Origin of the sequence: Bacillus sp. FSL H8-0516 (genome assembly GCF_038635285.1) — a bacterium.
GTDB lineage: Bacteria > Bacillota > Bacilli > Bacillales > Bacillaceae > Bacillus > Bacillus safensis.
Map to the genome: position 1 here is coordinate 1,837,810 of NZ_CP152051.1, position 57,671 is coordinate 1,895,480.

General features: G+C 44.7%; 50 protein-coding genes (2 of these 50 only partly in view). 17 read left to right on the forward strand and 33 right to left on the reverse strand.

Going from position 1 to position 57,671, the window contains the following annotated elements; all coding sequences use genetic code 11:
* A protein-coding gene (locus MHB67_RS09145; RefSeq protein WP_133744067.1) for an MDR family MFS transporter crosses the window boundary here: on the forward strand, positions 1-1,374 show its 3' portion. The gene continues 147 nt to the left of window position 1, outside the view; only the last 1,374 of its 1,521 coding nucleotides appear in the window; its start codon lies off the left edge, out of view; the stop codon is at positions 1,372-1,374.
* Positions 1,375-1,412: 38 nt separating this feature from the next.
* Here MHB67_RS09145 and MHB67_RS09150 read toward each other — a convergent pair whose 3' ends face one another.
* The 5 genes from MHB67_RS09150 to MHB67_RS09170 all read right to left on the reverse strand — a co-directional run bounded on the left by MHB67_RS09150 (position 1,413) and on the right by MHB67_RS09170 (position 6,009).
* Entirely contained in the window at positions 1,413-2,282 is an 870-nt protein-coding gene (locus tag MHB67_RS09150; RefSeq protein ID WP_044335845.1) for a class II fructose-bisphosphate aldolase, read from the reverse strand.
* A 2-nt stretch (positions 2,283-2,284) separates the two neighbouring features.
* Complete coding sequence (locus MHB67_RS09155; protein ID WP_024427781.1) at positions 2,285-2,743, reverse strand: fructose PTS transporter subunit IIA; 459 nt, start codon at positions 2,741-2,743, stop codon at positions 2,285-2,287.
* A gap of 15 nt (positions 2,744-2,758) precedes the next feature.
* Complete coding sequence (locus tag MHB67_RS09160; RefSeq protein ID WP_133744068.1) at positions 2,759-4,174, reverse strand: PTS fructose transporter subunit IIBC; 1,416 nt, start codon at positions 4,172-4,174, stop codon at positions 2,759-2,761.
* Between the two features lie 13 nt (positions 4,175-4,187).
* Positions 4,188-5,102, reverse strand: a complete 915-nt coding sequence (pfkB, locus tag MHB67_RS09165) for a 1-phosphofructokinase (protein ID WP_133744069.1) — start codon at positions 5,100-5,102, stop codon at positions 4,188-4,190.
* 130 nt (positions 5,103-5,232) lie between these two features.
* On the reverse strand, positions 5,233-6,009 hold the full coding sequence (locus tag MHB67_RS09170; RefSeq protein ID WP_024425669.1) for a MurR/RpiR family transcriptional regulator: 777 nt from the start codon (positions 6,007-6,009) through the stop codon (positions 5,233-5,235).
* Positions 6,010-6,168: 159 nt separating this feature from the next.
* Between MHB67_RS09170 and MHB67_RS09175 the strand changes: the two genes are divergently transcribed.
* Positions 6,169-7,575, forward strand: a complete 1,407-nt coding sequence (locus MHB67_RS09175; protein WP_342492908.1) for a phospholipase D family protein — start codon at positions 6,169-6,171, stop codon at positions 7,573-7,575.
* Positions 7,576-7,582: 7 nt separating this feature from the next.
* Here MHB67_RS09175 and MHB67_RS09180 read toward each other — a convergent pair whose 3' ends face one another.
* From MHB67_RS09180 to MHB67_RS09190, 3 genes are read right to left on the reverse strand one after another with little or no spacing between them, the layout of a single operon-like run.
* Complete coding sequence (locus MHB67_RS09180; RefSeq protein ID WP_342492909.1) at positions 7,583-8,068, reverse strand: DMT family transporter; 486 nt, start codon at positions 8,066-8,068, stop codon at positions 7,583-7,585.
* Between the two features lie 21 nt (positions 8,069-8,089).
* Positions 8,090-8,770, reverse strand: coding sequence for a cyclic nucleotide-binding domain-containing protein (locus MHB67_RS09185; protein ID WP_342492910.1), 681 nt, complete (start codon positions 8,768-8,770; stop codon positions 8,090-8,092).
* A 13-nt stretch (positions 8,771-8,783) separates the two neighbouring features.
* Positions 8,784-9,209, reverse strand: coding sequence for a DMT family transporter (locus MHB67_RS09190; protein WP_024425673.1), 426 nt, complete (start codon positions 9,207-9,209; stop codon positions 8,784-8,786).
* 211 nt (positions 9,210-9,420) lie between these two features.
* On the opposite strand from MHB67_RS09190, the gene MHB67_RS09195 reads away from it, so the two are divergent.
* Positions 9,421-10,848 (forward strand): aldehyde dehydrogenase family protein, encoded by a 1,428-nt coding sequence (locus MHB67_RS09195; protein ID WP_025093179.1) that lies wholly within the window; start codon positions 9,421-9,423, stop codon positions 10,846-10,848.
* A 71-nt stretch (positions 10,849-10,919) separates the two neighbouring features.
* Here the strand turns inward: MHB67_RS09195 and MHB67_RS09200 are convergent, their stop codons facing one another.
* Positions 10,920-11,318, reverse strand: coding sequence for a DUF3221 domain-containing protein (locus tag MHB67_RS09200; protein ID WP_285711127.1), 399 nt, complete (start codon positions 11,316-11,318; stop codon positions 10,920-10,922).
* Positions 11,319-11,578: 260 nt separating this feature from the next.
* Here MHB67_RS09200 and MHB67_RS09205 point away from each other — a divergent pair, with 260 nt between their 5' ends.
* Together MHB67_RS09205 and cysI are read left to right on the forward strand one after the other, a co-directional pair.
* Positions 11,579-13,399: an assimilatory sulfite reductase (NADPH) flavoprotein subunit gene (locus tag MHB67_RS09205; RefSeq protein ID WP_342492911.1), complete on the forward strand. Its 1,821-nt coding sequence runs from the start codon at positions 11,579-11,581 to the stop codon at positions 13,397-13,399.
* Positions 13,400-13,432: 33 nt separating this feature from the next.
* Positions 13,433-15,151, forward strand: a complete 1,719-nt coding sequence (gene cysI / locus MHB67_RS09210; RefSeq protein WP_073205848.1) for an assimilatory sulfite reductase (NADPH) hemoprotein subunit — start codon at positions 13,433-13,435, stop codon at positions 15,149-15,151.
* 29 nt (positions 15,152-15,180) lie between these two features.
* Here the strand turns inward: cysI and MHB67_RS09215 are convergent, their stop codons facing one another.
* The 10 genes from MHB67_RS09215 to MHB67_RS09260 all read right to left on the reverse strand — a co-directional run bounded on the left by MHB67_RS09215 (position 15,181) and on the right by MHB67_RS09260 (position 27,294).
* A complete protein-coding gene (locus MHB67_RS09215; protein WP_342492912.1) occupies positions 15,181-17,115 on the reverse strand; it encodes an AMP-binding protein in 1,935 nt (644 codons plus the stop codon).
* A gap of 13 nt (positions 17,116-17,128) precedes the next feature.
* Complete coding sequence (locus MHB67_RS09220; RefSeq protein ID WP_197172901.1) at positions 17,129-18,652, reverse strand: acyl-CoA carboxylase subunit beta; 1,524 nt, start codon at positions 18,650-18,652, stop codon at positions 17,129-17,131.
* 18 nt (positions 18,653-18,670) lie between these two features.
* Entirely contained in the window at positions 18,671-19,453 is a 783-nt protein-coding gene (locus tag MHB67_RS09225; RefSeq protein ID WP_122631302.1) for an enoyl-CoA hydratase, read from the reverse strand.
* Between the two features lie 12 nt (positions 19,454-19,465).
* Complete coding sequence (locus tag MHB67_RS09230) at positions 19,466-20,374, reverse strand: hydroxymethylglutaryl-CoA lyase (RefSeq protein ID WP_122631301.1); 909 nt, start codon at positions 20,372-20,374, stop codon at positions 19,466-19,468.
* Positions 20,375-20,385: 11 nt separating this feature from the next.
* Positions 20,386-20,601, reverse strand: a complete 216-nt coding sequence (locus MHB67_RS09235; protein WP_041085385.1) for an acetyl-CoA carboxylase biotin carboxyl carrier protein subunit — start codon at positions 20,599-20,601, stop codon at positions 20,386-20,388.
* The gene (locus tag MHB67_RS09240; protein WP_342492913.1) at positions 20,598-21,947 is read right to left on the reverse strand and encodes an acetyl-CoA carboxylase biotin carboxylase subunit; all 1,350 of its coding nucleotides are present in this window, start codon (positions 21,945-21,947) and stop codon (positions 20,598-20,600) included. The genes MHB67_RS09235 and MHB67_RS09240 overlap by 4 nt, the downstream gene beginning before the upstream one ends.
* Before the next feature lie 8 nt (positions 21,948-21,955).
* Positions 21,956-23,593: an AMP-binding protein gene (locus MHB67_RS09245; RefSeq protein WP_342492914.1), complete on the reverse strand. Its 1,638-nt coding sequence runs from the start codon at positions 23,591-23,593 to the stop codon at positions 21,956-21,958.
* A gap of 42 nt (positions 23,594-23,635) precedes the next feature.
* A complete protein-coding gene (locus MHB67_RS09250; protein WP_283860136.1) occupies positions 23,636-24,778 on the reverse strand; it encodes an acyl-CoA dehydrogenase family protein in 1,143 nt (380 codons plus the stop codon).
* Positions 24,779-24,921: 143 nt separating this feature from the next.
* Positions 24,922-26,463, reverse strand: coding sequence for a family 10 glycosylhydrolase (locus tag MHB67_RS09255; protein WP_283860137.1), 1,542 nt, complete (start codon positions 26,461-26,463; stop codon positions 24,922-24,924).
* 24 nt (positions 26,464-26,487) lie between these two features.
* The gene (locus MHB67_RS09260) at positions 26,488-27,294 is read right to left on the reverse strand and encodes a tyrosine-protein phosphatase (protein ID WP_283860138.1); all 807 of its coding nucleotides are present in this window, start codon (positions 27,292-27,294) and stop codon (positions 26,488-26,490) included.
* Between the two features lie 150 nt (positions 27,295-27,444).
* On the opposite strand from MHB67_RS09260, the gene MHB67_RS09265 reads away from it, so the two are divergent.
* Positions 27,445-28,209: a DeoR/GlpR family DNA-binding transcription regulator gene (locus MHB67_RS09265; protein WP_133744081.1), complete on the forward strand. Its 765-nt coding sequence runs from the start codon at positions 27,445-27,447 to the stop codon at positions 28,207-28,209.
* Positions 28,210-28,226: 17 nt separating this feature from the next.
* Here MHB67_RS09265 and MHB67_RS09270 read toward each other — a convergent pair whose 3' ends face one another.
* Positions 28,227-28,805 carry a branched-chain amino acid aminotransferase gene (locus tag MHB67_RS09270; protein ID WP_283859434.1) on the reverse strand — a complete coding sequence of 193 codons (579 nt, stop codon included), beginning with the start codon at positions 28,803-28,805 and terminating at the stop codon, positions 28,227-28,229.
* 122 nt (positions 28,806-28,927) lie between these two features.
* Here MHB67_RS09270 and MHB67_RS09275 point away from each other — a divergent pair, with 122 nt between their 5' ends.
* The 6 genes from MHB67_RS09275 (at position 28,928) to MHB67_RS09300 (ending at position 36,653) form a co-directional block, all read left to right on the forward strand.
* Complete coding sequence (locus MHB67_RS09275) at positions 28,928-30,061, forward strand: sugar diacid recognition domain-containing protein (RefSeq protein ID WP_333482096.1); 1,134 nt, start codon at positions 28,928-28,930, stop codon at positions 30,059-30,061.
* Positions 30,062-30,139: 78 nt separating this feature from the next.
* Positions 30,140-31,549 (forward strand): glycolate oxidase subunit GlcD, encoded by a 1,410-nt coding sequence (glcD, locus tag MHB67_RS09280; protein WP_122631299.1) that lies wholly within the window; start codon positions 30,140-30,142, stop codon positions 31,547-31,549.
* The gene (locus MHB67_RS09285; protein ID WP_342492481.1) at positions 31,546-32,886 is read left to right on the forward strand and encodes a (Fe-S)-binding protein; all 1,341 of its coding nucleotides are present in this window, start codon (positions 31,546-31,548) and stop codon (positions 32,884-32,886) included. The genes glcD and MHB67_RS09285 overlap by 4 nt, the downstream gene beginning before the upstream one ends.
* A gap of 72 nt (positions 32,887-32,958) precedes the next feature.
* Positions 32,959-34,443 carry a spore germination protein gene (locus MHB67_RS09290; RefSeq protein WP_029707078.1) on the forward strand — a complete coding sequence of 495 codons (1,485 nt, stop codon included), beginning with the start codon at positions 32,959-32,961 and terminating at the stop codon, positions 34,441-34,443.
* Between the two features lie 12 nt (positions 34,444-34,455).
* On the forward strand, positions 34,456-35,556 hold the full coding sequence (locus tag MHB67_RS09295) for a GerAB/ArcD/ProY family transporter (RefSeq protein ID WP_283859437.1): 1,101 nt from the start codon (positions 34,456-34,458) through the stop codon (positions 35,554-35,556).
* The gene (locus MHB67_RS09300; protein WP_342492482.1) at positions 35,553-36,653 is read left to right on the forward strand and encodes a Ger(x)C family spore germination protein; all 1,101 of its coding nucleotides are present in this window, start codon (positions 35,553-35,555) and stop codon (positions 36,651-36,653) included. Before MHB67_RS09295 ends, MHB67_RS09300 begins: the two co-directional genes overlap by 4 nt.
* Positions 36,654-36,663: 10 nt before the next feature.
* Here MHB67_RS09300 and MHB67_RS09305 read toward each other — a convergent pair whose 3' ends face one another.
* From MHB67_RS09305 to MHB67_RS09320, 4 genes are all read right to left on the reverse strand, one after another.
* The gene (locus MHB67_RS09305; protein WP_232624300.1) at positions 36,664-36,894 is read right to left on the reverse strand and encodes a hypothetical protein; all 231 of its coding nucleotides are present in this window, start codon (positions 36,892-36,894) and stop codon (positions 36,664-36,666) included.
* A gap of 177 nt (positions 36,895-37,071) precedes the next feature.
* Complete coding sequence (locus tag MHB67_RS09310; RefSeq protein ID WP_232624299.1) at positions 37,072-37,212, reverse strand: hypothetical protein; 141 nt, start codon at positions 37,210-37,212, stop codon at positions 37,072-37,074.
* 271 nt (positions 37,213-37,483) lie between these two features.
* Positions 37,484-37,636 carry a hypothetical protein gene (locus tag MHB67_RS09315; RefSeq protein WP_226340885.1) on the reverse strand — a complete coding sequence of 51 codons (153 nt, stop codon included), beginning with the start codon at positions 37,634-37,636 and terminating at the stop codon, positions 37,484-37,486.
* 128 nt (positions 37,637-37,764) lie between these two features.
* Positions 37,765-37,995: an excisionase family DNA-binding protein gene (locus MHB67_RS09320; RefSeq protein WP_024425698.1), complete on the reverse strand. Its 231-nt coding sequence runs from the start codon at positions 37,993-37,995 to the stop codon at positions 37,765-37,767.
* Positions 37,996-38,163: 168 nt separating this feature from the next.
* On the opposite strand from MHB67_RS09320, the gene MHB67_RS09325 reads away from it, so the two are divergent.
* Genes MHB67_RS09325 through MHB67_RS09335 form a run of 3 tightly spaced genes read left to right on the forward strand, consistent with a single transcriptional unit; the run spans position 38,164 to position 40,113 of the window.
* Positions 38,164-38,571: a GtrA family protein gene (locus tag MHB67_RS09325; RefSeq protein WP_283859442.1), complete on the forward strand. Its 408-nt coding sequence runs from the start codon at positions 38,164-38,166 to the stop codon at positions 38,569-38,571.
* Between the two features lie 4 nt (positions 38,572-38,575).
* Positions 38,576-39,457, forward strand: coding sequence for a UTP--glucose-1-phosphate uridylyltransferase GalU (gene galU / locus MHB67_RS09330; RefSeq protein WP_035391811.1), 882 nt, complete (start codon positions 38,576-38,578; stop codon positions 39,455-39,457).
* 53 nt (positions 39,458-39,510) lie between these two features.
* Entirely contained in the window at positions 39,511-40,113 is a 603-nt protein-coding gene (locus MHB67_RS09335; protein ID WP_281236166.1) for a DedA family protein, read from the forward strand.
* Positions 40,114-40,151: 38 nt separating this feature from the next.
* Here MHB67_RS09335 and MHB67_RS09340 read toward each other — a convergent pair whose 3' ends face one another.
* A complete protein-coding gene (locus MHB67_RS09340) occupies positions 40,152-40,973 on the reverse strand; it encodes a uroporphyrinogen-III synthase (protein ID WP_283859443.1) in 822 nt (273 codons plus the stop codon).
* 142 nt (positions 40,974-41,115) lie between these two features.
* Here MHB67_RS09340 and MHB67_RS09345 point away from each other — a divergent pair, with 142 nt between their 5' ends.
* The gene (locus MHB67_RS09345) at positions 41,116-41,736 is read left to right on the forward strand and encodes a GPR1/FUN34/YaaH family transporter (protein ID WP_047203394.1); all 621 of its coding nucleotides are present in this window, start codon (positions 41,116-41,118) and stop codon (positions 41,734-41,736) included.
* Between the two features lie 37 nt (positions 41,737-41,773).
* Here the strand turns inward: MHB67_RS09345 and MHB67_RS09350 are convergent, their stop codons facing one another.
* The gene (locus MHB67_RS09350; RefSeq protein WP_095408734.1) at positions 41,774-42,793 is read right to left on the reverse strand and encodes an LLM class flavin-dependent oxidoreductase; all 1,020 of its coding nucleotides are present in this window, start codon (positions 42,791-42,793) and stop codon (positions 41,774-41,776) included.
* Between the two features lie 173 nt (positions 42,794-42,966).
* Between MHB67_RS09350 and MHB67_RS09355 the strand changes: the two genes are divergently transcribed.
* The gene (locus MHB67_RS09355) at positions 42,967-51,288 is read left to right on the forward strand and encodes a hypothetical protein (protein ID WP_342492483.1); all 8,322 of its coding nucleotides are present in this window, start codon (positions 42,967-42,969) and stop codon (positions 51,286-51,288) included.
* A 20-nt stretch (positions 51,289-51,308) separates the two neighbouring features.
* Here MHB67_RS09355 and MHB67_RS09360 read toward each other — a convergent pair whose 3' ends face one another.
* The 7 genes from MHB67_RS09360 to nirB form a co-directional block, all read right to left on the reverse strand.
* Complete coding sequence (locus MHB67_RS09360) at positions 51,309-51,869, reverse strand: CatB-related O-acetyltransferase (RefSeq protein WP_213405119.1); 561 nt, start codon at positions 51,867-51,869, stop codon at positions 51,309-51,311.
* 64 nt (positions 51,870-51,933) lie between these two features.
* Positions 51,934-53,301, reverse strand: coding sequence for an MATE family efflux transporter (locus MHB67_RS09365; protein ID WP_283859446.1), 1,368 nt, complete (start codon positions 53,299-53,301; stop codon positions 51,934-51,936).
* A gap of 25 nt (positions 53,302-53,326) precedes the next feature.
* Positions 53,327-54,811, reverse strand: a complete 1,485-nt coding sequence (gene dacB / locus MHB67_RS09370; RefSeq protein WP_172881143.1) for a D-alanyl-D-alanine carboxypeptidase/D-alanyl-D-alanine-endopeptidase — start codon at positions 54,809-54,811, stop codon at positions 53,327-53,329.
* Between the two features lie 126 nt (positions 54,812-54,937).
* On the reverse strand, positions 54,938-55,912 hold the full coding sequence (locus MHB67_RS09375) for a pectinesterase family protein (RefSeq protein ID WP_283859447.1): 975 nt from the start codon (positions 55,910-55,912) through the stop codon (positions 54,938-54,940).
* A gap of 88 nt (positions 55,913-56,000) precedes the next feature.
* Positions 56,001-56,702, reverse strand: a complete 702-nt coding sequence (locus MHB67_RS09380; RefSeq protein ID WP_024422641.1) for a DUF421 domain-containing protein — start codon at positions 56,700-56,702, stop codon at positions 56,001-56,003.
* Between the two features lie 66 nt (positions 56,703-56,768).
* Positions 56,769-57,092, reverse strand: coding sequence for a nitrite reductase small subunit NirD (nirD, locus tag MHB67_RS09385; protein ID WP_024422642.1), 324 nt, complete (start codon positions 57,090-57,092; stop codon positions 56,769-56,771).
* Between the two features lie 23 nt (positions 57,093-57,115).
* On the reverse strand, positions 57,116-57,671 hold the end of the coding sequence (nirB, locus tag MHB67_RS09390) for a nitrite reductase large subunit NirB (RefSeq protein ID WP_283859448.1). Its footprint extends 1,856 nt past the window's final position; 556 of the gene's 2,412 nt are visible here — the last part of the coding sequence; its start codon lies off the right edge, out of view; its stop codon occupies positions 57,116-57,118.

Here is a 57,671-nt window from a genome sequence, read left to right on the forward strand (position 1 = left end):
GCTTGGGTGACAGCTTCTTATATGGTGGCAGTGATGGCGGGAATGCCTATTTACGGAAAGCTTTCTGATATGTATGGTCGAAAGCGTTTTTTTCTGTTTGGACTTATTTTCTTTTTAATTGGATCAGCGCTGTGCGGTATCGCACAAACGATGGATCAGCTCATTATTTACCGAGCCATTCAAGGGCTTGGGGGCGGTGCACTTCTTCCGATCGCATTTACGATTATCTTTGACATCTTCCCGCCTGAAAAGCGCGGAAAAATGTCTGGTATGTTTGGAGCAGTCTTTGGTTTATCAAGTGTACTCGGACCGCTTTTAGGTGCTATTATTACGGATTCGATCGGCTGGCATTGGGTTTTCTATATTAACGTGCCAATCGGTATTGTCAGTGTCTTCTTGATCGCCAGATACTATCAGGAATCGCTTGAACATCGTAAGCAGAAAATCGACTGGTCAGGTGCTATTACACTTGTCGTTGCGGTTGTCAGCTTAATGTTCGCGCTTGAGCTTGGCGGTAAATCTTATGCTTGGGATTCGGTGCAAATTCTCACACTTTTTGCTGTGTTTCTTGTGTTCGGTACGATCTTCTTTATTGTTGAGCGTAAGGCTGAGGAGCCGATTATCTCATTTTGGATGTTTAAAAATCGATTATTTGCAACATCTCAAATTTTGGCGTTTTTATATGGCGGGACATTTATTATTCTTGCTGTCTTTATTCCTATTTTCGTGCAGGCGGTGTACGGTGAATCTGCGACAAGTGCAGGGTTCATTTTAACACCGATGATGATTGGATCAGTCATTGGCAGTATGATTGGCGGAACGATGCAGACGAAAGTGCCTTTCAGACGTCTTATGACCATTTCTGTCATTTCATTTTTCGCTGGGATGCTGCTGCTTGCCAATATGTCACCAGATACAGCAAGACTGTGGCTCACACTCTTTATGATGATATCAGGCTTTGGCGTCGGGTTCAGCTTCTCCCTTCTGCCTTCAGCTTCAATGAATGATCTTGAGCCACGCTACCGAGGCAGTGCAAACTCGACCAATTCATTTATGAGATCACTTGGAATGACTCTGGGTGTCACGATTTTCGGAACGATTCAAACCAATGTGCTGACAAATCGTTTAGCAGATGCCTTTAGCGGAATGAAAGGAGCCCCTTCTCAAGTAGGCGATCCACAGGCTATTTTCCAAGAAGGTGCCCGCTCACAAATTCCGCCTGATATTTTAAATAAAGTCATCGATGCGATGTCACAAAGTATTACGTACGTATTTTTGCTTGCATTATTCCCGATTGCACTTGCGGCGATTACGGTCATATTTATGGGAAATGCACGAGTACGCACATCTAATGAAATGAAAGAAAACGAATAATGTGAAAAAGCAGAGCGATAGCGGCTCTGCTTTTTTTCTTATTGATATAACGGATGGGCTTTGCCTTCACTGCCAACGATTCGTATTTTCGATTGGACCATGTCTTTCGCTGCTTGTTTTGCTTTTTGTAAATACATACGCGGATCTAAGCTTTCAGGTTCGTTTGAGAAATGATCACGTATTGCTTCGGAATACGCATTTTTCAGTTCAGTTGAGACATTCACCTTTGCCATACCAAGTGCAACGCATCGCTTGACATCCTCATCTGGTACAGCGGAACCACCGTGCAGGACAAGTGGTACATCGACCAGCGCTGCAATTTGTTCAATGCGGTCAAAGTCAATATCCGGCACCCCTTTATAAATGCCATGGGCAGTACCAATCGCAGGCGCTAAAGTAGGCACTCCAGTTTCTTCTACAAATTGACGGCATTCTGATGGAACGGCTTTTTCAGCATCCTTTTCGTCAACGACGATATCATCTTCTACACCGCCTACCTTGCCTAGCTCTGCTTCGACATTTACACCGACTTTTAAGGCAAGATCCACGACTTCTTTTGTGCGGCGTACATTTTCTTCATATGAGTGCATAGATGCATCGATCATAACGGATGTATATCCAGCCCTGATACAGGTGAGAATCACATCAAAGTCTGTGCAGTGATCCAGGTGAAGACCGATTGGGATTTGATATTGATCAGCCGCCGCCTTCACTGTATCTGCAATCGCTTTTGCTCCAAGAGATTGAACCGTTCCAACCGTTGTTTGCAAAATCACAGGTGACTTTAATTCTGCGGCAGTTTCGAGCACCCAATAGATACTGTCAAAGGAGTGCACATTGAATGCCACAATTCCGTATTTTTCGTTTTTCGCAGCCTCAAGCATTGGTGTTGTTGAAAGTAAAGGCATGATCAAACATCCTCTCTAGTTAAAATATCCGTTTCTAATACAGCAAGCATGTCTTCATTTGTTCTTGTTTCCAGCAGTTTTTGACGTTTCGTTTCATCCATTAAGCCTCGTGAAAGGGCTGAAAGAGCTTTTAAATGAGTCGTCCCTGCTTCACTTTTAGGGATCAGTAAGGATAAGAAGAAAAAGCAAGGCTTCCCATCAAAAGCGTCCCATTCAATACCTGTTTCCGTGCGGACGATCACAAGTGCTGGTTTCGTGATGGCTTCTGTTTGAGTATGCGGAATGGCAAATCCATCTTGAAATCCGGTTGTACTCAGTGCTTCCCTTTCCGCTAACCCTTTTTTGACATCCTCTGGTGAGGTGCAAATACCTGCTTTGTAGGCAATGTCAGCAATGGCTGCGAACACGCCAGCCTGTGAAGAAGCTGTTTCGTGAAGATTCATATAGATATGTTCCATCATTTCTCATCCTCCCTTTTAAACTGCTGGGTTGTCTATTTTTTTACGGTAAAGTCCGTAGAGAATCGCACCTACGAGTGAGCCGATTAGTATGGAAAGCACCCATTGGAATGCACCTGTGACGACCGGAAGAACAAGGAATCCACCATGCGGAGCTGGAACCTGTACCCCAAACAAATATGTCAATATAGCAGAGATGGCAGAGCCAAACATGATAATTGGCAGGACAACGACCGGGTTTTTGGCCGCAAATGGGATGGCTCCTTCTGTAATATGTGTCGCTCCTAGAATATAGTTGATTGCCCCTGCATTTCGTTCTTGTGGCGTGAAATGTTTTCGGAAAATCGTTGTAGCAATCGCAATGATAAGCGGCGGTGTGATACATGCTGCTGACACACCTGCCATGAAGTAAAGGTTACCTTCTGCAAGTAAAGCCGTTCCTGTGACATAGGCTGCTTTGTTAAAAGGTCCGCCCATATCAAATCCACACATTGCTCCAACAATTAAGCCTAAAAGCAGCGGATTTGTGGATTGTACAGATGAAAGAAAGTCCATTAAGGAATTATTTAGCCCTGTGATTGGAACTAACAACGGGGTCATGACAGCCCCAATTAAGAAAATACCGATGACAGGATAGATGAAGATTGATTTTAATCCATCAAGTGATGCTGGTAATTTTTGAAGCAGGAATTGAAGAAGTACGATGATATACCCTGCTGCAAAACCAGCGATAATACCACCTAAGAATCCAGCGCCTCCATCATTTGCAAGGAGACCACCTATAAATCCAACGACCATCCCTGGGCGTCTTGCGATCGAATCAGCGATAAATGCTGCTAAAATTGGTACCATTAAGCTGAAGCCAAGTCCGCCAATGCTTTTCAAATAGGCAGCAAACGGATGATACGTTTCGTGCTTAGGATCAGCAGAGTAGATACCAAATAAGAAAGAAAGGGCAATTAAGACACCGCCTCCAACGACAAATGGCAGCATGTGTGATACACCGTTCATTAAGTGCTTATAAATGGTGTGTATCCATTTATTTGCCGACTTTTGTTGAGAGGATGAAGGAGCAGATGGTTTCTCCGTTCCAGAAGTTCTTCCTTTCACTTGATGAACGGGGGCATCTCCATTGATAATGCCTTGGATCAGTTCATTTGGCGTGCGGATACCCTTCGCTACAGGCACTTCAATTAGTGGTTTGCCGTGAAAACGATCTGTATTTACATCTTTGTCAGCTGCGACAATGACCCCATCGGCCTCCAGAATGTCTTGATCAGTTAAAGCGTTTTCAATTCCTACTTGACCATGCGTTTCGACTTTGATGTCGACCCCTAGCTGCTCGGCAGCGATTTTTAATGCTTCAGCTGCCATGAATGTGTGTGCAATGCCTGTTGGACAGCCGGTTGCAGCGACAATTTTTTTACGGCTCATGTGTTATTCCCCCTTATTTCTTCTGAATGTGTACTTGCTCAATCAATGAATCAATGTCATGTAAATCACTTAAGCCTTTAGAAAATGCAGTAGATGCGCCAGTTGCAATGCCGTAACGTAAGCACTCGTCAGATGAATGACCTTCAAGCTGTTTACTAAGAAAGGCTGCGAGCATCGCATCTCCAGAGCAAGCTGTATTTACTACAGTGCCTGTCGGTGCGTTTCCTTTTAAGACGGCGTCTTTCGTAATGAACAAAGCCCCTTCTCCCCCGCGGGAAATAAGCACTTGCTCTGCACCCATCTCAATGAGTTTCTCTCCTGATTGAATGAGTTCTTTTTCTGACAAAGGATGTGTTTTGCCGAAAAAAGCAGCGATTTCTTCTTCATTCGGTTTTAATAAATACGGTTTGTATTGAAGCGTCTCAAGAACCGCTGCGGAGCTTGTGTCTAAAATGAACTTGACCTTCTGTTGATGACAAATAGCTGCTACTTCTGAAAAAATGCTGGCAGGAACGCCCTTTGGCAGACTGCCTGACATGATGAGGATGCCTCCTTGCGGGATAGCCGCAATTTTCTCACGAAAGGCGTGAAGCGCTTTTTCTTCAATTGCAGGGCCTTGATTCACTAGCTTGTATTCTTCTGTCGTATTGATAAAAACATTAATGCGTGTAATGCCTTCAACCGAGATAAAATCGGTTTGAATGGAGAGATCCTTTAAGGATTGTTCAATATAAGAGCCTGAAAACCCAGCAATAAATCCTAGTGCAGTGCTGGTGAAGCCATATTTCTTTAGCATAATTGACACGTTCACGCCTTTTCCATTCGGCTGATAATCTTCATCTTCTGTGCGATTGACTGCATTTGCCCGCATTTCTTTTAATGCAATATATAGGTCAATAGCAGGATTTAAGGTGCAGGTATAAATCAATTGGTTTCACCTTCTTTCTTTTCTCTAAAGAAAGTATCTCATACGATTCAGTGAAAATGTTTTCAGAATGTGTAAAGGTTTTCATGAGAAAAAGCCTTCCAGATCAAACTCTCGAAGGCTTTCTTATTGGTTATTTCATTCGGATCACATAGGCGTCAAGTAAAATGCGGGCAATGACATGAAGAGACAGACGGGATCTGACTTCATAATCTGGGAAGAAAGATTGTTCCCCTTTATATCCGACTAGTGTCATATCTGATATTTTGCTTAATGTAGAATCTATTCTTGTCGTAACCGTAATGGTTGTGACTTGCTTCATACTGAGGTTTTGACACGCTTCAACAAGCTCAGCTGTTTCGCCATTTAATGAAACAAAGATGGCAAGCTCACTTTTTTCAATGTCTCGCGATTTCAGCCGAATGATATTCGGATCGTCGTGTACTTCACATGTTTTCCCGATGAGCTGTAATTTGATGGTCATCTCTTTGGCGATCATCTCTGAGAAGCCTCTGCCGAAAATATAAATTTTGTCTGCATTATGTATTTTTTGAACGGCATCTTCAATTTGTCCAATACTTTGCAGCTGTATCGTTTTTAAAACCTCTTCTTCATTTTTCCGAATGGCTAGTTTGATGTCTTCATCAATATTTTTGAGCTGGTCGCTTGCATCTGTCATTTTCTTTTCTTGTTTCAATCGATATTTAAAGGATGTATAGCCGTTATAGCCAATTTTTTTCATCAGCCTGACTATCGTGGCAGTCGATACATTGGCTCTTTCGCTTAAAGTGACAATGGATAAGGTGGAGATATCCTCTAAATGCTGGTGAATATAATTGAGTAAATAACGTTCTGTTTCACTTAACGTTTGATATACATCGCTTGGGATGTTAAATAATGATTCGTTCAATTCGATTCCCCCTTATTCATTTCATACTATAATTAAATGCCCAATAAAAACAAGATGATTCTTTTGTCATGTATTTAGATGAAAGGCGAAAATGAGTGAAATTTTATTTTTGACATAAACTAAGGAAAAGTTGTGTCTATGTGAAAGGAGCTGATCCGAATGCTTCATCTTTTGTTTTATCTGATCCTTCTCTATGTCGTTTATGTCTTTTTGACCGCATTTGTTTTGTTTTATTTACCGATCCAAAAAACATGCAAAGAACATTGTATCTATAAAGCCTCTTCGATCTCAGGAGATGATCAGGGCACAAATCAAGTGATGCTTCTTGACGATGGATTTGAGTCTGGTCAGGCCAGAATCCAAATGATTCGTGAGGCAAAGAGGATGATCCGCCTAAGTTATTATTCCATTCAAAAGGGAAAAACAGCCGAATGGGTACTAGGTGCTTTAATTGAAGCTGCTGATCGAGGGGTGAAAGTTCAGCTGCTTTTAGACGGCATCTGCCACAGTTTGCGTGGACCGCTAAAAGATTTACGATATGCCGTGGCAAATCACCCGAACATGGCCATTCGTTTTTATGAGCCCTTTCGGTTATTTAAGCCATGGACGTGGCATAACCGCCTTCATGATAAGCTGCTGCTGGCAGATGGCCGAGTGGCTGTCATGGGCGGAAGAAATATCGGTGATAAATACTTTGCAGATCAGCCGCCGAAAGACTTTGCATTTGACCGCGATGTGCTGCTCTATAACGACAAAAAAGGAAAAGTATTAGATGAAATGGAGCAATATTTCGTTTATTTATGGAATCATGACTTTACGAAAAGAACAAAAGCTGTATTCTCTAAACAAAAAGCAAAAAAAGGCTTAAAACTAAGAAAGAAACTGCTTAGATCCTATCAGGAGGCAGTGCATGCGAAAGAACCTTTTGTGATGTCGTCCTTTAATTGGGCAGCAGATGGCACCTCAGTAAAGCAGATTGCATTTTTTACAAATCCTGTGGAGCGCTTCAATAAGCGTCCTCTTGTGCTGAAAAAACTAAACGATCTTGCTCACCGGGCAAAGCGTTCTGTGCTCATACAGACGCCCTATGTCATCCCGACACGCCCCATGAAAGACGGCCTCACTCCCTTAGCCAGCGGGATTCAAACGACAGTTGTCACGAATTCTCTTACAGCGACGCCAAATCCGTTAGCTTTTGCAGGTTACTTAAGCACGAAAAAGGAACTGATGAAAACAGGCGTTCATTTGTACGAATATGAAGGTCCGTATTCCATTCATGCGAAATCAATGGTCATTGATGATTATTTAAGTATTATCGGAACATATAATTTAGATGCGAGGTCTAGTTTTTTAAATACAGAGTCGATTTTGGTCATTGATAGTGCCCCGTTTGCGCTATCACTTACTGGGGCAATTGAACGGAAAATCGCTTATAGCTATCTCGTCGCGAAGGATAAAGCAGCCTATAAAGCGGGGTCATATGGGCAGAAAAAAAAGCCTTTAATGAAAAGGCTCCTTTTAAATGGTTTATCCACGATAACCATTCTATGGCGGCGGTTGATCTAAAGGGCAGCTACTCTTGTGGCAGCCCTTTTTCTTCTGATTTCTCCTCTTCTGCTGCCTCCAATTTGGTCAATTTAAACACCAAGATCCCCGCAACAATCACAATGACACCTAATAGTTTTGCGGTAGAAAATTCCACTTTCTCTAACCCAAGCCAGCCGAGCGAATCGAACAAAAGTGCGGAGCCGAGCTGTGAAATCAGGACAATCGAGATTCCATAAGTCGGACCAAGACGTTTGATGCTTTGAACGAGGCAGATGACCACCCCTACTCCAATGGCTCCGCTAATCCAGTACCACGCTTCCATATGTCTTAATTGAAACATGCCGGTTCCTTCTAGCAAAAGACCCATCAAGAGTGAAGCAATAAAGCCCATACCTAGAACGAGAGTGGTCGTTGACCAAGAGCCTGTCTGCTCATTGACCTTACTGTTAAAAATGGTTTGTAAGCTGACAAGTGCGCCAGCCGTAATGGCTAATCCTATTCCTATGATCATGTCTGTATCCCTTCATTTCTTCTATTCATAAATGTTTCGCTCCGCTATTTCTAAGAGTCCTTCCCGGTCAAGAATCGTAATCTCCCCTCTTCGCCTCTTGATCAGCCCTTTTTCACAAAATTGCTGAATCACCCGGTTAATATGACGGTAGCTTGTACCAATTAAGCTTGCCGCATCAGTAAGACGAAGTGCGCTCGCGCTGTTATCCCCTGTTAACACAGACAATAAGTAGCTTGCGAGTCTGACCTCTACAGGGTATAAAAGGTGGAAGCTCAAATCGTTTGATTTCGTATAAAATTTGTTTGTGATGCCCTTTAGTAAAAAGGTTAACACGCGGGGGTCATCTTTCGCATGGCGCATGAGCGCTTGATGAGAAATCCTTAGCATATGTACTTCTGTGACAGCCTCCACTGTATTGACCATATCAGTCTGCTGAACGTATTCAATATCTCCAATCGCTTCAAGAGGATGTTTAAAACAAAGAATGAAGGTCTTTCCTTCTTTTGTGGTGGTGAAAATCTTTAATTTTCCTTTTACTAACAAGTACAAGTGCTCCCTCTGATCTCCCTTTGAACAAATCAGCTCACCTTGCTCATAGCGCCATAAGCTGACGTGTGATATGAGTTTCTGATGAAAGACGTTTTCTAATTCATGTGCTTTGAGATAAGAGGAAAATAGAGATTGATCATGAAGCTCCTCCATCTAACGCCCTCCTTTATAGCTTTAAAATGATTACGCCTGCGATCATCAATAGAATTCCTGCATAATGCTGCCATTTCATTTTCTTCTTCTGTACACCAAACCATCCTTTTGCATCGATTGCAAAGGTGAAAGCAAGCTGTGCAATGAGTAAAGCAGCGATGGTCAGTGTGACACCGATCATTTGAATCGCAGTCACTTCATTGAAAATAATAATGGCTGCAAATGCACCGCCTACTAAATAAAGCGGCTGCACCTTTTGATATTCCCTGAAGTGTCCGTCACGTACGATCAGTAAAATGATCAGTGCGATCATAAAACCGGTCAGCTGCGTGATGGTTGCCGCCTGCCATGTCCCGATATCCTGGCTGATTCTTGCGTTTGCTACGCCTTGCAGTGTAATACAAGCGCCTCCTAATAAAGCGAAAATAACACCTTTCATTCGTTCAAATGCTCCTTCTTTTTCAGTCTAGTTCCATTAAAAGATAGATGCCCTCATGTTGAAAAGGACATATGTCCCACTTTGCGTATTATATCAGAAACTTTTTCTTTTACAGTTGCATCGTTTTAGATTTTTCACAGTGGGTACAGTTTTATATCACCTGAAAACAGAATATTGAATTGAATCACATATAAAAAGGAGACATGTCAGAATGAGAAATCAAGAGAAACATTTTATTAACGGAGAATGGATCGCATCAACAGGAAACGAAACGACGGAGGTCATCAATCCTGCTACAGAGGAAGTCATTGGCACCATTAGTTTAGGTACAAAAGAAGATTTAGATAAGGCAGTCAAAGCCGCTCGTGCCGCCTTCCCTTCTTTCTCAAAAACATCTCGAAATGAACGCGTAAAGATGCTGGAAAACATTGTGCGCGGCTACGAAAAGCGTAAGGATGAACTAATTGAAGTCATGACACAAGAGCTCGGTGCACCGCTGAAAGTATCAGAAGAAGTTCATTACAAAATGGGACATGAACATTTTTCTAAAGCAGCGGAAGCACTTAAATCGTATACATTTACTGAGGACCGCGGCGGACACACCATTATAAAAGAAGCGATTGGTGTCAGCGGATTGATTACACCTTGGAATTTCCCAACGAATCAAACATCACTTAAAATCGCGGGTGCCATTGCAGCAGGATCGCCAGTTGTCTTAAAGCCTGCGGAAATTACACCTTTTGCCGCAATGATTCTTGCAGACATCATTGATGAAGCTGGCGTACCGAAAGGCGTCTTCAACCTAGTAAACGGAACTGGTGATGTCATTGGTGACGGCATTAGCTCACACCCTGATATTGACTTTGTTTCATTTACGGGATCAGGTGCTGTCGGCTCTAAAATAATGGAAAATGCTGCAGACAATATTAAGAAAGTGGCTCTTGAGCTCGGCGGGAAATCCCCTCTTATCGTCTTAGATGATGCAGATGTGGATGAGGCAGCCGAAACAGCCGTTCATCATATTGCGATGAATACAGGTCAAGTGTGTTCCGCAGCTACACGTGTGCTGATTCCTGAATCAATGAAAGACGCATTTGAAAAAGCGCTGCTGAATGCCCTGCCGAAGTTTACAGTTGGTGATCCGCGAGAAGATCACGCCACTGGCCCGCTTGTCTCCAAAAAGCAATGGGATACCGTGCAGTCTTATATTGAAAAAGGAATTGAAGAAGGTGCTCACCTACTTGCTGGGGGAACTGGTAAGCCGGACGGACTAGACAAAGGATATTTCGCTAAACATACTATTTTCACAAATGTGAAAAATGATATGACCATTGCGCAAGAGGAAATATTCGGACCCGTCATGAGTGTGATCACATATCAAGACTTGGATCATGCCCTTGAGATTGCCAATGATACAGTGTACGGTCTTGCTGGCTATGTGGTTGGAAAAGATGAAAAAACATTAAAATATGTAGCTGAACATATTCGTGCCGGTCAAATTACCATTAACAATGCCGAAACAGATTACTTTGCCCCGTTTGGCGGCTTTAAGCAATCTGGTATCGGAAGAGAATGGGGAGACTTCGGTATCGAGGAATATTTAGAAGTGAAAGCTGTGATGGGACTTCCAACAGCATAATTTGAAAAAAGGAGAAAAACTCTAAGGTTTTTCTCCTTTTTTATGATAGAAAGAATCTGCCCCCTGCTCCCCTACTTATCCATCATGATTTTATATTTTTCGACCTTTGCTTTAGGAGGAAACGATTCTTGTAACTCATCAAACCAAACCTCAATCGTTTGACCCTGTGACAGCTCTTTAGAATCTACTTTCGTTAAATCCATAACGATGAGATCATTTTTATACTTTTCAATAAGAAGATGAGTTTTCAATGAATCATCGCTTTTTAATGGCGTTTTATTGTTTATAAGAAGTAAATTCGTCTCCCCTTTTCTTAGCAGGATGCCTTTTTTTGAAAAAGGTGCTGTTGTTTTATTCTGATTGTATGAATCTTTTATATTATCCTTTGGAGAATTGCACGCTACTAATAAAACGAGAAAAATTAAGATGACAAGCCGAAAACATTTTATATTTTTAAACTTTATCTGCATCAACTTTCATACACCCCTTTTCAATCCCTTACGATCGTCTCTTCATTCAAAACGGCCCATTTTTCTTAAGGTGCTTTATACAGTTAAGCGATTCACCTTCAAGTTCTGTCACTTTGCAAAGGTATTAGAAATCTTAATCATGACAATCAATATTATATATTTTACTTAATGGCAAACTTTCGGTAAAGTTCAAATTGAACCTATATATATAATTCCTATCGAATTAATCTATGTTTATATTCCTTGTGAGGTGGATATTGTTGCAACTTCATGTATTGAACAGTCCGTTTAGTCAGGAGCAGGCAGAACTGCTTAATCAGCTGCTTCCGACTTTAACAGATCAGCAAAAAATTTGGCTTACCGGTTATTTATCAGCACAGGCAGCTTTAGCCGGATCAGAAAATACTGCCCTAGCCCCTTCTCTTTCTGCCGCAGCACCAGCGCAGCCTATCAGCAAAGATGTGACCGTCCTTTATGGCTCACAAACAGGCAATTCTGAAGGGTTAGCAAAAAAGACAGCGCAGCATCTTGAAGAGAAAGGTTTTCAAGTGACGCTCTCTTCTATGTCAGATTTTAAACCGAATAGTCTGAAAAAAATAAACAATTTACTGATTATCGTCAGCACACATGGCGAGGGAGATCCGCCTGATAATGCCCTTTCTTTCCATGAATATGTTCACGGCAGACGTGCACCAAAGCTCGATCATTTAAGCTTTTCTGTCCTATCACTTGGTGACAGCTCTTACGAATTCTTCTGTCAAACAGGTAAAGAATTTGATGAGCGCTTAAAAGAGCTTGGCGGAACGCGTCTTTTCGATCGAGTGGACTGTGATCTTGATTATGATGAGCCGTTTTCTGAATGGCTTCAAGGGGTGGCATCATCACTTAGCGAAGGCGGAGCTGCGACAGCCCCGCAGGAATCAGCGGAAGCGAACACTCAAACAGCTGCATCTGAATACTCAAGAACAAATCCTTTTTATGCTGAAGTGCTTGAAAATATCAACTTAAATGGCCGCGGTTCTAACAAAGAAACCCGTCATTTGGAGCTTTCTCTTGAAGGATCAGGACTTGTTTATGAGCCGGGTGACAGCCTTGGTATTTATCCAACAAATGATCCTGCGCTTGTTGATGAACTGATCACAACATGCGGATGGAATGCAGAGGAAGCCGTAACCGTTCATAAAAACGGCGACACGCTTCCTTTAAAAGAAGCACTTACCTCTCATTTTGAGATTACCGTATTGACAAAACCTCTTCTTCAAAAGATGGCGTCCTTTACAAAAAGCGAAGCCTTGCAGGCCCTTTTAGAAGAAGGAAACGAAGAAAAATTAAAAGCATATATAGCAGGAAGAGATTTAGTAGATGCTGCTCGTGATTTCGGTCCTTTTGAAGGAACAGCGGCAGACTTCACTGCCATTTTAAGAAAAATTCCGGCTCGCCTTTATTCCATTGCAAGCAGCCTGAAAGCAAATGAAGAAGAAGTTCATTTGACGATTGGTGCTGTGAGATATGATGCTCACGGAAGAGAACGTCAAGGTGTCTGCTCAATCTTATGTGCGGAGCGCTTAGAGCCAGGTGATAAGCTGCCTGTTTATATCCAGCACAATCAAAACTTTAAGCTTCCTGAAAATCCTGAAGCACCGATCATTATGGTAGGACCAGGCACAGGCATCGCCCCTTTCCGTTCCTTTATGCAGGAGCGCGAGGAAGTCGGTGCAGACGGAAAGTCATGGTTGTTCTTCGGTGATCAGCACTTTGTGACGGATTTCTTATATCAAACCGAATGGCAAAAGTGGTTAAAAGATGGTGTGTTAACGAAAATGGATGTGGCTTTTTCAAGAGATTCAGAGGAAAAAGTATATGTCCAGCACCAAATGAAGAAACAAAGTAAAGAATTATTCGAATGGCTGGAGCAAGGTGCCTATGTATATGTCTGCGGAGATGAAAAACATATGGCGCATGATGTTCATAATACCCTTCTATCAATCATCCAAGAAGAAGGTGCGATGAGCAAAGAGAAAGCTGAAAGCTATCTAGCCAACTTGCAGCAGCAAAAACGCTATCAGCGTGACGTATATTGATTGAATGCTTGAAAGAAAGGAGCTTTTACTTACATGGTGAAGACAGCATTAACAGCGCCGGAAGGACCTCCGAGCGACGTAGAGGAAATCAAAGAAAAAAGTGATTATTTACGGGGTACTTTAAAAGAAGTGATGCTCGATCCGATTTCAGCGGGTATTCCTGATGATGATAACCGTCTGATGAAGCATCACGGCAGTTATTTACAGGATGATCGTGACCTGAGAAATGAACGGCAAAAACAAAAGCTTGAGCCTGCCTATCAATTTATGCTGCGCGTCCGCCTGCCTGGCGGAATCGCTACATCCAAACAGTGGCTTGTAATGGATGAGCTTGCTCATAAATATGGCAACGGTACGTTAAAGCTGACAACTCGTGAAACCTTTCAGCTTCACGGTATTCTAAAATGGAACATGAAAAAGACCATTCAAGACATTCATTCCACTATGCTTGATACGATCGCTGCTTGCGGCGATGTGAACCGTAATGTCATGTGTACGTCAAATCCTTATCAATCAGAAGTGCACCATGATGTATACGAGCTCGCCAAAAAATTAAGTGATGACCTGCTTCCGCAAACAAGAGCGTATCATGAAATTTGGCTTGATGAGGAAAAGGTAGCAGCAACGCCTGATACAGAGGTTGAGCCGATGTATGGTCCACTTTATTTGCCAAGAAAATTCAAGATTGGTGTGGCGGTCCCTCCGGCTAACGATATTGATGTATTTTCGCAGGATTTAGGCTTCATTGCGATTATTGAAAATGATCAATTAGTCGGTTTTAATGTTGCGATTGGCGGTGGAATGGGCATGACTCATGGTGATACAGCGACCTATCCTCAGCTTGCAAAAGTAATTGGCTTTTGTACACCGGAACAAGTTGTAGAGATTGCCAAACAAGTGATCACCATCCAGCGGGACTACGGAAACCGTTCGGTGAGAAAAAATGCCCGCTTTAAATATACAGTGGACCGCCTTGGTCTTGAGAATGTAAAAGAAGAGCTTGAGCGCCGCCTTGGATTTACCCTATTAGACGCAAGAGATTATCACTTCGATCATAACGGTGACCGCTATGGCTGGGTAAAAGGCATTAATGGCAGATGGCATTATACGATGTTTGTAGAAGGCGGACGTATCACGGATTACGATGATTATCCGCTGATGACAGGCATTCGTGAAATCGCAAAGATTCATACAGGTGACTTCCGCTTAACAGCGAATCAAAATTTGATCATTGGAAACGTCACATCTCATAAAAAGAAACAAATCGAGCAGCTCATTGAGGAGTTTGGTTTGTCAGATGGACAGCAGCACTCTGCACTGCGCCGCAGTTCAATGGCCTGTGTTGCTCTTCCGACATGCGGCTTAGCGATGGCAGAGGCAGAACGCTACCTCCCGCGCTTAATTGACAAAATTGAAGAGATTGTCGAAGAAAATGGCTTAAGTGATAAAGAAATCACGATTCGTATGACTGGATGTCCAAATGGATGCGCCCGTCATGCGCTTGGTGAAATTGGCTTTATCGGGAAATCACCTGGTAAATACAACATGTATCTTGGCGCTGCGTTTGATGGCAGCAGATTAAGTAAACTGTACCGAGAAAATGTAGGAGAAGAAGACATTTTAAACGAGCTTGGCTCTCTTCTCCCTCGCTATGCAAAAGAACGCGCGGAACATGAACATTTCGGTGATTTTGTGATTCGGGCAGGTATTGTAAAAGAAACAACAGATGGCACGAATTTTCATGTGCAATAAAAAAGACAGGACGCTCTCCTGTCTTTTTTTTATGGACTTTGTTTCCTTTTCAAGTATTCGCAAATGCTGTTATACACATCAGGATTATCTAGAGACGAAAGATCTGGTGAAGGCTGCTGTTCATAAGCTCCTTTTAATAAACGCCGGACGATTTTTCCGTTTCTTGTTTTCGGTAATGCTGAAATGAGATGAATTTCCTTTGGTGTGAGCGCTTTTCCCGCATATGAACCAACATGTATTTTGAGCTCTTGAATGAGTGCTGCTTCTTCGAAAGACTGTGAACTGGCCACTATGAAACAAACTAGTGCTTCTCCCTTCACCTCATCCTTTACTCCAATCACAGCAGCCTCATGTACGGCTGGATGCCCGACAAGAATGGATTCAATTTCAGCTGGACCAATGCGTTTACCTGCTGTATTAATGACATCATCCGATCTGCCCGTGATATGGAATGCGCCATCCTCTGATTGCATCACCCAATCACCGTGCGTCCACACCCCATCAAATCGCCTAAAATAGGTGTCTTCATATCGCTCCGGATCTTTCCAAAACCCACATGTCATGCCGACCCACGGCTTTTTCACAACAAGCTCCCCTACCTCATTCAGAACGCTCTCTCCTGCCTCATTATACACATCTGCCGCCATTCCTAAGATGGCCGCATTAAAAAGGATCGGTTTGATTGGACGAAGCAGCGTACTTCCTACAATACCGCCAGAAACCTCTGTTCCCCCTGAGTAATTTAAGATTGGAATGTGCTTTTGACCAATGGTGTCAAAAAGCCATTGCCATGGTGCTTCATTCCACGGTTCACCTGTAGATATGATGGCTTTCACATGCGGCAGCTCAATGTCTGAAAGGTTTTGCTGCATCGCAGAACGAACAAAAGTAGGTGAAAGTCCAAAATGGGTGACTTTTTGCTCGTGGATGAATGACCAAAGGTGCTGTTCATCTGGATAATCGGGGGCGCCGTCATATAAAACAATTGCAGCTCCATTGATCAAGCCGCCAAAGACGAGAAAGGGCCCCATCATCCATCCCATGTCTGTGAGCCAAAACAAACGGTCTCCTTTTGCAACGTCCATACAAAGACCGGCATCAAAAGCCGCTTTTACAGGAAAGCCTGCGTGTGTATGGACAGCCCCTTTTGGTGTACCGGTTGTTCCAGACGTGTATAAGATCATAAGGGGATCTTCATTTGAAAGATAAGTCGTTTTACTCAGTGGTTCCTCTTTTAACAAATCGTTTAGCTGAATATCCTCTTTATATCCAGTAGAAGAGGAAGCATGTACAATGACTGTTTGGACAGTCTTGGTTTTGTCGATCGCTTCTGCCGCACATTCACGCATGTTGATTGTCTTTCCCCGGCGCGTCACGCTTGAGCCTGTGACGACAATGGTTGCACCTGATGCACGAATACGTACGGCAAGAGGCTCGCTTCCATAGCCAGAAAAAACCGGGCTAAAGATGACACCAATCTTTGCAAAGGCAAGCATGACGGCAGCTGTTTCCGGAAGCATCGGCATATAAATGACCGCTACATCCCCTTTTTGTATTCCCTTTTTCAAAAAACCAGCAGCGAGACGATTGACCTTTTCTTGAAGTTCGAGGAACGACCATCTTCTCTCTTCTCCCGCTTCATTTCTCCACATCACAGCTGGTTGATGCTGGGTTTCTTCATTCTCTGCCCATTTGTCAACAGCCGTTTCGACCACGTTGAGCCGTCCGCCTTTATACCAATTGGGCCACATGAATGAATCTTGGCCTAATGCGGCTTCATACGGCTTCTTCCACACGATGCCGACCGCCTTTTCGGCTTCTCTCCAAAACCAATCGGTCCGCTCGATACTAGCTTGATAGAACGCATCATAAGTAGAAAAACCAAGTGAATGCATCCATTTGTAAAGGCGTGTTTGTTTCATCATCTGTTCTTCGGGTATCCACGCTGGTTTTAGGTTCATCATGAGGCCGCCCCCTTTAGACCGGATAAACCGGGTGTTTTCGTCTTGTAAATGTCATCTCTTTAGAGGTATAGGCTTGTAATCTATGACAAAGCTCATCTCGCAAATGGTCAAATGGGATGACACCATCGACAATCATTTCAGAGGCAAGCTCATATATATTCATATCTTCCTGGTATTCCTTGCGTTTCTCTTGAATAAATGCCGCTCTTTCCTCAGCAGGCAGTTCGGCAATTTTATTCGCATAGACAGCATTTACAGCGGCTTCTGGCCCCATGACAGCAATTTGTGCTGATGGGAGTGCGAGACAGCAGTCCGGTTCAAAGGCCGGTCCTGCCATTGCATATAAACCTGCACCATATGCTTTACGAACAATGACGGATATTTTCGGAACGGTTGCCTCTGACATGGCGGAGATCATTTTCGCTCCGTGCCTGATAATGCCTGCTTGTTCCACTTTTGTTCCGATCATAAACCCCGGTATATCGGCAAGGAAAAGGAGTGGAATATGAAAGGCGTCACATAGCTGAATAAACTTAGCGGCTTTGTCTGCTGAGTCATGGAATAAAACGCCGCCTTTTACCCTCGGCTGGTTGGCAATAAGACCGACAGGCTGACCATTCATGCGGCCAAAGCCTGTGATCAATTCTGCGGCAAACAGTTTTTTGATTTCAAAAAATGATCCTTCATCAATGAGTAAATCAATGAGCTGATACATATCAAAAGGGGTATTCTGCCCTTTAGGAATGAGGTCTTGGATGGTGATCTCTGATGGTTTAGGTGCGATTGCGGCTGCCCGCTTTGGTTTTTCTGTATAGTTGGCAGGCATGTAAGTTAAATAAGTGCGGGCGATTTGAATGGCTTCTTCCTCTGTTTTTGCTAAAATATCGCCGCATCCAGAAATGCTGCAATGCATTTTTGCGCCGCCCATTTCTTCAAGGGATACTTTCTCTCCAATCACCATTTCGGCCATTCGCGGTGAGCCTAAGTACATTGAGGCATTCCCTTCGACCATGACGACGATGTCACAAAAAGCAGGAATGTAAGCACCTCCGGCTGCCGAAGGACCAAATAGTAAACAAATTTGCGGAATACGTCCAGACAGCTTCACTTGGTTATAAAAAATGCGGCCTGCACCCCTTCTGCCTGGAAACATGGCGATTTGATCGGTGATTCTAGCACCCGCTGAGTCAACTAAATACAGCATTGGGCAGTTGAGCTTTTCGGCTGTTTCCTGGATTCTAATGATTTTTTCTACCGTTTTGACGCCCCATGATCCTGCCTTGACGGTAGAATCATTTGCCATAACGCAAACAGTCTGCCCATTCATCCGCCCTGTCCCTGTGACAACACCATCTGCTGGTAAATGTTCATTTTGACACTCGGCAAACATGGCATCCTCAATGAAAGAATCCTCATCTAATAACAACTGGAGGCGGTCACGGACAAACAATTTTCCTTTTTCTTTGTTTTTTTGATGGTATCGGTCTGCCCCGCCTTTCAGAATCTGCTGTTTTTTTAGTTCATATCCTTCGATCATACCCATTCCCCTTTCTTGCTACCTGCCTCTGTATTGAGGCGTTCGTTTTTCTTGGAAGGCTTGAAGACCTTCCGTTCGATCTTCTGTCTCAATGAGCCGTAGATACGCTTCGTATTCCTTTGTCAAACCTGTATGCAAATCGTGATCAAGGCTTGATTGAATCGCTTGTTTCGCTTCTTTTAAGGCAAGCGGGCCATTTTTGATGATTTGTTTTGCAAGAGAGATGGCATCGTTCATGAGGGAATCTGCTACAGAGATATGCTCAATCAGCCCAATTTGAATGGCTTCTTCTGCTTGTAATGATGCGCCTGTGAAAATAAGTTCTTTTGCTTTACCGAGTCCAATGAGGCGCGGAAGGCGCTGCGTCCCTCCGGCTCCTGGTATGATAGCTAGTCCTGTTTCTGGCAGGCCGAGTCTTGCTCCGGCTCGTGCAATGCGGAGATCACAAGCGAGCGCGAGCTCAAGTCCTCCGCCCAGTGCGTGTCCATTTATCACTGCAATGACAGGTACAGGAATAGATTCAATCTCGATAAAAGTTTGCTGAATCGAAAGAACAGCTCCTTTCGCTTCTGCTTCTGTCATCAATCGTCGTTCTTTTAAATCTGCTCCAGCACAAAAGACTTTTGAACCGGCTCCTGTAATGAGAAGACAGCGAATGCTTTCATCGTGTTTGATTTCTTGAATGATTTGATTGATCTCCTCCAGCATTGGAGCAGATAGGGAATTCGCTTGTTCTGGCCTGTTTAAGGTCATGATTCCGATCTGTTCATCTTGTATCGAAAAATGGATCAATGATGTCATGTTATTCATCCTTTATGAAGTAGTCTGAGAGTGATAAGCGCGTAAACAGTGACTAGGCAGGATTCGATCTACTTTTGCTTCAATCCATTCTGCCGCTTTAATTAATGCAGGAAGGTGAATATTTGTCTCAATTCCTAGTTTTTGAAGCATATGCACCACATCTTCTGTCGCCACATTTCCGCTGGAACCAGGTGCGTAGGGACATCCGCCAAGCCCGCCGCTGGAGGAGTCAAATATGGTGATCCCTGCTTTTAATGCCGTATAAATATTCGCAAGAGCCATCCCCTTCGTATCATGAAAATGAAGAGCGATTTTATCAGCAGGAAAACGTTCGAGTAAAATGTCTAAGCGTCTTTCTACTTGAAGCGGATGGGCTTCACCGATGGTGTCACCGAGAGATATTTCATCAATGCCATAAGAAAGCAAAATATCCGTTAACCGGAGGACTTGATCCATTGGCACTTGTTTTTCATATGGGCAGCCAAACACGGTGGAAATATACGCGCGCGTGTTTTTTCCTGCTGCTTTTAAATCAGCTGTCATTTGTTTGATAACAGGAAGTGTTTCGTGGATGGATTGATTCATATTTTTCTTGTTATGTGTTTCACTCGAAGAGATGAACATAGCGCCTGTGTCAAGATTGGCTTCAAAAAAATGAGCTAAGCCTTTTTCATTGGGAATGAGTGCTGCATAGGTGATGCCGTCTTTTTTGTTAAAGGATTGGGTGAGTTCTTTGGCATCTTTTAAGGCTGGAACCCATTTAGGATGAACAAATGATGTGACTTCAATATAAGGGAGCTGGGCTGCTGCGAGCAGATCAATCCACGTTCGCTTCTCGCCTGTGTCAAGCCAGACTGATTCATTTTGCAGTCCGTCCCGCGGGCCGACCTCCCTGATAAGCACACTCTTTGGTAATGCCATCTGGCTCCCTCCTATTCTGATAGTTCTAAAAGAACCTCTCCTTCATCGACAAACTCTCCCTCTGCCTTATACACTTTACTGATGATCCCGCCCTCTTCAGCAACGATCGGAATCTCCATTTTCATTGATTCTAAAATGGCAACCTCCTGTCCTTTTTGCACTTCATCGCCTTGTTTCACAAGAAGCTTCCACAAGTTTCCGGCCATTTGAATTGTGACATTTTTCATGAACGGTTTTCCTCCCTTTTTTTCATGAGAAAATCGGTGGTGATGCTGCCTTGTAAGAAAGCAGAAGATCCGGCCATTTCCCTTAAAAGCGGTAAGTTGGTTTTGATCCCTTCTATTTCATATGCTTGTAATGCCCCTTTTAATCGTTCTATTGCAAGTTTTCGTGTATCACCGTAAACGATCATTTTCGCAATCATTGGATCGTAAAAAGGGGTAATGATGCTTCCATTTGTCACGCTTGACTCATGACGGATATACGGAGCTTCAGGTGTGGAAAGCCGAGTGATCGTTCCTGGTGATGGATAAAAGGTGACGGGATCTTCCGCATAAATTCTAACCTCGATGGCATGGCCGATTTGATGAATATCCTCCTGATTAAAGGAAAGCGGCTCACATGCAGCGATTTTCAGCTGTTCCTCGACAAGGTCAATGCCTGTAATTTCTTCTGTGACAGGGTGCTCTACTTGTAATCTTGTGTTCATTTCTAGGAAATAAAATTGTTGATGCTGATCGACTAAACATTCAATCGTTCCTGCATTTTCATACCCAATCGCTTTGGCTGCTTTGACGGCCATCTCCCCCATCTGATGTCTCACCGATTCATCGAGACAGACGGCTGGTGCTTCTTCAATGATTTTTTGATGTCTTCGCTGGAGTGAACAGTCGCGCTCAAATAAGTGAACCCCATGGCCGAAGGAATCAAAAAGGACCTGAATTTCAATGTGCCGAGCGTTTTCAATGACCTTTTCCATATACAGCGTCCCATCGTTGAAAAAGCTTTGCGCTCTTTTTTGATTCCCTTCAAAAGCCCTGTACAGCTCCTCGTCATTTTGCACGAGCTGCATGCCAATTCCTCCGCCCCCGCTTGATGCCTTGAGCATGATCGGATAACCGAGTGACTGCGCTTGACTGACCCCTTCTTCTGCATCATGCAGCGGAGCTGAAACGCCTGGTACAATGGGGATACCTGCTTGAGCCATCGTTTTTCTTGCTTCAATTTTATTCCCCATTCGCTGAATGACTTGTGCGGATGGGCCAATAAAGGCGATTCCTTCGCTGCGGCAGCGTTCTGCAAAGGCTGCATTTTCTGATAAGAGGCCATATCCTGGGTGGATGGCCTCTGTATTTGTCTGTTTGGCTACCCTAATGATGGCTTCCATGTTTAAATAGCTTTCAGATACTTTCGCACCTCCAATCGGATAGGCGCTGTCTGCTTCTTGCACATGAAGTGCATGCTGATCTGCTTCTGAATAAACGGCGACGGTGTGGATTCCGAGCCTTTTAGATGTTCGAATAATTCGCCTGGCAATTTCGCCTCGATTGGCAATCAGTACTTTTTGAAACATCGCTGCCTTCACTCCTTTATTAGATCAAGTGCCTGCTTTTTCAGACGAAATTTTTGAATCTTCCCTGATGCGGTCATTGGATACTCGTCAGTGATGAAAAAATATTTAGGAATTTTGTAGCGTGCCATTTGCGACTGACAATAGCTGGTGAGTGTCTCAATTGTCACGGTCCTACCTTGTTTAAGCCGAATGAATGCGGCGGCTTCTTCTCCATACGTCTCGTCAGGTATCCCAACGACCTGTGCATCAAGAATGGCCGGATGAGTATAAAGAACGTCCTCAATCTCTTTTGGATAAACATTCTCTCCGCCTCTAATGATCATATCTTTCAGCCGTCCTGTGATTTTCACATAGCCGTCCTCATCCATCTCTGCTAAATCACCCGTATGAAGCCAGCCGTCCTGATCAATCACTTCATTTGTGGCTTCTTCATTTTTATAGTAGCCTTTCATCACATGATAGCCTCTTGTACACAGCTCTCCTTGTTCTCCTCTTGGTACTTCCTCCGGCGTGCCTGGAACGGTGATTTTCACTTCAATGTGAGGAAGCGCCCGGCCGACCGTTTGAACCCGCCTTTCAAATGAATCATCCGTTCTTGTTTGGGTAATGACAGGAGAGCTTTCAGTCTGTCCGTAGGCAATCGTGAGCTCCTTTAGTCCCATTTGTTCAATGACGGCTTTCATCACATGGGATGGGCAAAGAGATCCTGCCATAATGCCCGTTCGTAATGTGGACAGATCGTATTGGTGAAAATTCGGATGTTCGAGCTCTGCAATGAACATTGTCGGGACGCCGTGAAGGACGGTGCACTTCTCTTTTTCCACGGTTTGAAGGACTCGCTCTGGATGGAAGGATTCAACTGGAATGATCGTTCCTCCTTTTGTGAGACAAGCAAGCACGCCAAGAACAGATCCAAAGCAATGAAAGAAAGGAACGGGGATACACATTCGGTCCTTTTGGGTGAGCTTCATACAATCTGCGATTTGGCTAGCATTGCAGACGATGTTTGTATGGCTGAGCATGACTCCTTTTGGATAGCCGGTTGTGCCTGAAGTATATTGCATATTAATGACGTCATCTGGCGCAAGCTCATCCATTCGTTTCTCCCACTCATGATCCTCTGTTCTTTTGGCAGCTGCGTGAATACTGTCCCAGCTGCGCATGCCCTTTGGCGTGTGCTCACCTATATAGACGACACTTTTTAAATAAGGAAAAGATGAGGATGTGATCTCACCTTGATGAGCGTTTTGAAGCTCCGGTATGAGTTCTTCAAGCATTTTGACATAGGATGTCTCTTTAAACCCGTCTACGATAAACAGCATGCTGCTATCAGAGTGCTTGAGTAAATAAGCGAGTTCTTGTGATTGAAAGTTTGTATTCACGGTGACAAGAACGGCTCCAATCGACGCGCAGGCGAATTGCAGCATGAGCCATTCGGGTACATTGGGCGCCATGATGGCGATATGATCCCCTTTTTGAACCCCTAAAGCCATAAGACCTTTCCCAGTTTCCTTGACTTCTCGATAAAACGCTTCATATGAATAACGTAAAGAACGTTCTGGATACACAATGGCTTCATGTGCTGGATGCTGATCCCGTTTCTCTTTTAATAACGAGCCGATTGTCTGTGGATGAATCGACATCATGGCTTTCCTCCTCCATTGATGGTAAGCGTTTTCATTATCGAATTACGCTAACAGTTGTCTTGCGATGACTAGACGCTGAATTTCAGAGGTCCCTTCTCCAATTTCCATCAGCTTGGCATCTCTCACAAGCCGTTCTACACCACATTCTTTCATGTAGCCTGTTCCTCCGTGAATTTGGACAGCATCAAGACTTGCTTTTGTCGCCATTTCAGAAGCGAAAAGCTTGGCATAGGCAGCTTCTTTTGTAAACGGCTTGCCGTGATCTTTCAGCCAAGCAGCTTTCCACACCATTTGTCTAGCGAGTTCTATTTGCATCGCCATATCTGCCAGCTTAAACTGAATGGCTTGGAAGGAAGAAAGGGTCTGCCCAAATTGCTTTCTTTCCTTTGCGTAAGAGAGCGAAGCATCTAGTGCAGCTTGTGCGATGCCAACTGATAACGCAGCGATTGAAATGCGCCCCCCATCTAATGTATATAAAAATTGCTTAAAGCCTTTCGCTGGGTCTCCTAAAATATTCTGGGCTGGTACACGTACACCGTCTAAAATGATTTCTGCTGTATCTGAACCGCGCACGCCCATTTTGTCATATGGATTTGTAATGGTCAGCCCTTTTTGCCCTTTTTCCACAATAAAGGCGGAGATGATTGGGCGGCCGTTTTCATCTTGATCCGAGACAGCAGTGACGATAATGGTTCTGGCAAAATTGGCGTTTGTGATCCAGCACTTCTCCCCGCTAATGACATACTCTTGTCCGTCTTTGACTGCTTTTGTTTTCGTCCCTTTTGCATCTGATCCTGCGTTTGGTTCTGTTAATCCGAAGGAACCAAGTGCTGTCCCAGAAGCCAGCGGAACAAGGTGGTCCATCTTTTGCTCCTCTGTACCGAAGTAATAAAGCGGGCTTGCGCCTAAGGAGACGGCTGCGGCATAGCTAAGACCTGTACTGGCACACTGTTTTCCGATTTCTTCTACAGCGAGTGCATATGATATCGTATCTCCTCCTGAGCCGCCGTATTTCTCTGGAAAGGGGATGCCCATAAAGCCGAGCTCCCCCATTTTTTGAAACGTTTTGGCTGGGAATACGGCCTGTTTATCAATGGTTTGAGCGATTGGTGCAATTTCTGCTTTGGCGAAATCTTTGACCATCTGGCGGATCATTTGTTGTTCTTTCGTTAATTCAAAATCCATCTTGCTTCCCCCTTTAGCTCTTTTCTATCATATTTATTAATCAAGCAGCTGCTTCATGCCAAGCTTGATTGAATTCAGAAAATTAAAACAAGAATAATAGAAAAAAAGCATGAACGAAGAAAATCTCACTCATGCTTTTTCTGTTATTTCACTATTTTTGTAGAAGGCTTGCTTTCGTGATGAAGACGATTAAGAGCCGTAATCTTGTAAGTATCCATTTTCTTTTGATTGACTGGGAGGTCTTTAATCGTTGTTATGGCGCCTTTTTCTTTTCTAACCGTTTGCAGCAATTCATATGTTCCTTTATTTGTTAATCGATAGACCGCATAATAGGATACGGTAGAATGCGAATCATTTTTGATTTGTAAAGCCGCACCATCCGCTGTCTTTTTCACAGATTGAATGATTGGTTTTTTAGGTGCTTTCTGATGAAGCCAAGGCATTTCTGGAATGAGAGCTGGTTTGCGGTATGACTCTTCTATCAATCGATCCTTTACATTCAAAGGGTTGCGATTGATATCCTTCAGGCTGAAATGCATGCTTCCCTGCACAAGCTGTGACTGCCTGTTCAGCTCAATCTGCCTAAAATATTCTTCCGGGTCAGACCAAGCAGGGTCACTGTTTTGATTAATTTTATATGCCGCCTGCCCAATGTACAGGTGAACCGGCTCCCCTTTCACCTCATTTGACCACCATTTCGTCAGCACATCATAAGCGGCAGCTTGAAAGCCGATGCTCCAGTAAATTTGCGGAGTAACATAATCAATATCGTGCTGCTGAATCCACTCTCTTGTATCAGCATATAAATCATCGTAGTTGGTCATTCCTGCAGTGGTGTTTGAACCAGTCGGGTCATCTTTTATGTTGCGCCATACCCCGAATGGACTAATACCAAATTTCACATACGGTTTTTCTTTCTTAATGGTGTCATTGATTTGCTTTACCAGCTGATTCACATTATCTCTTCGCCAATCTTCTATATGTGTAAATGCTTTTTTTCCATATTTTTCATACGTTTCTTGATCTGGAAATGGTACACCGGCTATTTTATATGGATAAAAATAATCATCCATATGCACTGCATCAATATCGTAGTTTTTCACAACTTCTTCGATACCGCCGATAATGAAGTCCTGAGTTTCAGGAATACCAGGATTGTAATAAAGCTGATTACCATACGCAATCGTCCAATCAGGATGTTGTCTTGCAGGGTGATCGGCAGACAAACGGCTGAGATCAGTATGATTCATTGTGATTCGGTAAGGGTTAAACCAAGCGTGAAATTCAAGGCCGCGTTTATGAGCTTCTTCGATCATAAACTCAAGCGGATCGTACCCCGGATCTTTCCCTTGTGTTCCAGTCAAATATTCTGACCACGGCCCGTATGCTGAAGGATAAAAGGCATCTGCTGTTGGTTTAATTTGCATAATGACGGCATTCATATTCATCGCTTTGATTTCGTCTAACAAACGAATAAACTCTTGCTTCTGCTCTGCTACGGGCAGCCCCTTCTTTGAGGGCCAATCTAAGTTATAAACCGATGCAATCCATACCGCGCGCATCTCTCTTGTGCTCTCAAGCTTCCCTTTTGGCACTGCACGAGCTGCTAGACTGCTAGAAGGAATCAATAAAAATACAAACATCAACATCAGTGTTAAAACTGTCATACTGATCTTTTTCAGCATGTTTTGCATCACCTCACCTTAAGTTTATTCCGCTTTTTGTGATGGAATGCCAGCAGATGGTATAAGCAGAATGTTTTTCATTTCATTGAGATGAGCTTCAGGGACTTTGCAGGCTTCAATTAAATACCGCTCTGCACTCCCGTATGTCTCCAGCATTTCGTGCAGCACATCTTCAAGATAATCTTGCTGCACACCGACAAGCGGCTGAATTTGTTCTTTTGACACCCGGTATAAACTCATCAATCGGACAAATCGTTCCTGCCTTCTGACGAGCATTTGCACGCCTTCATTGGAACGCATGTATTCACTTAAAGCTACAGCCAGCGGTACACCTGCCACCAACTGAATCAGGGCAGATAAAAAACCTGTACGGTCCTTGCCACTCGTGCAGTGAAGCATCAGCGGGTAATGGCTTTGATCTGAAAGCAGTGTGAACAGCTGCCGAATCTCTTCTTTACGCTCTGTCAGCATGCTTTGATATAACTCTTTCATGATCGGTGTAAATGAGAGAGACTTCCCTTCTGTTACCAGCATACGAAACATGGTCCATTTACTTGGCATCTTACTGTCAGGCTGCATCGGAATATGGACGATTTTGTCGTGTTCCTTGATCTTTGGCGGATGTGATTTACGTTCTGAGGCTGTACGGAGGTCACAAACGGTTTGAATTCCGAGTGCTGAGAATATCTCGATGTCTTGTTTCGACAAACGGGATAAGTCTGCGGATCGATAAATCATTCCCTGTTTGATCACCATCCCATCTGTTGTTTGAAGTCCCCCTACTTCTCTAAAATTCGCAAGCTTTGAAAATGGGTTGTTTGATTGATTCATAGAAGTGAAAGTTCCTTTCTGGTTTCTTTCTTTTTTCTATCATACGCTTTTATATCAAAGGAGAAAAGAGAATCAATTGACCTAATCCATGTAAGAGAATTTATTGGTATAATGGAAAAAGGACATTCGGATTGATTGGAGATATGAAGTATGATAAAAACAAAACGGATTCAGCAAATCAAAGAGTATGTGTTTGACCGGGAATCTGCCTCACTTGATGAGCTTGTTGCGCATTTTGGTGTCTCAAAAAACACGATACGCCGAGATGTACAGGCGTTGGTCGAGTCCGGCGTACTCAAAAAAGTGTATGGCGGAGTGGCTGTGAACCACTCAACGTTAGTGGTGTATCAGGAGCGAAAGATCCGTCAGCTCAGTAAAAAGCAATTGATCGGTCAGACGGCTGCCGCTTTTGTGGAAAACGGGGATATGATTTTTATTGATTCTGGTACGACAACGCTTGAGATGCTCCCCTATTTGACGGAGAAACAGGTGACCATTGTGACCAATAATGTGGATTTCATTACACAGGCGATGCCTTATGAAAATCTCACCATCTTTTCCACTGGTGGGATGCTTGAAAGAAAAACGAATTCTTTCGTTGGTTATCAAAGTGTTGAGCGCTTAAAAGCTTACAATGTCAATAAAGCCTTTATCGCATCAACTGGTTTATCCATTGATCACGGCGTCACGAATTCTTCTCCGCTTGAAACCGATATTAAAAAGACGCTTGTTCAAAAAAGTGCCAAAACCTTTTTATTAGTGGATGATAGCAAATTCGATCATTACGCCTTGACCACGTTTTGTGATTTGCACGAGATTGATATCGTCGTGACCAATCAGGAGCCACATGAAGATTATCTTCAATATGGAAAAGAGCATGATGTACAGTTTGTCACACCTTCATCAAATGAATAGATGGACAAAAAAACGGCTCAGGAATTTGAGCCATTTTTTGATTCATTGATTTCAAGCTGTATGATCATACGGAATAAAAATCGATACACGGCCGAGATGACGTCAATGAAAGCCGTATCTTCGTGGATATTCTCAAGCTCAAGAAGCTGCAAATTCACATCAAATAAGCCATCTTGTCCATTAAATTGAAGCTGAGCACCATTTAATGGCGATAGCATGTCCTTTAGAATATTCGTGTCTTTTTTAGGACGTTTTAAACCGAATAGGACGGTATACGTTTGAAACACTTCATCCCATTCAATGGCCAAGCCATCCACTTTCACGACATCAAACCACTTGGATTCGATATAAATGAATTCTTTTTGATGTTTTTTCACATATGTAAGCGGTGTGTTTAGAAATGAGGCGTTTTCTGTTTGAATCATGTTCTCTGATTCCTTGTCTACACGCTCTATATATACATCGCCAAAACGGGCTTCTTCTTTTATTCTCGCTCCTTCTAATGTCCAATTGCGGCGCGCCGCTTCATCATATTCGAAGTCTGTCAGCGCCTGTCCCTCTTTCAGTAAGTCTTGTAAGCGATTTTGCAGTGACATGGCTATGTCTCCTTTCTTCTTCATGTGCATTCATTATTTTAGCATAACTCATGAAAAGAAAGATATGTCCTAGCATATGATGGTATGATAGTGTCAAAAGAAACATCTCGGAGGGGTACGTTTTGCTCACAATGACACTGGCAGAAAAAATCGTAGACGAGGTTAAAAAGGTGCTGACTGAGGAAATCATCATCGCACAAACAAACGGCACCATCATTGCAGCAACAGATCCAGCGCGCGTTGGACAATTTCATGAAGGAGCGTATCTGACATCTGTTGAAGGACAGAAACGAATTCTCACAAAGGATGACCAGCAGCACATGAAAGGCGTCAAAGCTGGTATCAATCTGCCTATTTATTTTAAGCAAGAGGTCATCGGGGTCATTGGGATGACAGGAGATCCTGTACATGTGTCTCCTTTTGGCGAAATATTAAGAAAAATGACCGAGCTGCTTATTCATGAACATGAATTTTTTCAAGAAACTGAAACGGATGAACGTCAGCTCGAAGCGTTTGTATTCGACTGGCTTCATCTGCCAGAGACAGCGATTGATCTCACTGAAAAAGCGTCGCGGCTTCAGCTTGATATCAACAAGGAGCGCGCAGTTGTTCTGATCGATTGTCAGGATGAATCGTTTATGAAGCAGAATCAATACAAAGAATTGAAGGAAACGCTGCATCTCAACAGCCAGGAGATCATCGTCCGCTGGGGGCATGGCCGCTTTTTACTCATGCTGCAAACAACAGCAGATGATCGTAAAGCCCTACAGCAGCGCCTGTTTCACATCCATGCCTCCCTTACGGCGCGGAGCTCGCCCGGGGTTTTGATTGGAGCGGGAAAACCAGCAGTTGCTCATTTGATGAAGCAATCGTTTCAACAAGCCTTTCGAGCATTAAAAATGGCCCATGCTGATACCCCGATTGTATTTGATGAAGATTTAACGCTCGAACTTTTTATGGAGGAAGTAAGTCAGGAAACAAAAGAAGTGTTTCTCGATCGAACGATCGCCCCTCTTTTCCCCTATCCTGAATTAGTGAAAACATTGCGGGTACTCATGACCTCAGATTGCTCATTGAAATATACCGCAGAAGCGATGCATGTCCATATCAATACACTGCATTACAGACTAAAACGAATCCAAGATTTAACGACACTCGATCCAAAGCGCATGCAAGATGCCATGCTCTTTTATTTAGCCTTCATGCTATTAGATAATGATCCAAAAAAACGAAGCAAACAGCCTGATATTTTGTAGAATCGTCCATAGGCATGAGGCGATTCTTTTTTTATACTGAAAGAAACGATACGTCTCATCAATAGGAGTTGAATGCGTATGTTAAATTCTGAATTTTTAAATCAATTAAAAAAGATTGTCGGTGCGTCTTACATGCAGGACAGTAAAGCCGATCGGCTTGCCTACTCTTATGATGCAACACCGAATTTTCAGCATATGCCAGATGTCATTGTAAGCCCGCATACGGCTGAGGAAATCCAGCAAATTGTCCGGCTCTGCGCCTCATACAACATACCGATCGTGCCAAGAGGATCAGGAACGAACCTTTGTGCAGGCACATGTCCCACTCAAGGCGGACTTGTGCTGCTGTTTACAAGAATGAACCAATTAATAGAAATAGATGAAGAAAACCTGACAGCAACGGTGCAGCCTGGTTTGATCACACAGGAATTTATTTGCCAAGTAGAGGCGAAAGGCCTCTTCTATCCACCTGATCCAAGCTCTATGAAAATCTCTACATTAGGCGGAAATATTAATGAAAATTCAGGTGGTCTCCGGGGGTTAAAGTATGGAGTGACGAGGGATTATGTACTTGGACTTGAAGTCGTTCTGCCAAACGGTGACATCATCAAAACAGGCGGCAAGCTTGCAAAGGACGTGGCCGGGTATGATATGACCCGTTTGTTCGTAGGTTCAGAAGGAACGCTCGGGATTGTCACTGAAGCCACGCTAAAGCTTTTGCCGCTTCCAGAAACAAAACAAACGATGCTTTGCTTATATGAAAGTTTAGAGGAAGCGGCCGCTTCAGTGTCGGCGATTATTGCAGAGCGTATCATCCCCGCCACATTAGAATTTATGGATCAGCCGACTCTGGAAGTCGTTGAAGACTTTGCAAAAATCGGTTTGCCGACTGACGTTCAAGCGGTGCTGTTAATCGAACAAGACGGCCATCCCGAGGCGGTTTCCCGTGATATGCAGCGCATCGAAAAAGTTTGTCAGCAGCACGGTGCAAAAGAAGTAAATATCGCTCATTCTGAAGAAGAGGCAAATGCACTTTTAACAGCGAGACGATCCGCTTTATCTGCCCTCGCCCGCTTAAGCCCGACGACCATTTTAGAAGATGCTACAGTCCCTAGGTCTGAAATTGCCCGCATGGTGCGGGCGATCGAAGACATTGCGAAGCAGTACAAAGTGAAAATCTGTACATTTGGTCATGCAGGTGATGGCAATTTGCATCCTACTTGTGCAACAGATGCAAGAAATGAAGAAGAAATGAAACGGGTGGAAGAAGCCTTTCAGGCCATTTTTGAAAAAGCAGTCTCACTTGGCGGCACCATTACGGGTGAACATGGCGTGGGTCTTATGAAAGCCCCTTACTTAGAACTAAAAGTTAAAAAAGAAGGCATTGCGGCAATGAAAGCGATCAAACAAGCGCTTGACCCGGAAAATATCATGAACCCTGATAAAGTGTTCGGAAAAGCCGCAAGAAAGCGGGTGGTGGTCTCATGAGTTCTAAACAAACAGAGATTCAACAAGCATTTCAGCAACAAATGGACGAAAAAGAGCTGCTCAATTGCATGCGTTGCGGATTTTGCCTTCCTTCCTGCCCGACTTATATTGAATCTGGTCAACAAGAAACACACTCTCCCCGCGGCCGAATTGCTTTAATGAAGGCGGTGAGAGACGGCGTCATTGAGCCAGATGAAGATGTCGAGCATTCACTGAATCTTTGTCTTGGCTGCCGTGCATGTGAACCGGTCTGCCCTTCCGGCGTTAAATATGGACGGTTACTTGAAGATGCAAGAGACATCATTCAGCAGCACAAAAAACAATCCATTCCTGTCAAACTTGTAAGACGTGTAGTGTTTAAAGGTCTCTTTCCTTCACAAAGCCGAATGAGGCAAGCAGCAGGACTTCTTCGATTTTATCAAACATCTGGTCTGCAAACGGCCGCCCGTAAAACTGGCATGCTGAAGGTGCTTCCACCGCACTTACGCCTGATGGAACAGGCGCTTCCAAAGGTGCCGCGTCAACGAAAAAGCCGTTTGCCGGAATACAAAGCCGCCGGCGTAGCGAGAAAACGGGTCGCCTTTTTTACTGGCTGTTTAATGGACACCGTTTTTTCCAGCACAAACGAAGCGACCATCCAGCTTTTGCAGCTGGCAGGCTGTGACGTCATCGTCCCTCCTATTCAGACGTGCTGCGGAGCGCTCCATGGCCATAGCGGTGAAAAAGAACAAGCGAAACAGTTAGCAAAGCGGAATATTGAAGCGTTTGAAGAGATAGATGCGGATGCCATAGTCATGAATGCGGGCGGTTGTGGTGCTTTTTTAAGTGATTATGATCATTTGCTTTGCGATGATCCGGATTTTCAAAAGCGAAGTGAATCCTTCTCAAAGAAAATCACGGATATATCAGACATTTTAGTGGAGCTGGAATTTCACCGCCGCATGCCGCTTGCTTTGCCAGAGCAGGTCATCACCTATCAGGATTCTTGTCATTTGCGGAACGGAATGGGTGTACAGCATGCACCAAGGATGCTGATGAAGGCCATTCAAGGTGTATCATTTAAAGAAATGAAGGATTCGGGCCGTTGCTGCGGCTCAGCTGGCATTTACAACATCTTGCAGCCAAAGATGTCGATGCAAATTTTAGATCATAAAATGACAGAAGCCACTCAAACAAAGGCCGCTGCCATCGTTACGTCTAATCCAGGCTGTCAGCTGCAAATGGCAGCAGGCATCAAACGCTCAGGGCACTCACCGAGCATGCGTGCCGTCCATCTAGCTGATTTATTATTAGAAGCCGTTCTATATGGAAAAAAAGCGTCCAGCCCATCAAGCTGAACGCTTTTTTCATGCATATCTTTAGACAATCGGTTAGATAATAGAGGCAAATCGCCGAAGGAGCTGGTCCAAATGCTGAAGAAAAACAAACAACAAAAGGACCCAAATTCAGTATTTGAAGCATTGTCACGTTCTGCTGATTTTACAAATGAGCTGTCTCGAAATGGAGATTTTCTGTATAGGATTTCCTTTTTTCGTTCATTGATTAATGGACATCTTCTACATGAACAAATTCTCCCTTCCCTCAAACAACTGCACCTGTCACCCACTCTTGAAGAGCTGAAAGAAAGAATTCCCATTGAGCAGGCTGTCATCACGAGCGATCTTCAAAAAGTGCAAGAAGCCCTTCACCGGGGCAGCATTGCGATTAGACTTGAGACAGACTGGGGCAAAACGCTTCTCTTGCCGATTGAAGAAAAGAAAGGCAGACAAATAGGTCCGCCTGAAATAGAATTTGGGATTATCAGTGCACAGGAAGCATTTGTGGAGGTTTTAGATACCAATTTAAATTTGGTCAGACGGCGGCTGCCGACGCCTAACCTGAAAGTTGAGGAAAAGACGGTTGGTACGCTCTCTCAAACAAAAGTTGCCGTGTTATATATTGAAGAAATCGCCAACCCGGAGAACATCGAAACGGTTCTTCAGCGAATTGAGGACGTTGATTATGATCAGATTTTAGATGCGAATTACCTCGCTCAAATGCTTTATGATGTATCCAATACGATCTTTCCGTTGTTTTTGAATACAGAAAGACCCGACCGCGTGTCTTCAGGCTTATCAGAAGGGAAAATTGCCATATTAGTGGATGGTTCGCCTCATGTCTTGCTTGCCCCAACTATTTTACTTGAGTATTTTTCCACGATGGAAGACTACAATATGTCATGGATTGCGGCTTCTTGCTTTAGGCTGTTACGCATATTTGCTGTGATATTTTCCATTTTTGCGACACCTTTATATGTCGCCGTTTTAACCTTTCATTATGAACTGATCCCAAAGGATTTATTAGAAACCATTGTTTCCTCGCGCTATCTTGTGCCATTTCCTCCGATCATTGAGGCACTATTTTTAGAGATTTCGATTGAATTACTAAGAGAAGCAGGTTCAAGGCTCCCAGCTAAAGTCGGTCAGACGCTCGGGATTGTTGGAGGGATTGTCATTGGACAGGCTGCTGTAGCAGCAGGATTAACGAGCAATATTTTACTCATTATTGTTGCCCTGTCTGCTCTCGCCTCATTTGTCACCCCTATTTACAAAATGGGCAGTGCCATTCGGCTGCTGAGATTTCCTTTTTTAGTTGCAGCACAGGTTTGGGGCGCATTAGGTATTGCTGTGATGGGATCTTTTCTGCTCACCCATTTAATGAAATTAACTTCAATTGGCCGGCCGTATTTAGAGCCTATTTTTCCAATGCGCCTTGCTGATTTAAAGGGCAGTTTGATTCGTCCTCAGCTCCGTTTTTTGAACAAAAGGCCGGAAAATTTACGTCCGCAAAATGAAACCATCCATCGCTCTAAGCCGAAGCAAGGCCGCAAGGGGAAAAATGATTTTTATGAATAAGGAAGTGAAGGCATGAGCTCTTCTTCTGTCAAAGAGAAATTTCAAGTATCCCCTTATTTTGTGTTTTTTCTCATCAATGCCAATCAAGTCGGTGTCGGCATTTTAAACTTTCAAACAAACCTTGTTCGTTCTATCAATAATGATGGATGGATCGCTATTTTGATTTCTGGCATGAGCGTCAATGTGATGATCTTTCTCATGTACTTGATGTTTAAAAAGGCACCTTCGGATGAATTTGGTGAAATCACGCAATATGTATTTGGCAAATGGATTGGGCAATTATTCAACATTCTTTATATCTTATATTTTGCTTCTTTGTCGCTGACCGTTCTTATCCATTACATGGATGTGATCCATGTATGGCTGTTTAAAGAGATTCCTGGTCTTTTGTTTGCGTCTGTACTGTTGCTGCTTGTGTATTACATTCATACTGGCGGCTTTAGAACCATTGCTGGATGGGCATTTTTTAGTGTTGTACTAACGTATTGGATGACGTTTATCTGTTTTTATGCCATGAAATATAGTCACCTTCGTTTCATGTTTCCAATGTTTGATCATACATTTTCGCAAATGCTTGTGGGAGTCAAAGATGCATCCTTATCCATGTTTGGTTTTGGCACGCTGCTTGTCTATTATCCCTTTATTAAACAAGCTCAGACATCTCAAAAATTTGCTCACATGGGGGCATTATTTACGACATGCTTAAACTTGCTGACTTTTCTCGTCTCTATAGCGTATTACTCAAGTGCTCAGCTCAAATTAACAAAATGGCCGACGCTAACGTTAACAAGCATTGTGAAGCTTCCGTTTATCCAGCGCTTTGAATTTATTGAAGTGTCTCTTTGGCTGCTTCTGATCATTCCTAATATCACGATTCCATTATGGGCAGCGAGCCGAATGGCAAAAAAAATGCTTCATACGAGCCAGCGCGTCACATTCATCGGGCTCAGCATCCTCATTCTGATCATGTTTTCGTTTTTTGCCAGTGCAACTTCTTTTGAAACCTTTAATCAATGGGTGGAATTTAGCGGATTCATTCTGATCTATGGATTGATTATCTGTATGGTCATTGGACTGATGCTGAAAAAAAGGAGGGGGAAAAAACGAGCATGAAACGTTATATACTTACGGGCCTCATGTTGTGTAGTCTTTTGTTAACCAGCTGTGCAGAGCCCCGCCTTTTAGATGAATTAAATATCTCTCAGGCGGCAGGATTTGATTTAGTTGAAGATGGTGAAATGAAGGGTTTCTTTGTCTTCCCTGTCTTTAAAAGTCAAGAGCAAGGGAGTTATCAAATATTAAGTGCAAAGTCAAACACCATTAGTAATATTCAGTTTCTCGTGTCAGAAGAATCACCTTTCCCAGTAGTCATGGGCCAGGTGCTCGTTATTTTAGTCAGTGAAAAGTTAGCAAAAGAAGTCGGCATGATCGATTTAATGAATTACATTTATCGTGATCCTATCATTGGTTCACGTCAAGTGTTTGCGATTGTAGGCGGAGAAGTTGAAGAGTTATTATACACAAAAATGAATCAAACGAACTTAAATATAGGTGTATATCTCTCTGATCTGCTCGCCCAAAATATGCGAAATGGCAATGAACCTGTCACCAATCAGCATATTTTTATGAATCAGATGCTGGCAAAAGGGGTCGATGCATACCTCCCCTACATTAAGAAAAAAGGCAATGTCATTAAGATCACAGGAGTCGCTCTGTTTGATCATGAAAAAATGGTCGGTCATATCCCTGGAAAAGACACGTTCACATTTAAAGCGATGATTGAAAATCATAAAAATGGCATCTACGAATTTCAATTGGCTGATCATGCAAAGACCCATGTCGTCATTGAAAATATCAAATCCCATGTGTCTTACCGAATTAAACCAACGGAAAACCTAACAAAGAAGCCTCAGATCATGATTGATATCAAACTGAAAGGTGAATTAAAAGAATTCATGAAGTCCAAAAAAATTGATAAACCATCTATATTGGACCATGTTGAAAAAGAAGTAGAAAAACGTGTCGCTCAGCAAGGACAAGACCTTGTTCAATCCTTTAAAAAGCAAAACATAGATCCGCTTGGGCTGGGCCTGAGGTATAGATCAAAAGACAAAGCAGTAACACCAGAAAAGTGGAAAAGCATTTATCCTGATGCAGATGTACAAGTTAAATGCCACATGAAGATTGTTCAAACCGGAGTCAGCCAATAAAAAGGCTTATTCAAATGTCTTGCTTGTTCTCCAAGATGTTGGACACTTTCATTTTCACTCGTGGAACCGGATCTTTTTGATGAACATCATGTAAAATCTTTTCTACTTCATTTTGATCAGTTCTAAGAATTTTAGGTGAAAATTTTTCCACAAGAGCCGGTCTATTCCCTTTTGCACAGTTTGCCATTGTATCTAGTGCAATGAAGCAGAAAGGTCTTCTTTTGTTTAGCCAAGATTTCATTCTCTCCCAGGTTGGGCAGCTGACGGCTGCCAGCCTTTCCCACTGATCGTGAAAATGGGTGCAATTTGACTCCATCCAATCCAAAATTTTGTGAGAACGGAAACGATGCAGGCAAATAAAAGCCTCTAACGGCAATTCTTTTTCACTGATCGATTTCAATTTTTCTAATATAATCCCTCATCTCCCGGCAAACTGCTGGCTGCTGCCCATGAGTAGGTAAAGGAATTCTTCGTCCTCGTGATCCAAAAGTTCCCTGACCCATTCAGCGGCAAATGTATCTAGAACATCACCCGCGATCTCTAACATTCGTGATTTCACTTCGGCATGCTCCGTTTCATAAAACCTACTTTGAATAGAATGCAAGATTTTTGCTGATCGTGCTGTTTCAAAGCATCGATGACATCATCCTCAAGAAACCATCTAGTGATTGAAAAGTCTAATATAGACACCAAATCATGCCTAACGGCTTTTAATGTTGGAGCTTTCTCGCTTTTGGTGATGACGACATCCTCCTCTACTTGAAAAGCCTGTCCGTCCTCTCCATAAAAATCATCAAACAGTAAAAATTGTTTAGGAGAATGGAGAACAGCTAGGTTATACCATTCAATAGGCCGTAATGAATAGCTGAGCAGTCTTTCGTGGCATTGATGGCATAATTGATAAGGCTGTTTCGGTTATCAGTCGATTCTACAACGTTCATTTCGTTTTTTTGACAGGCTTCACATAAAGTAGTTGTCCCCATTGTTTTTACTTCCTTTTACTGCTATTCTGCTTCTTTCATTCGAGCAAGCTTAAGGTGAAATAGAAATCATTCTTTCTATAACCGCGGCCATTCGTCCATATTGTTTCAAATGAAGAAATAACGATCTTCTAATCTTCATCCTTTACATCGGGGTCTTCCGGAATCGGTTCATTTAAGATCTCTTGGACGAGCTCTTTATATTGCTCGAGCTGCTTTAAATGCGTTTGAAACTGCCCTTGATAAATGAGATAAGATTCCCCGTCAAATACGTAACGGATCTTTTTTTGCTGGATTAATTTTTCAACATATGTTTCAGATACTTCTAAGTATTCAGCTGTTTCTGCGATTGTTAAATACATGTTTGTGCACCACCCGTTCGTTTCATCTAGCAAATTATATCACGAGCTGGTGAAAAAACAGATATCGCTTGTTCATGTTTTTTTCATCTTTTCTTCACTGATTCGTCAACTCGCTTTTGTACAGTATTCATAAACCCACTCAAACACTAGGAGGTGATGATCCTTCGGATGACAAAGAAAAATATTCGGACCTATGCCGCATTTTTAACTGTAGGCGCTAGCAATACGATGATTGACTTTCTGTTCTTCTTTTTTTTAACTGCTTGCTTTGTTCCCTCTTTTCTTGCACAGTGCTTGTCCTATACCGCAGGAATGCTGAACAGTTATGTTTGGAATCGAAAATGGACGTTCCAAGTGAAAAAGAAAGCTGACAAGTGGGAATGGTTCAAGTGGGCCACAGTCAACGGCGCAGCGTGCCTCCTCACCTATGTTGTCTTATATGTCATGCAGAAAGCAGGTTTCTCATTATTCATTAGTAAAGCGATTGGTACCCTTCTTGGCATGATGATCACTTTTACTGGAAGCCGCTTATGGGTTTTTCCATCAGAAAATAAACCATCAGAAATGGAGCGATGATTCAATGAATATCAAAAAAGCCGTTATACCAGCAGCCGGATTAGGCACACGTTTTTTACCCGCAACGAAAGCACAGCCAAAGGAAATGCTGCCTATTATCGACAAACCCGCCATTCAATACATAGTTGAGGAGGCTGTTCAATCAGGCATTGAAGATATACTAATTATCACAGGAAGAAATAAAAAATCAATTGAAGATCACTTTGACCGTTCGATTGAGCTAGAACACACGTTGCTTGAAAAAGGAAAAAATGAACAGCTGGCTGAAATCAAACATATTGCGGATATGGCCAATATTCATTATATTCGTCAAAAGGAGCCCTTAGGTCTTGGACATGCGGTATTATGTGCACGTCATTTTACTGGCAATGATCCTTTTGCGGTCCTTTTAGGTGATGATGTCATGGTGTCAGAAAGACCTGCACTCTCTCAGCTCATGGAAGTCTTTGAAGACAAACAAAGAGAGGTCATTGGCGTCCAGCAAGTGGATCGTCTAGATGTCAGTAAGTATGGTATGATAAGACCAGCTAGAGTAGACGGTCAAGTGTTTGAAGTCACAGACTTAGTGGAAAAGCCAGCTATTCATGAAGCTCCTTCCGATTTAGCCGTGATGGGCAGGTATCTGTTAACACCATCGATTTTTCCTATTCTACAAGGAATCGAGAGAGGTGCTGGGAACGAAATTCAGCTGACAGATGCGCTGAAAATCATTGCACATGAATCACCCATTTATGCTAAACAATTAGATGGGATGAGATTTGACGTTGGTGATAAGCTGGGCTCATTTAAGGCAGCGGCTGAAATTGGATTAATGCGTCATGATATGCGGCCAGCCATGCTAGCATATATGCAAAGCATACTCATGAGAGAAGCAAAACAAGCATAGGCTCTTATAAGGATGCTTGAAGAAAATTCGTATTTAAAGGCAGAGTGAAATGAATGGGAACCTTGTTTAATGAAATTTTAACCTGGCTGACAAGCCTTGGTTATGTAGGTGTTGCACTTGGACTGATGATTGAAATTATTCCAAGTGAAATTGTACTTGCCTACGGCGGATATATGGTGTCAACAGGAAGCATTGGATTTGTTGGAGCCGTCATCGCTGGGGTTATTGGAGGAACACTTGCCCAGTGTTTTATTTACTGGATCGGCCTTTACGGCGGCAGACCTTTTTTAACAAAGTACGGGAAGTATTTATTCATCCATGAACATCATATCGCGACTGCAGAGCGCTGGTTTGACCGGTATGGAACCGGTGTAGTCTTTACCGCACGCTTTATCCCTGTTGTCCGCCATGCCATCTCGATTCCAGCGGGTATTGCCAAGATGCCTTTTTTGAAATTTGTTTTCTTGACAGGATTAGCTGCCATTCCTTGGTCCATCTTATTTATTTATCTTGGCATGCAGCTTGGGACAAAATGGGATCATATTCAAAGTGTTGCTCATGCTTATACAACTCCTATAATGGTCATTGCCATCGTCCTGATTGTTCTCTACTTTGTACTCAAAAAAATTCGGACGAATCGAAAACGGACAATCTAACAAAAACGCCTTTCACTGATCTGGTGAAAGGCGTTTTTTTATGAGTGTGCTGATTGTTTTTTCATATATTGTGATAATTCTATAATCATTGCACCCATTCTCTCAAGTGACGGGGCAAGAATTCGGTCTATTCCCTCTTCTTTTAAAGCTTCAGCAGTGACTTTCCCGACAGCTACCGCCAGTACGTCCTGCTCGAATAATGCTTGCAATTCTTTTTTTCTGCCCCAATCTGCGGCTAGTTTGAAAAAGGCGTGAACCTGGACAGCGGTTGTAAAACAGACAGCATGAACTTGTCCATCTTTCATTTCTTGAAGCAGCGTTTCAGCTGCCTCTGGTTCAGGAGGTGTGTGCTGATATGGTAAAAGCGGCAAAACATCTGCCCCCTTGTCATGTAAAAACTGAATGAGAGCTGGTGCATTTTCACCATGAAGCTGCACCATCACGCGTTTTCCTTGAAATTCCTTGTCTTCAAGCTTTGAAATCAAGTCCCGAACCGTTCCGTCTTCATCAGAGACCTCTGGCTGAATTCCGCGTTTTTTCAACGCAGCAAAGGTTTTGTACCCTCTTGAAGCAATATGGGCATTTGATAGAATGTTCATAAATTCTTTACCAAGCTGCAGCTCTTCTGCACTCTCAATCAATGTATCTGTACCGATGCCTGTTGTTAAGATGACCCAGTCGGCCCCTTGTTTCACAAAGGTCTCTATGCCTGGCTTTAATTCTTCTTTTGCTAAAAATACGGTTCCTTGAAGAGAGCGAATAACGGCTTGTCCTCCTTGCTTTTCGACAAGTATACGCATTTCTTCTGTTTTTCTCGTTCCACAAATAGCAATCGTTTTTCCAGATAAGCCTTTACTCATTTTATCCCTCTTTTTCTATCACATTTGATATGTATTAAATATAGATTTATTTGGAAGACGATGCAAGTGTCTACTAAAAAAGAGCTTGACGTTTCTATCGAATTCGAGTATCTTTTGTAAGTGCAAATTGTAGGAGGTCATTATGGAAAAACAGAATGTTCAAGCAATTCGATTATCAATTGCAGACCCAACACCACTTGGTTTGTTTGGTTTAGCAATGGTGACGCTCGTTGCGTCCTCACAAAAACTAGGAATCACAGATGGCACATCCCTTATTTTACCTTGGGCTATCTTCCTTGGAGGAATCGCGCAGCTGATCGCGTCCATACAAGATTCAAAGCATCATAATATTTTTGGAGCCACTGCCTTTGGCGCATTCGGTCTTTTCTGGATGGGTGTTGGAACGACTTGGCTCATTCAAGCTGGCGTTTTTGGGAAAACGCTTGCGGGAGCAGCAGATCCAAAACAGCTAGGTTTTGCGTTTGTTGGTTATTTGATTTTCAGCTTGTTTATGACGATTGGTGCAATGGAAACACATAAAGTGTTATTTTTGATTTTCGTCTTTATTGATTTCTTATTCATTGGTCTTTCCCTTAGCACTTTTGGTGTGATGTACGATGTGACTCATACCATGGCAGGTATTGCAGAATTGATCATTTCCCTGCTTTCATTTTATGGTTCTGCAGCTGTTGTCCTTAATACACATTTTGGTCGTATTGTTCTGCCAATCGGACAACCATTTCGCATTTTTACAAAAGCATAAATAAAAAAGAACTGCTCTGTGCAGTTCTTTTTTATGTTTATTTTTCTTGTGCCTCTTGAAAGATCTCTCCGATGATTTCATACGATCGCATTCTTTCTTGATGGTCAAACATATCCGAATTAATCATTAATTCATCTGCTTGAGTAGCTTCAACAAAGGCTTCTAATTCTTTTTTCACCTTTTCTTTATCCCCGATCATGGTTGAACTTAATTGTTCATCCACCATCGCCTTTTCATATGGGCTCCAAAGACCGTCCATGCTGTCGACAGGCGCCTTCAGTTTTCCTGGTGTGTTGCGAATGAGACTTAAAAAGCGCTGATAATGAGAGGTTGCCAAATATTCAGCCCGCTCTGTTTGATCTGCAGCAAAAACCGTCACACCGACCATGGCATAAGGCTCTTTTAACACATCAGAAGGTCTAAACGACTGTCTGTACAACTCTAACGCGGGAATTGTATTTTTAGGTGAGAAATGTGCTGCAAAGGCAAATGGCAATCCAAGTTCTCCTGCAAGTCTGGCGCTAAAACCACTTGAACCAAGGAGCCAAATTGGAATGTCCAGACCTTCTCCTGGAACAGCTCTTACATGTTTTTTAACCTGACCAGTCGGCTTGAAATATTGACGAAGTTCTTCAAGCTGCTCTGGGAAATCTTCTCCGTTATGAAGATTACGTCTAAGCGCTCTTGCTGTTAACTGATCTGTCCCTGGTGCTCTACCAAGACCTAAATCAATTCTCCCCGGATACAATGTTTCAAGTGTGCCAAATTGTTCAGCAATGACAAGTGAAGAGTGGTTTGGCAGCATAATCCCACCAGACCCTACTCGAATTTTTTCGGTTCCTCCCGCAATATACCCAATTAAAACGGACGTTGCAGAGCTCGCAACCCCTTCCATGTTATGGTGTTCTGCCAGCCAGTATCTATGATAGCCCCACTTCTCCGCCTTCTTTGCTAAATCCATACTACGCTCAAAAGATTCTTTAATGGTACCTCCTTCTGTCACAGAGGATAAATTTAAAACGGAATAGGCTTTGCCGTGTAAAACTGATTGACTCATAAATGATGTCCCCATTTCTGTCAAAAATCATACTATTTTATACTTTCAACACCATAACACAAATTCATGAAAGATTTAAATGATTTGATTCGATGATTTTCGAAATGATGATTTTCTAGGTTTTACTTCCAATTTGTAAATTTGCACATAGAATGAAATATCAATTTTAGGAGATGGGCAATTTGTACAATCAATTCGATCACAAATGTCCCTTTTGCGGTAAATACCATGAACTGCCTCATTACAAAAGATCACGTCATGACCGTCCTCGAAAAAGAGACTGTCCATTCATTAAACAAGAATACTCAAAACAAAATATATCTCAAGAGAATCAACCTTGCCACATTGCAAAAGGAATAAAACAATCAAAACCAAATCAAAGAGCTGGACCAAGAGGCCCGGCAGGCCCAGCCGGTCCCCCTGGACCAACCGGACCTACTGGACCTGCTGGCGGGTTAACCGGCGCCCTCCCTTTTGAGCCCTCACAATCAAAAGATTACGATGCAGGGCAAGTGGTCACATTTAATGGCAGTACTTACATTGCCAATGTTGACGATCCATCAGGAATACCTGGACTCTCCCCCGACTATACCCTTTTAGCTGCTTCTGGAGAAACTGGTCCTACAGGTCCTACTGGGATCGGATTAAGTGGTATTGAAGCCTATGATCCTGTTATGGCACCAACATATTCAGTAGGTCAAGTGGTCACTTATGGTGGTGGTACGTATATTGTGGATTCTGCACCACCTTCAGGTACGCCAGATACGTCGCCAGATTACACACTTTTAGCAGCACCAGGTGAAACTGGACCTACCGGCGCCACTGGTAGCACTGGGTCAACTGGAGATACTGGTAGCACTGGACCAACAGGTCCTACCGGGGCTACAGGGATTACTGGGTCAACTGGACCTACGGGCGCTACAGGGATCACTGGATCAACTGGTGATACAGGTGCTACAGGGATTACTGGATCAACTGGACCTGCCGGGGCAACTGGTATCACTGGAGCTACTGGAGCTACCGGACCTACAGGGGCTACAGGTATCACTGGGTCAACAGGTCCTACCGGCGCCACAGGGATCACCGGATTAACCGGCCCTACCGGTGCGACGGGGATCACTGGGTCAACTGGAGATACGGGCGCTACAGGGATTACTGGGTCAACTGGACCTACCGGCGCCACAGGGATTACTGGATCAACTGGTGATACGGGTGCCACGGGTAGCATTGGACCAACAGGTCCTACCGGGGCTACAGGTATCACTGGAGCTACCGGACCTACGGGTGCTACAGGGATTACTGGGTCAACTGGAGATACGGGCGCTACGGGTATTACCGGATCAACCGGCCTTACCGGTGCGACGGGGATCACTGGATCAACTGGTGATACGGGTGCTACAGGCAGCACTGGATCAACTGGTCCTACTGGTGCCACAGGGATCACCGGATTAACCGGACCTACCGGCGCTACAGGGATTACTGGATCAACTGGTGATACGGGTGCCACTGGTAGCACTGGATCAACTGGTCCTACTGGTGCCACAGGGATCACTGGATTAACCGGACCTACGGGCGCTACAGGGATTACTGGATCAACTGGTGATACGGGTGCCACTGGTAGCACTGGACCAACAGGTCCTACCGGCGCTACAGGGATCACTGGGTCAACAGGTCCTACCGGCGCCACTGGTAGCACTGGGTCAACTGGAGATACGGGCGCTACAGGTATCACTGGGTCAACCGGACCTACTGGTGCCACGGGGATTACTGGGTCAACCGGACCTACCGGCGCCACTGGTAGCACTGGGTCAACTGGAGATACGGGCGCCACGGGGATTACTGGATCAACTGGACCTACAGGCGCTACAGGGATTACTGGATCAACTGGTGATACGGGTGCCACTGGTAGCACTGGACCAACAGGTCCTACCGGCGCTACAGGTATCACTGGAGCTACCGGACCTACGGGCGCTACAGGGATTACTGGATCAACTGGTCCTACTGGTGCCACAGGGATCACCGGATTAACCGGACCTACCGGCGCTACAGGGATTACTGGATCAACTGGTGATACGGGTGCCACTGGTAGCACTGGACCAACAGGTCCTACCGGCGCTACAGGGATTACCGGATCAACTGGACCTACAGGCGCTACAGGGATTACCGGATCAACCGGCCCTACCGGGGCGACGGGGATCACTGGATCAACTGGAGATACGGGTGTCACTGGCAGCACTGGACCAACAGGTCCTACCGGGGCTACTGGTGATACGGGTGCTACAGGTATCACTGGATCAACTGGTCCTACTGGTGCCACAGGGATCACTGGATCAACTGGAGATACGGGTGCAACGGGGATCACTGGATCAACTGGTCCTACTGGTGCTACAGGCAGCACTGGATCAACTGGTGATACGGGTGCTACAGGCAGCACTGGATCAACTGGTGATACGGGTGCTACAGGCAGCACTGGATCAACTGGTCCTACTGGTGCCACAGGGATCACCGGATTAACCGGACCTACAGGCGCTACAGGGATTACTGGATCAACTGGTGATACGGGTGCTACAGGCAGCACTGGATCAACTGGTCCTACTGGTGCCACAGGGATCACCGGATTAACCGGACCTACAGGCGCTACAGGTATCACTGGATCAACTGGTGATACGGGTGCCACGGGTAGCACTGGACCAACAGGTCCTACCGGCGCTACAGGTATCACTGGGTCAACCGGACCTACTGGTGCTACAGGGATTACTGGGTCAACTGGTGATACGGGTGCCACGGGTAGTACTGGACCAACAGGTCCTACTGGTGCCACTGGCAGCACTGGACCAACAGGTCCTACCGGCGCTACAGGGATTACCGGAGCTACTGGACCTACCGGTGCCACGGGGATTACTGGGTCAACCGGACCTACAGGCGCCACGGGGATTACTGGATCAACTGGACCTACAGGCGCTACAGGGATCACTGGATCAACCGGACCTACAGGCGCTACGGGGATCAACGGATCAACTGGACCTACAGGCGCTACAGGGATTACCGGATCAACTGGACCTACAGGCGCTACAGGGATTACTGGATCAACTGGTGATACGGGTGCCACGGGTAGCACTGGACCAACAGGTCCTACCGGGGCTACAGGTATCACTGGATCAACCGGACCTACCGGCGCCACAGGGATCACTGGATCAACTGGTGATACAGGTGCTACAGGGATTACTGGATCAACTGGACCTGCCGGGGCAACTGGTATCACTGGAGCTACCGGACCTACAGGGGCTACAGGTATCACTGGGTCAACAGGTCCTACCGGCGCCACTGGTAGCACTGGGTCAACTGGAGATACGGGCGCCACGGGGATTACTGGATCAACTGGACCTACCGGCGCTACAGGGATTACTGGATCAACTGGTGATACGGGTGCCACGGGTAGCACTGGACCAACAGGTCCTACCGGCGCCACTGGTAGCACTGGGTCAACAGGTCCTACCGGCGCCACTGGTAGCACTGGGTCAACTGGAGATACGGGCGCTACAGGTATCACTGGGTCAACCGGACCTACTGGTGCCACGGGGATTACTGGGTCAACCGGACCTACCGGCGCCACTGGTAGCACTGGGTCAACTGGAGATACGGGCGCCACGGGGATTACTGGATCAACTGGACCTACAGGCGCTACAGGGATTACTGGATCAACTGGTGATACGGGTGCCACTGGTAGCACTGGACCAACAGGTCCTACCGGCGCTACAGGTATCACTGGAGCTACCGGACCTACGGGCGCTACAGGGATTACTGGATCAACTGGTCCTACTGGTGCCACAGGGATCACCGGATTAACCGGACCTACCGGCGCTACAGGGATTACTGGATCAACTGGTGATACGGGTGCCACTGGTAGCACTGGACCAACAGGTCCTACCGGCGCTACAGGTATCACTGGAGCTACCGGACCTACGGGTGCTACAGGGATTACTGGGTCAACTGGACCTACCGGCGCTACAGGTATCACTGGAGCTACGGGGATCACTGGATCAACTGGTGATACGGGTGCTACAGGCAGCACTGGATCAACTGGTCCTACTGGTGCCACAGGGATCACCGGATTAACCGGACCTACCGGCGCTACAGGGATTACTGGATCAACTGGTGATACGGGTGCCACTGGTAGCACTGGACCAACAGGTCCTACCGGCGCTACAGGGATTACCGGATCAACTGGACCTACAGGCGCTACAGGGATTACCGGATCAACCGGCCCTACCGGGGCGACGGGGATCACTGGATCAACTGGAGATACGGGTGTCACTGGCAGCACTGGACCAACAGGTCCTACCGGGGCTACTGGTGATACGGGTGCTACAGGTATCACTGGATCAACTGGTCCTACTGGTGCCACAGGGATCACTGGATCAACTGGAGATACGGGTGCAACGGGGATCACTGGATCAACTGGTCCTACTGGTGCTACAGGCAGCACTGGATCAACTGGTGATACGGGTGCTACAGGCAGCACTGGATCAACTGGTGATACGGGTGCTACAGGCAGCACTGGATCAACTGGTCCTACTGGTGCCACAGGGATCACCGGATTAACCGGACCTACAGGCGCTACAGGGATTACTGGATCAACTGGTGATACGGGTGCTACAGGCAGCACTGGATCAACTGGTCCTACTGGTGCCACAGGGATCACCGGATTAACCGGACCTACAGGCGCTACAGGGATCACTGGATCAACTGGTGATACGGGTGCCACGGGTAGCACTGGACCAACAGGTCCTACCGGCGCTACAGGGATCACTGGGTCAACCGGACCTACTGGTGCTACAGGGATTACTGGGTCAACTGGAGATACGGGTGCCACGGGTAGTACTGGACCAACAGGTCCTACTGGTGCCACTGGCAGCACTGGACCAACAGGTCCTACCGGCGCTACAGGGATTACCGGAGCTACTGGACCTACCGGTGCAACTGGTATCACTGGAGCTACCGGACCTACAGGGGCTACAGGTATCACTGGGTCAACAGGTCCTACCGGCGCCACTGGTAGCACTGGGTCAACTGGAGATACGGGCGCCACGGGGATTACTGGATCAACTGGACCTACCGGCGCTACAGGGATTACTGGATCAACTGGTGATACGGGTGCCACGGGTAGCACTGGACCAACAGGTCCTACCGGCGCCACGGGTAGCACTGGGTCAACTGGAGATACGGGCGCTACGGGTATTACCGGATCAACCGGACCTACCGGTGCGACGGGGATCACTGGATCAACTGGTGATACGGGTGCCACTGGTAGCACTGGATCAACTGGTCCTACTGGTGCCACAGGGATCACCGGATTAACCGGACCTACCGGCGCTACAGGGATTACTGGATCAACTGGTGATACGGGTGCCACTGGTAGCACTGGACCAACAGGTCCTACCGGCGCTACAGGTATCACTGGAGCTACCGGACCTACGGGTGCTACAGGGATTACTGGGTCAACTGGACCTACCGGCGCTACAGGTATCACTGGAGCTACGGGGATCACTGGATCAACTGGTGATACGGGTGCTACAGGCAGCACTGGATCAACTGGTCCTACTGGTGCCACAGGGATCACCGGATTAACCGGACCTACCGGCGCTACAGGGATTACTGGATCAACTGGTGATACGGGTGCCACTGGTAGCACTGGACCAACAGGTCCTACCGGCGCTACAGGTATCACTGGGTCAACCGGACCTACTGGTGCTACAGGGATTACTGGGTCAACCGGACCTACCGGGGCTACAGGCAGCACTGGATCAACTGGTCCTACTGGTGCCACGGGGATTACTGGGTCAACCGGACCTACCGGGGCTACAGGCAGCACTGGATCAACTGGTCCTACTGGTGCCACGGGGATTACTGGGTCAACCGGACCTACGGGTGCTACGGGGATCACTGGGTCAACTGGAGATACGGGTGCTACAGGGATTACCGGATCAACTGGTCCTACTGGTGCCACGGGGATTACTGGGTCAACCGGACCTACGGGTGCTACGGGGATCACTGGGTCAACTGGAGATACAGGTGCTACAGGGATTACCGGATCAACTGGACCTACAGGCGCTACAGGTATCACTGGAGCTACCGGACCTACGGGTGCTACGGGGATCACTGGATCAACTGGAGATACGGGTGCCACTGGCAGCACTGGACCAACAGGTCCTACCGGGGCTACTGGAGATACGGGTGCCACTGGTAGCACTGGGTCAACTGGAGATACGGGCGCTACGGGTATTACCGGATCAACTGGACCTACTGGGGCTACAGGGATTACTGGATCAACTGGAGATACGGGCGCTACGGGTATTACCGGATCAACAGGTCCTACCGGCGCTACAGGGATTACCGGATCAACCGGCCCTACCGGGGCTACAGGTATCACTGGAGCTACCGGACCTACAGGTGCTACGGGGATCACTGGATCAACTGGTGATACGGGTGCTACAGGTATCACTGGATCAACTGGTCCTACTGGTGCCACAGGGATCACCGGATTAACCGGACCTACGGGTGCTACGGGGATCACTGGATCAACTGGTCCTACTGGTGCCACAGGGATCACCGGATTAACCGGACCTACGGGTGCTACGGGGATCACTGGATCAACTGGTGATACAGGTGCTACAGGCAGCACTGGGTCAACTGGAGATACGGGCGCTACAGGGATTACCGGATCAACTGGACCTACAGGCGCTACAGGGATTACCGGATCAACCGGCCCTACCGGGGCGACGGGGATCACTGGATCAACTGGAGATACGGGTGTCACTGGCAGCACTGGACCAACAGGTCCTACCGGGGCTACTGGTGATACGGGTGCTACAGGTATCACTGGATCAACTGGTCCTACTGGTGCCACAGGGATCACTGGATCAACTGGAGATACGGGTGCAACGGGGATCACTGGATCAACTGGTCCTACTGGTGCTACAGGCAGCACTGGATCAACTGGTGATACGGGTGCTACAGGCAGCACTGGATCAACTGGTCCTACTGGTGCCACAGGGATCACCGGATTAACCGGACCTACAGGCGCTACAGGGATTACTGGATCAACTGGTGATACGGGTGCTACAGGCAGCACTGGATCAACTGGTCCTACTGGTGCCACAGGGATCACCGGATTAACCGGACCTACAGGGATTACTGGATCAACTGGTGATACGGGTGCCACGGGTAGCACTGGACCAACAGGTCCTACCGGCGCTACAGGTATCACTGGGTCAACCGGACCTACTGGTGCTACAGGGATTACTGGGTCAACTGGAGATACGGGTGCCACGGGTAGTACTGGACCAACAGGTCCTACTGGTGCCACTGGCAGCACTGGACCAACAGGTCCTACCGGCGCTACAGGGATTACCGGAGCTACTGGACCTACCGGTGCAACTGGTATCACTGGAGCTACCGGACCTACAGGCGCTACAGGTATCACTGGATCAACTGGACCTACAGGCGCCACGGGGATCACTGGATCAACTGGACCTACCGGTGCCACGGGGATTACTGGGTCAACCGGACCTACCGGTGCCACGGGGATTACTGGATCAACTGGACCTACAGGTGCCACGGGGATTACTGGGTCAACCGGACCTACCGGTGCCACGGGGATTACTGGATCAACTGGACCTACAGGCGCTACAGGGATCACTGGATCAACCGGACCTACAGGCGCTACGGGGATCACCGGATCAACTGGACCTACAGGCGCTACAGGGATTACCGGATCAACTGGACCTACAGGCGCTACAGGGATCACTGGATCAACTGGACCTACAGGCGCTACAGGGATCACTGGATCAACTGGACCTACAGGCGCCACGGGGATCACTGGATCAACTGGACCTACAGGGATCACTGGAGCTACTGGCCCTACCGGTGCCACAGGCAACACTGGACCTACAGGACCTACCGGTGCGACGGGGATCACCGGAACAACTGGTGATACGGGTGCTACAGGTATCACTGGGGCTACAGGACCTACTGGTGCAACGGGTATCACCGGGGCTACTGGACCTACTGGAACAGGTGGTTTTACAGATACTGCACTTTATGCTGCTAATAGTTCTGGACCTACCATTGTTACTGTAGCCGCTGGAACGAATATTCCTCTGCCAAACTTTCAAAACATTACTGGTTTTACAGCAAACGGCACAAGCACTGTTTTTACCGTTCTGCAAACTGGTAAATATTATATTACGTATCAAGTCAACACCACTACAGCTCTTTTGATTAGTACACGTTTGCTTTTAAATGGAGCAACTACTATTTCTGGTTCTGTTCAATCACCTGTTATCTCAACTTCATTAATCAACAACACTGTTATTGTTAATTTAACAGCTGGTAATACCATCTCACTGCAGTTTTTTGGGGCGGTTGTCACAGCTATTTTAGTTGGCGGAGGTGGTGCTGCTGGAGCAGCCTTGACCATCATACGGCTTAGCTAAACAAAAAAAGAAAGGCTTTTTCAGCCTTTCTTTTTTATGTCTTCTATGACATTTATACATTGTTCAATATCATCAGATTGTAAAAGGTGAAAAATAGATTGGATGACGGTAAACTCTAAATTCCACCATTCTACTAACTGCAGTTTTTTGATTATTTCGGATGAAAAGCGATATTTCATGAGCTGCTGGGGATTTCCTGCGGCAATTGCATATGGCGGCACATCTTTTGTGATCACACTATTTGCGCCGATCACGGCCCCGTTTCCTATACATACTCCTGACATAATCGTCGCACCATATCCAATCCATACGTCATGTCCAATATGAACATCTCCCTTCGATTTGGGGTGTCCTTTAATGTGGGCAGCTTCGTTGAAGATTTGATTAAACGGATACGTTGTGACCCAATCTGTACGGTGTTCACCACCTAGAAAAATTTTCACTTCGTTTGCAATGGAACAAAACTTCCCAATATTTAATGTCGTTCCTTCCCCCCAAGTCAACACTTGGAAATCTGGCCCGGCATAAGAAAAGTCACCGATATTGTGCGAGCTTAGATCACTTCTTTGATTCAAAAACATAGAAGATCCGGCCTCCTTAAAAGTGATAGATCTTCGTATGTATATGCTGCTCTACACCTTCACATTATGATTGAACAAGCGCTACAATCTGTTTTTTCTTCCATACGAGCTGATAGTAGCTGTATTGGAGGATTAAGTTTACAAAGAAAGCTGCAGGGTAGCCAATCCATATTCCTTTAATGCCAAGGGATGTATAGTGTGATAGCACATAAGCGACTGGTACTTCTACAAGCCAAATGGAACAAATACTAAAGATTGTCGGCCATAGAACCGTCCCGCTTGCTCTCATTGTGGCTGCAACAATTTGGGCCGTTCCAAAAATGAGATAGCTCCATAGTGTAATGACGACCAAACTATAGGCAATGTCTATCGTCTTAGGATCTGTTAAAAAGATAGATAAAATCTGCGGTGCAAAAATATAAACGAAAATAATGATACATCCGCCTATGGCGAAGTTAAGCCCTAACCCAATCTTAATGACATCTTTCAATCGATTCATATTCCCTGCACCAATGAATTGTGCTGCAAAAATCGAGACCGCAATGCCAAGACTCACTGCCGGCATCTGCACATAACTCACGACTTGATTGACAACACCATAGGCTGCTGTCGCCTGTGATCCATAATCGTTAACGAAAGAAATAACGGCAATTTCTGATAAAGAAATGAGGATCATATTAATGCTTGATGGGATACTGAGCTTTAATAACGTTTTTAATAGATCCCCTTTCATCAATAAATGCTTTCTAACTGAAGCATCAATGCGAAGCGGGTGCTTTGTCTTATATAAATAGATATGTAGAATAATAAACGTCACAATTGTTGAAATCACAGAAGCATACGCAGCGCCATATAAGCCGAACGCCGGCAGTCCCAGCCAGCCAAATAATAAAATGGGCAGCATCAAAATATTCGTTGCCGTACTAATCATTAAGAAATAAAATGGTGTTTTCGAATCCCCTGTCCCTCGCAAGAAGGTCGTATAAACAAAATAAAGAAATAAGATCGGCATTGAGATGAATAGAATTCTGGCATAGCCCGCACTTTCCTCCACGATATTAGCGGGTGTTCCCATGAGGTTTAAGATATCTGTTGCGAAAAAACCTCCAATGATCGCTAAAGATACTCCGATCAAAAAAGTAAATGAAAGTGTTGTGCCAATAATTTCTTTTAATTTCTGTTCATTTTTTGCCCCGTACGCTTGTCCAATAAGGATCGAGCTTCCCGATCCAATTCCAATGGAAAAAGAAACGAGTAAAAAGAAAAGCGGAAAGAATGCAGAAATGGCAGCTACTGCATCCTCTCCAATCCATCTCCCGACAAGAACAATGGACACTAACTGTCCGATCGATTGCAAAATATTGCTTAGCAAAAGCGGGATGAGAAAAATGGACATGGTTTTTACTAAAGATTGATTGTTATCTAACGTCATGATGGTTCTCCTTCTCTCTCTAAATCTAAAGATTCTCAGCTAATATGCTGACAATACGATCTTCTATCTCTTTCCCTTTTTCGTCATCAACAAGGTGATTTAATAAAATGGAAAAAGCGAGCGTTTTTCCGCCCTGCGTGTCAATATATCCAGAAAGTGTGCTGACCGTTGTTAACGACCCTGTTTTTGCACGTACTTTTTCTAGTGTAGCTGGTTCCTTCAATCTGTTCCTTAACGTCCCTCCGACCATTCGTTCACTTGCCCCTGCTAAAGGGAGCGCATGTTCATAGGTTTTAAACCATTTTTCCTTTTGAATGTTTGTCAAAAATAAAGTGAACTGGTTAGCGGAGACAAGGTTAATAGGTGATATCCCCGATCCGTCACGCAGCACTGCAAACGAAGGATCAACGCCAAACGCAGGAAGCCGTTCATTCATGACGTCCAGCCCAGCTTCAAAGCTCCCTTTGTTCTTCACTTTTTTGCCTAGTTCCTTTAGCAAAATTTCTGCATGGGTATTGTTGCTTAATTTCATCATAGGAACAAGCAGCTCTGATAATGGCATCGATGTATGGGAAGCAATTTTTTTGGCTTTTTTAGGAACTTGTTTTGATTTCAGCGGTCCCTTCACTTGAATCCCTTCCGCCTTTAACGCTCGTTTCATTAAGTCTAAAGCATAGGCGGACGGATCCCATAAAGCTACCCATTGTTTAGATGAGCTTGCTTTAACCGGAATGGTTCCAGTCAACGTTATCTTGTTGGTTCCGTGAGAGCGCTTAAAAGAAATTTTCTTTTTTCCGCCTTCTGGAACGGTTTTCACTTGATTGATGACTTGAGCGACATCCGTCTTCGGGATCATATCATAGGCGGCTTTCTGTCCTGCTTTTTTTCCTGGTTTTACTTCGAGAATCACGGTCCCTGCATCATAATCTAGATTCGGTGAAGCAGTGAGAGCAGAAATTTGTGCACCGTAATATTGATCCTCATCACTCCAAGGCAGATCAATGGAATATCTCGTGTCATCAAACCAAGTATCATCTGCCGCAAGCTGTCCGCGAATGGTATGTATTCCGGCCTTTTTGACCTGTTTGGCGAGTGCTGCAAAATCCTCCTCTAATAAAGTCGGATCGCCGGTGCCACGAAGATAAAGGCTGCCATGTAGCGTTTTCTTTTGAATAGAACCATCCATCCAGATGTCTGTAGGGAATGTGTGTGTTTCTCCAAGTATATCAAGTGCGATGGCTGATGTGAGCAGTTTCATATTAGAAGCAGGAGTAAGACGAATATCGGCTTGATGTTCATAAATAAGGGAGGTGTCAGAAGTATCGCGGACGCTGATGCCAGAGATCGCGCCCTCTAAATCAGGTGCTGTTCGTATGAATTCGTCTAAAGCTGTCATCCATTGAAGTGAATCGTCACGAGCTTTGAGTTGTTCATCTTTCGCTGAAAAAGGGAGAAATAAAATCGACAGGATACATATTTGTAAAAACATGAGCTGTGAAAAACGCTTCACGCAATCCCTCCTTTTTGTTGCAGCCAATTTTAGAAGAATATGTTCATTATACACAAAAGAACGTTTGTTCTCAAAGGTTTTTTAAACAGAAAAGTCAGCTTTCTTTGACGAAAACTGACAAGCCCTTTACCTCTTTTCTGGATTCCAGCCATCGGCTCCGCCAAGAACAGCCTGAACTGTGATTTGACTTGCTTCATTTTGGGTTAAAATGGTTGACCATTTTACGCGGTTTGCTGGACTGCTTCCTGCTCCTGTCGATCCAAATTCTTTGTACCTGGCTGTTCTTTCGTTGTCACGGTTATCCCAGTTATGCCATCCCTCGGCTTTTATATGGTCATCCATTTTTGTATGGAGGAATGTCACAGCCGAATAAGGTCTCCACGGACGTCCTAAATAAACCGATTGCGCAGCTGCCGTTCCCTTTTTCAACGTAGAATCTATGAATACATAGCCGTACCTTTGTGCTTCTGTTGTGGATGCTGCAGTAATATACCCATTTCCAAGACTTTTTATTTCAGCTCTTTTAAACACAGCTGTGGCTGATCCAAAAATAAAATCGACCGTGCCTTCAATATAGCAGTTTTCGTAATATTGCCGCCCAGTGCCTGTTGCATAAAGTGTATCTTGATAGCCTAACACACGTATTTGTTTAAACACAGCCCGGTCGCCAGACACATACAGTGCAACTGCCTGACCCACATGTCTGCCAGCTGTATTTTGAAAGGTGATATTTTCTGCATAAAAATCGTGTGCACGAATCATTGTGCTTGAGCTGTTTGTTGTACTCCCAGTGCTTGCATTTGTATCATCATACGTAAGAATCGTCTTGTGCTGGTTTTCGCCAATAAAAGATACGTGTGGTTTATTTTGCGGAAGCAATATTTTTTCTTTATATACGCCATTTTTAATATAGATCGTTGCCGGTTGTTGATTGTTTGCTGGAATCGCATCAATGGCAGACTGAACGGTGCGGTATGTCCCGCTTCCCTTTTGATCAACGACAAGGACGCGGTTATGCCCGGCTTCTGCTGCTTGAAGTGAAGCTGGGTCAAAAAGAAAGAAAGACAAGACCATGACCATCCATACGTTTCTAAATTTCATCACATATCTCCCCCTCATTTTGTGAACGTTTTCATCAAACATTCTTTTTGATCCTATTCCGTACACGCACAAAAAAACACCCACGTTTTTATGTTGTGGATGTTTTTTTAGACTTTTCATATTGCATCGCATAAATCCCTTCATTTTCAATCCATTCACAAAATAGAACGTCTCGATAAGAGGAAATATGCTGCTTTTTTAATTGCTCATTCAGCCAGGATTCATCAAAACCGGCTTCTTGAAGATCTTTTTTTAAAATTTCGCCGTCAATAATAAACGTTCTAGGCAATTTCACTTCTTTTCCCTTCACGTTCACATCTTCGGCTGTGGCTGGGGCGTATTTCATTTTCGGAAGAACGCTGACAGAGCCGTCCGTTTCCAAAATAGCATATTCAATTTCATTCAGGGCAAAATGGCCTTTTGCGCGAACCAGTGTCTGCAGCTGATTGATATCAAGCATATTTTTCTTCAACCGGTTGTAGTGAATCTTCCCCTTATCAATCACAAGAGTAGGTCTTCCTTCTAAAAAAGCGCGAATGGATTTAAAGCGCTGTGAAAGCCATTCAACTGTATAAATGAGAACGCCCCATACTGCAACAGCAAATAAAATGTGCTGAATCCTGACTTCCGGATCAAAAATAGCGTTTCCGACCATTTCGCCTAAAATTAGTGCAGAAATGAAATCAAACGGTGTGATTTGTGCAAATTGTGTTTTCCCTAATAATTTTGTAATAAAAAATAAAGCGAAAAATCCGATTAAGAGTTCAATCAAAATATTAACGAACGGCACAAAAATTCCTTCCTTTCTTGCTGCATTTATATACAGCATATACATGAAAGGAAGGATCTAAACCATTTATGAAGGCAATAAAATAAAGACATTGTCCCCTTCAACGAATGTTTCATATGTTTTAACGCATCCGTGGTCTGGTGCTTGAACGTTTCCTGATGAAAGATCAATTTTCCAATCATGCATTGGACAGAAAACGTGATTGCCGCTGACCATGCCTTCAGCCAGAACGCCGCCTTTATGAGGACAGCGATTTTCAATGGCTTTGAACTGCTTATTAGAAGTTTGAAAAACAGCTAATTCAAGTGTACCGGCTTCAACTGTTTTCCCTAGCTGGAGCGGAAAATCTGATAGGGTGCCAATGTGAACTTTAACAACTGAAACTGTCATATGATCTCATCCCTTCAATTGATTTATACGGAAGCCGTCGCTTTTTGAAATAATTGTCTCGTGTCTTTTTGGCTCTCGCGAAGCTCCTGCCAAGGCTCTTCATATGTTGAAAGCGCAATGTTCATTCTTTCGATTAAGGCTGCTCGTTTTTCATCATCCAGGAGTACTGATTGAATATGATCTAACCCAAGTCGCTCAACCCAAGCAGAAGTTCTTTCTAAATAATTTGCCGTTTCTCTGTAATATTGAAGGTATGCTGCGGCCATTTGCTCTACTTCTTCTGCTGTACTGACCTTCATTAATAAATCTCCAGCCCGCAGGTGTGTGCCGCCATTTCCGCCGGCGTACAATTCAAACCCTCCATCTATCCCCACGATACCGAGGTCTTTAATTCCGGACTCTGCACAGTTTCTCGGACAAGCAGAGACGGCCATTTTTACTTTATGCGGTGTCGCAAGACCTTCAAATTTCTTTTCAAGTGCAATTCCAAGAGCCATGGAGTCCTGCGTGCCGAACCTGCAAAATTGTTCTCCAACACATGTTTTAACTGTTCTTAAAGATTTCCCATAAGCATAACCC

Coding starts and splice junctions, on each gene's coding strand:
- MHB67_RS09200 (WP_285711127.1), bottom strand. CDS start 11,318: ATGCAGATAAAGTTTAAAAATATAAAATGTTTTCGGCTTGTCATCTTA.
- MHB67_RS09250 (WP_283860136.1), bottom strand. CDS start 24,778: ATGGATTTTGAATTAACGAAAGAACAACAAATGATCCGCCAGATGGTC.
- MHB67_RS09300 (WP_342492482.1), top strand. CDS start 35,553: ATGAAACGTTATATACTTACGGGCCTCATGTTGTGTAGTCTTTTGTTA.
- MHB67_RS09215 (WP_342492912.1), bottom strand. CDS start 17,115: ATGATGAACCTAAAACCAGCGTGGATACCCGAAGAACAGATGATGAAA.
- glcD (WP_122631299.1), top strand. CDS start 30,140: ATGTTAAATTCTGAATTTTTAAATCAATTAAAAAAGATTGTCGGTGCG.
- MHB67_RS09220 (WP_197172901.1), bottom strand. CDS start 18,652: ATGATCGAAGGATATGAACTAAAAAAACAGCAGATTCTGAAAGGCGGG.
- MHB67_RS09265 (WP_133744081.1), top strand. CDS start 27,445: ATGATAAAAACAAAACGGATTCAGCAAATCAAAGAGTATGTGTTTGAC.
- MHB67_RS09320 (WP_024425698.1), bottom strand. CDS start 37,995: ATGTATTTAACAATCGCAGAAACAGCTGAATACTTAGAAGTATCTGAA.
- MHB67_RS09350 (WP_095408734.1), bottom strand. CDS start 42,793: ATGAGTCAATCAGTTTTACACGGCAAAGCCTATTCCGTTTTAAATTTA.
- MHB67_RS09190 (WP_024425673.1), bottom strand. CDS start 9,209: ATGAAAGGTGTTATTTTCGCTTTATTAGGAGGCGCTTGTATTACACTG.
- MHB67_RS09290 (WP_029707078.1), top strand. CDS start 32,959: ATGCTGAAGAAAAACAAACAACAAAAGGACCCAAATTCAGTATTTGAA.
- MHB67_RS09160 (WP_133744068.1), bottom strand. CDS start 4,174: ATGAGCCGTAAAAAAATTGTCGCTGCAACCGGCTGTCCAACAGGCATT.
- MHB67_RS09175 (WP_342492908.1), top strand. CDS start 6,169: ATGCTTCATCTTTTGTTTTATCTGATCCTTCTCTATGTCGTTTATGTC.
- MHB67_RS09195 (WP_025093179.1), top strand. CDS start 9,421: ATGAGAAATCAAGAGAAACATTTTATTAACGGAGAATGGATCGCATCA.
- MHB67_RS09180 (WP_342492909.1), bottom strand. CDS start 8,068: ATGATCATAGGAATAGGATTAGCCATTACGGCTGGCGCACTTGTCAGC.
- MHB67_RS09270 (WP_283859434.1), bottom strand. CDS start 28,805: ATGTCACTGCAAAATCGCTTACAAGACTTACTGAAAGAGGGACAGGCG.
- MHB67_RS09240 (WP_342492913.1), bottom strand. CDS start 21,947: ATGTTTCAAAAAGTACTGATTGCCAATCGAGGCGAAATTGCCAGGCGA.
- MHB67_RS09155 (WP_024427781.1), bottom strand. CDS start 2,743: ATGATGGAACATATCTATATGAATCTTCACGAAACAGCTTCTTCACAG.
- MHB67_RS09225 (WP_122631302.1), bottom strand. CDS start 19,453: ATGACATCATTGATCCATTTTTCGATACAAGATGAACAGATCGGAATC.
- MHB67_RS09295 (WP_283859437.1), top strand. CDS start 34,456: ATGAGCTCTTCTTCTGTCAAAGAGAAATTTCAAGTATCCCCTTATTTT.
- MHB67_RS09305 (WP_232624300.1), bottom strand. CDS start 36,894: ATGAAATCTTGGCTAAACAAAAGAAGACCTTTCTGCTTCATTGCACTA.
- MHB67_RS09340 (WP_283859443.1), bottom strand. CDS start 40,973: ATGAGTAAAGGCTTATCTGGAAAAACGATTGCTATTTGTGGAACGAGA.
- MHB67_RS09355 (WP_342492483.1), top strand. CDS start 42,967: ATGGGCAATTTGTACAATCAATTCGATCACAAATGTCCCTTTTGCGGT.
- MHB67_RS09185 (WP_342492910.1), bottom strand. CDS start 8,770: ATGGAGGAGCTTCATGATCAATCTCTATTTTCCTCTTATCTCAAAGCA.
- MHB67_RS09325 (WP_283859442.1), top strand. CDS start 38,164: ATGACAAAGAAAAATATTCGGACCTATGCCGCATTTTTAACTGTAGGC.
- MHB67_RS09230 (WP_122631301.1), bottom strand. CDS start 20,374: ATGGCATTACCAAAGAGTGTGCTTATCAGGGAGGTCGGCCCGCGGGAC.
- MHB67_RS09360 (WP_213405119.1), bottom strand. CDS start 51,869: ATGTTTTTGAATCAAAGAAGTGATCTAAGCTCGCACAATATCGGTGAC.
- MHB67_RS09365 (WP_283859446.1), bottom strand. CDS start 53,301: ATGACGTTAGATAACAATCAATCTTTAGTAAAAACCATGTCCATTTTT.
- galU (WP_035391811.1), top strand. CDS start 38,576: ATGAATATCAAAAAAGCCGTTATACCAGCAGCCGGATTAGGCACACGT.
- MHB67_RS09260 (WP_283860138.1), bottom strand. CDS start 27,294: ATGAATCAATCAAACAACCCATTTTCAAAGCTTGCGAATTTTAGAGAA.
- MHB67_RS09345 (WP_047203394.1), top strand. CDS start 41,116: ATGGAAAAACAGAATGTTCAAGCAATTCGATTATCAATTGCAGACCCA.
- MHB67_RS09315 (WP_226340885.1), bottom strand. CDS start 37,636: ATGGGGACAACTACTTTATGTGAAGCCTGTCAAAAAAACGAAATGAAC.
- MHB67_RS09245 (WP_342492914.1), bottom strand. CDS start 23,593: ATGATGTCGATTCATCCACAGACAATCGGCTCGTTATTAAAAGAGAAA.
- MHB67_RS09150 (WP_044335845.1), bottom strand. CDS start 2,282: ATGCCTTTACTTTCAACAACACCAATGCTTGAGGCTGCGAAAAACGAA.
- nirD (WP_024422642.1), bottom strand. CDS start 57,092: ATGACAGTTTCAGTTGTTAAAGTTCACATTGGCACCCTATCAGATTTT.
- MHB67_RS09285 (WP_342492481.1), top strand. CDS start 31,546: ATGAGTTCTAAACAAACAGAGATTCAACAAGCATTTCAGCAACAAATG.
- MHB67_RS09335 (WP_281236166.1), top strand. CDS start 39,511: ATGGGAACCTTGTTTAATGAAATTTTAACCTGGCTGACAAGCCTTGGT.
- MHB67_RS09235 (WP_041085385.1), bottom strand. CDS start 20,601: ATGAAAAATGTCACAATTCAAATGGCCGGAAACTTGTGGAAGCTTCTT.
- MHB67_RS09375 (WP_283859447.1), bottom strand. CDS start 55,912: ATGAAATTTAGAAACGTATGGATGGTCATGGTCTTGTCTTTCTTTCTT.
- cysI (WP_073205848.1), top strand. CDS start 13,433: ATGGTGAAGACAGCATTAACAGCGCCGGAAGGACCTCCGAGCGACGTA.
- MHB67_RS09255 (WP_283860137.1), bottom strand. CDS start 26,463: ATGCTGAAAAAGATCAGTATGACAGTTTTAACACTGATGTTGATGTTT.